Source organism: Peribacillus sp. Bi134, assembly GCF_918698065.1.
In the GTDB taxonomy this organism is placed as follows: domain Bacteria; phylum Bacillota; class Bacilli; order Bacillales; family DSM-1321; genus Peribacillus.
This window is the reverse complement of record NZ_CAKKLN010000018.1, coordinates 1-42,082: the sequence shown is the minus strand read 5'-3', so window position 1 is coordinate 42,082 and position 42,082 is coordinate 1. Positions and strand designations below refer to the sequence as shown.

Genomic DNA, 42,082 nt, shown 5'->3' with positions numbered 1-42,082 from the left:
TGTGAAACAGAGAAAAATCCTTCCAAAAGGGTTTTGGAGGGTTATTTGGCATGGCCCAAAAAAGTATATCATAATGGAAATGAAATTTTTAGAGAAAGATATTGACATCCTATTAGCTGGTTTAGTTCATTAACTTGGGTTGCTTCGGCAGCCTTATTCTTTATGCAACTATCGGGGCAGGTTAATTCAGTATCGTGGCATAAGGCATATATTAAACGAAAAAAAGAGACAGTGTACCACGCTGCCTCTTTTTGTATTTTTCAAATCTCATTTGGTGAAATGATTCTATGTTTTAATTCTGAATTCGAATCTAAAAAACCTATCACAATTTGATTATTTTCCGTACCTGTTATGTATCTGAAATAATCATCACCAGATATCAACAAATCGGTATCATTCGTCTTTTTTTCCATTTTGGCAAAGACATCTTCTGTGTACTCAAGGTGAAAAAAATCATCCAATCCTTTGGTTGAGCCACCTACCCAGGTATACAGAAAATCTTTCATTGTGATTTGTTCATTTTCCGATAAATGTTTCTTGAAGAGTAACTTATCTACTGTTACAGTTTTCATCTTACATCACTCCTTAACGAATACCAAGTGTATACATTGAGGTCTGAAACATCAATACTAATCCAGTAACAATCTTATTACAGTTTAGTTACTAAACTAAAGGGGCAGGTTAGTGCAATAAGTCGGGTTGAAAATCCAGCTCTCTTTTAAGTCGCTCTTGAGACATATTATTCAGCTAAGAAAAGTAAAAAATAAAAATCCATCCCTGAAAAGCTTCAAGGATGGATTCAGACAAACACCAAGATCCTTAGGGTGTCTCTTGGATAATTCTTATTATGGTCTATAGATAGGTAAGTTTTCCAGGTCATTACGTAAAACGAACATAATATATAGAAAAAGAGAATGTGCTTAAACGGGAACAAAAGTCGAAGATCCAGCTGCCATAATTGGTGGCTTTTTTATTGACTAAGGTGCAGATTTGGTCTTTATATAGAGGGGGGAATCGAGGATTAAATATTTTGCCCCCTTAATACTAAGGTTCAATTCGAATTAATATAAATGGACTTTGTAATGGACTTAAAAAAATGAAATTTTCTATACACGCTTTGATATATATCTTTTTAGGCTGTATCTATGGTATTCATGAAATATTTATAGATGGTACACAAAGGTATTTTTCAAAAATAGTAGGAATGCTATCCAGCATTTATCAACATGGGTATTTGCTTCATGTATAACGTCTTTGAAAGACAAAGCTGGTCGATAATTGCATTCTTATTCAGTATAAATTTTAAGACTATTCGCTTCAAATAAGTAGACGTGTTTCCCTACTTAAGACAATCAGAAGTTGTTCTCGAAAGGGGGATCTAATTTGAAGAAATTTATTGTTTGTTATACCTTGGATAATGATATTAAACGAGAAAAAATAATAAAAGGGCCAGATGTAAAGAAGGAAGACGTTCTAAAAGATGTATTAGATAAGATAGTACGAAGTAATTACTTTATTGCGAAAACCGACCAAGGAGAGTATAGGATAAATTCTTCCTTAATACGTTATATACAGGTTTTGAATGAAATGCATTGTTTTAAATACCATACTGATCATCAATGACTAGTGAGTAAATAAAAGGTTATTTGCATAGTTTTCTTCAATTTTATTGAGTAACTTGAATATGGGAGAGAAGATTAATGTCAGAAACGTATCGTTCTCGTCAGGAACGAAAACAAGTGGAAAAAACAAAACAAGATCAAAAAAAAGGTAAAACCCCCCCTAAAAGAAGGTCTTTCTTGAAAAAAGTTTTACTTTGGTGTTTATTATTAGGTGTTGTTTCAATTGGAATAGGGGCAGTTACGGTTGCAGCAATGATTAAGGATGCACCTGAAATAGATGCTTCAAAACTAGTCGACCCGCTTTCTACCAAATTATACGATAAAAACGGGAATTTCATTTACGAATATGGTAAAGAAAAGCGGACAAAAATTAAATATTCTCAAGTTCCAAAAATGTTGGAACATGCTTTCATTGCCACGGAGGATGCACATTTTTATGAACACAATGGCATTGATATAAAAGGAACTTCGAGAGCAATCTTCAAGAACCTAAAAGGGGATTTCGGATCTCAAGGCGGAAGTACGATTACACAGCAGGTCATTAAAAACTCCTTTTTGTCACCTCAGAAAACAATAAAGCGAAAGGTACAGGAATGGAGCTTGGCCTATCAGCTTGAGCAAAAGTATTCCAAACATCAAATCTTAATGATGTATTTAAATAAGATCTACCTTGGAGACGGGGCATATGGTGTAGCAGCTGCCGCCAAAAATTACTACGGAATCGATGCCGATCATCTAAATAAATTAACGCTTCCGGAGGCCGCTATGCTGGCGGGGCTCCCACAGAGTCCAAGTTATTACGATCCCACTGAACCCGAACATGTGAAAGCTGCAACAAATCGTCGTAATATTGTTTTAGAAGCTATGTATAAACAAGGGTATATTACGAAACAGCAATTGGAGGATGCAAAGAAGGTTCCAGTTACAGCAGGACTTGTTCCAAAAACGAAACAACAAGGAATGCCGTACGAGGCGTTTTTGGACGCTGTTGTAAAAGAAGTTGAAAGAAAGCTGAAAAATGTAGATATCAATTCGGATGGATTATCTATTTATACGACGCTAGATCCAAAAGCTCAGACCTTTGCGGACAAAATAATGAACACCGATACGATTATTTCTTATCCAAATGACAATTTTCAAGGAGCCTTCGTATTTTTAGATACAAAAACAGGAGAAGTTCGAGCTATTGGAAGCGGTCGAAACCAATATAAAGCTTCCTTCCGAGGCAACAACTTTGCGGTTGATATTAAACGTCAACCAGGATCTACTTTCAAGCCAGTCTTTGATTATGGTCCGGCTATTGAAAATTCAAAATGGTCTACAGCACACCAAATTAATGATCATGAGATAACCTACTCAAATGGTCAATCTATTTCTAACTGGGATCATCAATATCACGGAATGTTGTCTATTAGAACAGCACTTCAATGGTCATACAATATTCCAGCACTCCTTACCCTTCAAGAAGTAGGGATGGATAAAGCACAAAACTTTGCAGAAAATCTGGGTATTACTTTTAATAATAATAAGGTGTACGAATCATATGCGATTGGAAGTAATACGGTTAATCCATTAGAGTTGGCAGGGGCATATAGTGCTTTTGGAAATAACGGTGAATACAATACACCACATTTTGTTCGTAAAGTTGTCTATCCTGATGGCAGAGTTGTTAATTTAACTCCAAAGCCAAAACGAGCTATGCATGATTACACAGCTTATTTGGTGACGGATATGTTACGGACAGTCGTAAAATCTGGTACAGGAAAAACAGCAAATGTCCTTGGACTAGATGTGGCTGGAAAAACTGGCACAACTAATTTTGACAGTAAAACCAGAGCACAATATGGATATCCATCCGGTTCGGTAAATGATAGTTGGTTCGCTGGTTATACACCGCAATACACTATGGCGGTTTGGACTGGATATACTAAAAATGGTCCAGGTAATTATATGGATGGAAATACAACTAAAATCTCGCACCAAATGTTTAAGGTCATGCTGGAAGCATTTGGAACAGATCAAAGTAGCTTCCAGCAGCCTAGTGATGTATACCAGGTGAATAATGAACTGTTCATTAAAGGTGCAAATCCTGAAGAAGGTCCACCAGTTACAAAAAATAATAAAGATAAACCATTTTATATTGGTGGAAATAAAGAGGATAAAAAACATAAACAACAAGAGGAAAATAAATACCAACAAGAGGAAGAGAAGCATAAACAACAAGAGGAAAAGAAATACCAAAAGGAAGAGAAGCATAAACAACAAGAGGAAAAGAAACACAAACAATAAAGATTTTTAGGATGGGATCGCATTGGTTCCATCCTTTTTTATGATACACATAAGAGAATGTGAAGGTTTCTACTTAAACTATAGGGTGCGTTAGCTGAAGATCTGAGCTGTCTTTAAGGCAGCTTTTTCTTATGGAACTAAAGGGGCAGGTTAGTTGAACAAGTAAAAGGTTTTTGTGGTGGTTATCTCGAAACTAAATGAGTAGGAAAATCATTTTAACATCAGGGAGGATGGCTGTTGTACTTAATTTAGGGATCCATATTCTAATTAGAATTGAGGAGTGAATAGAATGACCAACGTAAAAGATATTATTTCTGACCAGTTCTTAGCGAATGCTAATGACCCTAGTTGGTACAAACCATTTTCAGAATCAGTTGAAAATTTGACGGAAGAACAGGCTTTATGGAAGCCAAGCAAAGATAGTAACAGTATAGCTGAAATTGTACAACATCTGATTTATTGGAATCAAACTTGGCAAACCAGGTACGAAAAATCCAACGTAGACGCTGTATCTTCAATCGGAGATAATAATCGGAGCTTTTTAAGTCCTGAATATATGTGCTTTTACGATTTGAAAAAAATCTTATTAGAAGTCCTTTTAAAGTGGGAAGGGTTATTAACTAATGAAAAAATAGAAAGTGATGTTATAGGTTTTCCTGAAAAAGTTAAGTGGTGGCAAATTCTTGGAAATGCAACTACCCATAATGCATATCATATCGGTCAAATTATTTATATAAGGAAACTGCAAAACAGTTGGAAGGCGAATGCATGAGAAGTTGACTTAGCTGCTAATTGGAACTTTTCGCTAGAATGGATTGCTGCGGCAATCCTTTTTTCTTCATCAACTAAAGGGGCAGCATTCCTGTAATGAACGAATCGGTTTATTTATGCAAAGCCAACTAAGTTTGTGAATAAGTACACTTAAACTAACGGGTGCGTTAGCTGAAGTTCGGAACTGTCTTTAAGGCAGTTTTTTCTTTATGCAACTAAAGGGCAGGTTAGTTCAATAAGAAGGGCTATTATAAGACCTAACCAAACCTATTTTAAGGAGGCAAACATGAGCTTGGATCATGAGTTTTATCTTATTTCTAAGACAACTGATATAAAGGATTTTTGGATGTACAGAGAAAGAAATAGCAGTGTAATCGATAGTATTGTTATACATGATGATTTGATTCAATATATTATGGACTCATTGGAATGGATTCCAAGTAAAAACCCATCATTGCAAGGAACTCCAAGTGGCAGGGGTATTAACTATCATGGAGAAACCCTTTTTGATAATCACTCTTCTGAAACTTTAATAAGTATTTTTTCGTCATGGAAGAGTCTTATTAAAAATGCACCTGATAAATTTGAACTCACTGGAAAATTCGTTTACGGCGAAGCTGACAATCAGGAGGGGGACTATAAAAAATCAGTCTTCAACCGGGATGAAGTAATTACAAAATTAGAAAAATGATTTTAATGTCAGAAGCTTTAGCTAAAGGTGAATTTTATTTGTACCATTGTGGAATATGATGGTATAAAAAAACTATTCAACTAATAGGTGCTTTACTGTAATGCAGAGGTTGCTACCGCAGCCTTTTTCTAATGGAACTAACGGGGCATGATAGTTGAACAAGCAAATCAATGTCTATGCTACAATTATTACAAGCGTAGCCATTAATATAAGTTGATGTTTGGGAGTTCACTATGGGAAAAATAAAAATAGCTTTATTACACCTATTGCCTATCGCTGGTGATGTGGAGTATAACCAAAAACTAATTGAACAAGCCATTCATATAGCATCAAATAATAATGCCGAATGGATTATAACACCCGAACTATGTGTTAGCGGACTTCAATTCAATCATAAGATTGGGACTGGATGGATTAACCGGCAACCTGATGCTTGGATGGGTAATTTGAGCCGTAAACTAAAGAGTTTGAAAAGCACTGTATTTTTGGGTTGCCCTGAAAAAGGCAGTAACGGAGAATTGTATAATTCTGTGTTTGTCATAGATAAACAAGGTCATTTATTAGGCAAACAGAGAAAAATAAGTGTTATTGATGATTGGTCAGCATCAGGGGATGTATTAGAGCCAATAAAAACAGACAATGTTGAGGTTGGTATTATGATTTGTGCAGACGCCTATCCCAAAGATATTGCTTACAGCTTAGTTGAAAAAGGAGCAGAAATATTAATTGCACCGTCTTCCTGGGGTCCCGGATTACACGGTCCAGAGGGAGAATGGGAACAAAGGTCATTAGAAACAGGACTGCCCGTATTTGTCTGTAATCGTACTGGAGAAGACGAAACTGTCCGTTTTTGGGATGCAGAAAGCATGATCATAAAAAATGGAGTACGCCTTTTGACACATAAATCAAAACAATCAGCCATCCTTACTTTTGAATGGGATTTACAAAGCATGGAATTAATATCCCCTCATTTCGATATCGATTACATATAATGAGTACATACTAATATACTACACTCTTGTTGAATTAAAGGGTGCTTAGCTAAAGACCGAAGCTGCCTTTAAGGCAGCTTTTCTTTATGTAATTATAGGGGCAATTTTTATTGCCGATATTATCTTCAGAATAAAGTACAGGCTACTGGAATCAATCTAATCACCTCCTTATTTGCATGAGGGCAATTGATAAAATTCGATATAATATTTTGGATTTTATATCTTTTGAATAGTTTCACATGTATCCAGATAAATAGCATGAGAAATTTGAGTGAAACAAATGAGGGGCTTAAATGAACCAAGCTAGTGTTAATAACTACGGAAAAAAAACTTTAGGACTATGATTGTCCAATATTCATATTGTACAAATTACGAGCTTACCAGAATATTTCAGTAAGATGCTTTTACTGACGGAACGATTATATAATCTAGATGGATAAAAACTGATTGACATTGATAATCATTATCATTATTATAAAAGTAATATTTGATATTGATAATCATTTTCAATTAATACTCTTGCAAATTTCTATTCCCTGTCAATAAATATTAAAAGGCGTCAACATATTGAATAAACAGTTTTGGATCAGGAAGAAAAATGAAAATAGTTCAACCTTAAAAGAATAGAAAGGTAAGTCTGACAAAAAACAGTCAACTGACTAAGTTAGCGATAACAAATAAAATTCAATAAATATTGAATATGGGTGGAGGAGGAACATCTGTGGATAAAAATTTTATAATATTGGAACAATTTCAGCATCAAGTAAGCTGCTGCTGTCCTGGGCAAAAGCACCAACATATGATTGAGTTCCTTCAAGGTGATGTTTGGACAATTACAAACGAGCGGAAGTATGTTGATTGCTTGGGATGGCACTTTTTAATAGATATCAATAACGAGTTTCAGTTTTTTATGCATGTGGAAGATATTGAGGAACTGTATTCCAAGGGAAGCATTTGCTCCATTTTGGATTTGAATCTAAAAATTAACCATTTAAGCTTTAAAATAAACGAAGCCCTAGATGCACATGATAGGCAGTCGTTTCTTTCATTTGCCGATGAACTGAGTAACGTACAGAAAATAAAGAATAAAATCAACACTGGAGATTTACATGCTTTTTGGGAAAACACGACAATTTTATGAACATATTCAATAAAGATGCAATTGACTTTTATATTTTAAAAACATCGATACCTATCTTTTTTGCTAATAGGTGTGGAAATTCAATTTCACCAAATTTAAATTAAAGGTGATAATGCTGCTGAGTAGTTTGAATTTTTACTAATAATCATCAGTGTTGGAAGGGGAACTTATCATGTCTAAAATCATTATGATTTTTGCCAGTATGAGTGGAAATACAGAAGAAATGGCGGATATCATTATAGAAGGAATCACAGAAATCAGTGATGTGAATATCGAAAGGATAGATATAATGGAAGGTCCTGAAGCCTCCATACTTGGAGAGTACGATGGTATCTTATTAGGTGCATATACGTGGGGAGACGGAGAATTACCGGATGATTTTTTAGACTTTTATGAGGAAATGGATCATATTGATTTAACTGGCAAGAAAGCAGCGGTGTTTGGATCCTGCGATTCCTCTTACTCACAATATGGTGCGGCCGTAGATATTTTGTCCGAAAAATTAAGGGAACAGGGTGCTGATATCGTCCTGGAAGGGTTAAAAGTAGAATTAAACCCAGATGATGAGGATATCAAAAACTGCCGAAATTTCGGGAGGGATTTTATAAAGAATAGTCTTGTCTTTTCAATATAGAATTAGCTATTTTATGAGGAAAGAGAGGTGAGGGGAATGATGGGTAAGGAACATCGGATTTCCATTGCTACTTTAACTGATTACCATTTACAAGATTTTATAAGATGTCCTTATCAATTTTACTTTCATCATATAGAAGGAAAAATCACAACTCGATTGGATTGGAGGAAAATAGTTCAAGCTGTTGTTAATCAAGTTGTAAGCCGCTATTATAAACTGCCTCCAATATGTCAGACATCTAAGAAAGTTATGGAGTTAATAGATGATCATTGGAGTGCCATTGATGTACGTCAGTTCGAGTCAAGGAGTCATTATTATATGGCTCTTGCTAATATAACTGACCATTTACTCCGATTTTTAACTTCCAAAAAAATTCAAAATCCACCTTTATTTTTATATGAAAAGTTTAACATCAATATTGAGGAGTTGGGGACCGAACTCTCCTTGACTTTTGAAGTAGCAGAATGGTCAAGCGGCTCATACATCATAAAAAAATATGTAGTTGATACACACGAAGAAATGAACTTATTATTTACTAATATGATTTCGGTGTTTTGTGAAAGGGCATTTGGTCAATTACCGGCAAGAATAGAGATTTTCTCGCTTATGGAAGGCAAAATAGAAACTTATATTCCAACCATGAATGATGTTTCGGATGGATTGGAATACCTCAACATAATCAAGAATCTTTTACAAGAACCAAAAAAGTATTTGAAAACGAATTCTTTACTGGTTTGCAAAAGCTGCTCTTATCAAAAAAGGTGTTATGACGGTAATAATACAAACCAAGAAATGGCGAATTTTCAATAATTTTATATATGTTCAGAAAACCTTGGATTATATCAGGTTATGGACAAAAGCATACATACAGATCAAGGTTGTTCCAATACTTATCTCTTAGTATATAAAAGGTGTGTATAAGGATGGATTACAAGATTGGTGCAAAAAAGATTCTAATTGAGCTTACTAAGGGAGGTTGCTGAGGCAGCCTTTTTCTTTTTGGCTCTTTCTAGGCAGGATAGTTGAATAAAGATATCAAATATAAGTATTGGGGGAGTTGAAAGAAAATGAATGACGAAAATATCGGCTCGGCTAGCGGAGTAGTAATAGCTGTAAGTAAAAGTGATAAACACACATTCAGCAAGGAAAATTGCAATAGTATAAAACTGTTGAAGGGTTTGGGCGTTGAAGGAGATGCCCATTCGGGTAAAACTGTTAAGCATCGTTCACGTGTAGCGCAGAACCCAAATCAACCTAACCTGCGGCAAGTTCACCTAATCCACTCAGAATTATTAGATGAATTGAAAGACAGGTTTAATGTTTCAACTGGACAAATGGGTGAAAATATTACCACAAAAGGTATCGATCTGCTTGAATTACCGAAGGATTCGTTACTATTTATTGGGGAAACAGCAGTTATTAAAGTAACAGGCCTACGAAATCCATGTGCCCAGATTGATCAATTTAAATCAGGACTTATGAACGCTGTTTTGGACCGGGATCTGCATGGGAACTTGATACGTAAAGCAGGAATAATGAGCATAGTTTTGGAAAGTGGTGTGGTTCACCCCGGGGACCTGGTTAGAATTCAATTACCACCGTTACCTCATACACCACTTGAGAGGGTATAGTGTTTTCAATAGAACTGTTTTTATTTTCTTTAAAACAATTAGGGGGTTGCTGAGGCAGCCTTTTTCATATGCATTTAAAAGAAATTCGTTTGAAATATAGGTAAATTATGGTAATGTAAAATTAGAGGTGATTACTTGAGGAGATTCTTTGTTTTTATTAGCCTATTTGCTTTATTCTTTTTATCAGCTTGTTCATCAAATCCTTCTCTGGAACTAGTGGATGCGAAAGTTGATATTGTTAAAGATAAAAGTTTAGTTGGTGCAATTGGGATAACTGAAGGGGAAAGAAAGGGAGATGAGCTGATCCCGACAGCTTTATTTTATGAATTCACCATTAAAAATACAGGTAATAAAACAGCAGATATTGAAGAAGTTGATAAAGGAATTGAACTTAAGATTGAGCCCAAAGACAAATTAAAAGCCGTGTCGGAAGACGTAATAGGCTTCAATATTTATGATCCTGAAGATTATAACGGGAGTGGTGTAGGGTTCGGTCATTCATTTTTACCGGTTCTTAATCCTGATCAAAAGGGTGAGTATACTCTTAACTACGATTTAGGTGTAAGTGAAGAAAATTCGCAAGTTCCACTGCTGGTACCTTCAAATGAAAAATTAGCTAAACTTAAAGAGTATGCATTTGATGCTTTTTTAGTTGTGACAATTGATAATCAAGAAATAGCAAGATTTGACCTGAGTAAACTTAAAAACTAACGGGTGCTTTTTGAAGGTGGATTTAAAAGGTAAATTAAACTTGGTTCTGATAAAATTTGTTTGAAGGAAGGTTGCTGAGGCAGCCTTTTTCTTATGGCACTAAAGGAGCGGGATAGCGGAAGTAAGCAATGGAATGATATGGTATATAGATAAGCAAACTGCTGAATAAGGAGGTTATTATATGAGTTATAAGAACACACTTATTACCATTTCAGAGGATTCAAAAGTTACTTCAGCAAAGGTACCTGTCATAAAAAACGAAAAACCCACAATTGCTTATATTGAACATGATTTAATTAACAATAACCCATATAAATTTACACAAGAAGACGTCCAATTTAAAACTTTTTTAATCAAGAGTCAAATAGAAGAGGAAAATACAGCTGAACTTCGAGAACAGTTCTTTTCAAAACCCAAGGCATGCTTCAGAGCTTCTCCTTTGGTGAAAAATTATGGTTGGGGAATTCATTATGATAATCAAGGGAAAATTTCCATATATGATGTTAACAGTAAAATGTATAACCAATTGCTTAAGCAAGCTGACATTACAAAACTTAAAGGTATGCGTTCTAAAAGAAAATAAATACAAAATTACTTTTATATACGGGGCAGGTTAGAATGCGTAAGAGATTGTATTATAAATACAAGGGGGGATATATAGAAATGATGAAAAAAAGTAAACAAAATGCTGAACATTACATATGGGGAGATAATTGTGATGGGAGTTTAGTGTAAAAAGGTATAGAATAACAGAATATTTCCAACAGAACCTATTCATAGGGGGTGCTTAGTTTGAATAATCACAATGAAACGCCTGAAGAGAAAAGAGAGAGATTAAGACAAGAAGAACTTAAAAAAAATCCAATAGGTACATTAAAAGATGGATTTATTAACCTTCTTCAACTAAAGGGTACTTACTTCATATCACGAGCTGATCAGCATCTCCTTTTCTTATTAGTAACATAAGTACCTTTCAGAAATAATGAAAATATAAAAAAACTTGGCGTGATCAACAATATTTAAATGATTAAGGGAGGAAGAATTATGTCAATTAACGTAAGACCAAGAAGAATGATTTTAGATTTAGCAGTTACTTTAGATGGTTTTATAGAAGGAAAAAATGGGGAAGTTGATTGGTGCATCATGGACCCTGAGATGGGGTTTATTAATTTCTTAAATCAAATTGATACTATTTTATATGGAAGAAAAAGCTACGATTTATGGGGACAATTCACTCCAGGAATTGAAGATGCCGATACTGAAAAAGAACTTTGGGAAATGGTTCATAGTAAAGAAAAATACGTGTTTTCCAGAACGCAAAAAGGGACTGATAATAAAGCGATCTATATAAATGATAATATTGTTGAAGAAGTAAATAAATTAAAGAATAAACCTGGTAAAGACATCTGGCTATATGGCGGAGCAAGTCTTATTACAACATTTATCAATTTAGGGCTTGTTGATGAATTTAGATTATCTGTTCATCCTGTTATTTTGGGAGAAGGAAAACCTTTGTTTATTGATATAAAGCAGAGATTGAATCTAAAATTGGTTAATACAAGAACGTTCTCCTCTGGCGTTGCGCAACTAATATATCATTTGAATGAAAATTAATTATAGTGTTCATTCGTAAATATGCGATAGTTATTGCTGTCATTTCCCTTCAACAATCGGGCGCTTTAATGGTGCAATGAAAAAGCTTAATTTCTTAATGCTCAGAAATTAGGCTTTTTAATTTTGTGAGCATGATTTAATTAAATAACCTATATAAATAAGAAGAAACCGGAATTATAGATTGTTCATGAACTTTAATTAAGCAAGGTTGATGAAGATGACGCAACAAAAGATGATTGAATTTAAGAAACTATAGTCATTTTTAATCATTTTAATAGTCAGTTTATTCTGATATTATGAAAGGGATAAAGATTGGAGGAGGAAATAACATAAAAAGCTTATTTTTAATCTTAAGTACCTTTGTGTTAGTTCTGGTAAGTGGAATCGTATTTGGTACTTCTTCTGCTCAAGCAAGTGTTCCTCAGTATTCTTTTCAAACAGAAGATGGAAAATGGGATGGTGAAATTGGAAATCCTAACAAAGGTAGTGACTTAGAGGTAGAACTGGTTTCCCCAATCTATTTAAAGACCTCTTCTGGAAGTAAGTTATTGACTAATTATAGTAACATATGGTCTCGTCTCTGCAATGCTAGTACTGGAAAGTGCACAGGCTATCATAGCTTAGCAGGTGGAAAGACATTATTCACAGATATGAAAATAGGTAAATTTTATGTTGATGTGAAAGATGGATACTCTTCTGGTAAAGTATCTGGAAAACTACAGATTGTTTTCAAATAACTTGTATTACTTGCTACCCACACTTGATGGGTAGCTTTTTTTATATGAAAAGTTTCTGAAATAAATTAAATCTAAGTATTTTTGTATAATTTTTTACGAAGATTGAGCTTTACCACTGCCTTTTACGGAAAAGAAGTGAAGTTTACTGACATGACTAGTACGTTACAAACGCTATAAAGGGTGTCGAGCTAAATGGTGTTTGTGTAGACATGAACTAAAGTTTGATATTTTGTTAATGAACTTATGGGGCAGGTTAGTTGAACAAGGATTGAAGCTTTATTAATTTAGGAATCGTTTAAAAGAGAGTGGCGGGTAGGAAACGATTACGATTATGGGTGGTGGTGTATAATTGAAACTTTTAGTAAATGCGGCAACGAACTTACGAGAGCCTATATTTCCGGATTTCAAGGAGAATTTCTGATAAACAAAAAACCAAGAGGTCTTTTCACCGATAGTCCGATTTACAGCAAGTATCTTCTTATGTTTGTTCTAAATGTGGGTATTTAGAGTTCTATGTAGAACAACCTGTGAAAAGGATTTCTACATCTTGAAAAGACTCAAGGTTGCTGAGGTAACCTTTTTCATATGTTATTAACGGGTGCGTTAGCTGAAAATCGGAGCGTCTTTAAGGCAGCTCTTTTCTTATGGAACTAAAGGAGCAGGTTAGTTGAATAACAATTGTTGAATTTTATTAAGAAAAATAAATAAAAATTGACTAGAGAAAAAGTTAATGCTAAATTTAACTAACGAACGGTCGGAAGGTTGGGGAATTGACTGCAGAGCGAATTAAAGAAGTTGCCTTAAAGTATTTCGCACAAAATGGATATTGGCGTGGACTTTCTAATGATTAATGGTCTTGGAGGGGATTTTATGAAACGAAATTGGGCATATGTTATCATTGCCGGTATTATTGCTTGGTATTTGCATTGGCGTGGACTTTCTAATGATTAATGATCTTGGAGGGAATTTTATGAATCGAAATTGGGCATATGTTATTATTGCCGGTATTATTGAGGTAATGTGGGCAATGGGGTTGAAGTATTCAAATAATTTGATTACTTGGGCCGGTACATTTTTTCTTATATATGTATCCTTTGTTGTATTGATGAAAGCTACAAAAAAACTACCCGTTGCTACTGTCTATGCTGTCTTTACAGGAATAGGAACAGCGGGAACAGTCTTGGTGGAAATGGTGGTTTTTGGAGAACCTTTCAGTTGGACAAAAATATTGTTTATTCTCCTGCTTCTGTCTGGTGTAGTAGGATTAAAACTTGTCACAACTGAACCAAGCAAGAAAGAAGGTGCAGTATAAATGGCTTGGTTATATCTTATCTTGGCTGGAACTTTTGAAGTAGTTGGGGTTACGGGTATGAATAAAGTTGTTAAAGATAAAAACCTACAGTCGTATATAGTATTGTTTATGGGATTTATAATTAGTTTTGGTTTTCTAAGTCTAGCTATGAAAACTCTCCCTATGGGAATTTCCTATGCGGTATGGACAGGGATTGGAACTGTGGGAGGAGTAATTATTGGAATGTTGTTTTATGGAGAATCAAAAGATTGGAAACGAATTTTATTTATAGGGGCAATTTTAGTAGCGGTAGTGGGGTTGAAATTGACATCATAAATAATATACGTTGTTGAACTAACGGGTGCTTTAACTTATGATCGGAGCTGTCTTTAAGACAGCTTTTTCCTTATGCAATTAACGGGGCAGGATAGTTGAAGAAGAACTGATAAATAAAAACAGCCAGGTTCTGGCTGTTTTTATTTAAAAAATCCAAATGCTTGAAATAAAAACTAAAATTCAAGCAGACTTATGGGATAATTTTATTAATTCCAGTTTTTCTCTATAAATTGAACTGCGGGTTGTAAATTTGTTTTGTTAGCAATTGAAATGACAGCTGGAACCACAGAAGGGTCCGTTTTGGAGAAATTAGGGATCCGTGGATTTAACCGAAAAAAACGATTTCCTAGAAGCTGAGAACTGACCATGGATTCATAGTAACCGGATCCACTAGCGACAATCTGTAGAAATGGCAGTAAGGGTTCATTGGGCGATCGGTCCAAAAGAACTCCCCAATTTGGGGGAAGGTTCTTCATATTTTCGGGACGTATGTTATCTGCACTTACCATCCCCCACCCCTTCGTATCTCTTCTTAATCGAGTCGGCTCTTCACCTGTTCCAATGGATAATACCGCAATTTGATCCAACGGCTGTTTGGCTTTCCCCACTGCAAACGCGATACTGGCTGTACTGGGGTTAGTTGCTACTGTATACCCATCCACGTAGTTTTGATAGGCTCGTTGCGTCGCGGGAGCACCACTGCTCCGTAGTATTACATCACTCGCTTTCTCATTTAAATAGGGAGAGCCAGGAAAGTTGTGGAATAACACAGGAGTCCAACGATTCAGCTCCGGTGAGAATAAATGAAATGCAGGGACAACAATTCGTCTTTTTAAGTTTTTGAGGAGAAGATCTGATGGAAAAAATGTTTGTACCGCTTTAATGAAACCCGAATATGGCAATTGTTGATTGAAAACAGGTCCACCTGGTCGGGAAACGCTGAAAGCCGGCAGGATTTTATCCTTAAAAAACTGGAGTGTCTCCTTCGGCGATCTTCCACTTGCTAACGCAAGGGCAGTGAATGAACCGATTGAATTTCCCGAAAAAACATTGGTTCGACTAATTAATTTTGGGTTTTGCTGAGCCAGTCTGTTCAAAAGTTGTAAACTTAAAGCACCTAAGGTGCCGCCTCCATCAAAGGACATGATCCGATATTTTGTCAAAGCTGATTTCTCCCTTCTAATCAGGTCACAAGTATCATTCAGTATATGTTTATTTTTCAGGGGCAGGATTATGTAGCTAAACATCCAAGAAAAGACTTCATCGAGTATAAAAAAAAACTACGACGAGGATAGAGGAGACTACGTTTGAGTGGCAGTACGGGCAAGCCGAACAGGAATTATTATGCACGTACTTTGTTTGTAATGGGTGATGAGAAAGTCAGAAAGTACAACCAAAAAAACTTGAAAGAAAATAAAAAAGCCATAGCGGTAGGCTACGGCTGCCTGTTCCGTCCTCAAACAGGCTATTTTGCAACCTTATGCACAAAAGGTTATTGATGATTATTATTATTAAATATCTTGCGATCCTTTAAGATGGAGATCGCTTTTTCCAACAACAGGATTGTGAACAATTAAATTAATTAATTGTCTTTTTGCTCTGTTATTACTGTCATAAATGCACACGGTGCTGCGGCATCTCTTTTTCTTATTCAACAAACGAAGCAGTAGAGTTGAATAAGAAATAACTTTACAAGGCTCTGTTAAATAACTGTGTTGATTTGCAGCTAAATAAAAGCTTGGAAAAAAACGCCAAGCTTTTATAATTTGTTTGGTTAGTACGTTGGTTTGACTATATTTCATATCTTCCATAGTCATTACCCTATATTTATATCCCCTATTAAGTAGAGTGTTGCTTTTCCAGCCATCTTTACCCGTGTGTCCTCGTGCTTACAAAAAAGTGTACCGCCTCTATTGGATAACTGTCTTGCTACCATTTCACGTTTCTTTAGTTTCTCTCCCCAAAAGGGCACTAAACCGCAGTGTGCAGAACCGCATACTGGGTCCTCATTTACCTTTAACTTTGGGAAAAATGCTCTTGAAACAAAATCATAATCATTTCCTTTGGCAGAAACAATAACTCCAAGACCCTCTGGCAACTGTTCTAGTTTTGAAAAGTCTGGACTTAGATTTTTCACTGCTTCTTCTGACTCTAATACAAATAACAAATCTCTATTTAGATATGCTTCTATCGGTGTGGTTCCCAAAGCATCAATCATTTGTTCAGTAAGAGGTATCTCCTTTGAAGGGACAGTTGGGAAATCAAGTTCATACAAATCATCTTTTCTATTTACTGTAAGTACCCCACTCATCGTGTCGAATTGAATGGTTTTCAATAGCTTTTCAACATAGTTCATAATGACAAAAGCAGTTGCTAAAGTTGCGTGACCACAAAGGTTGATTTCTCCTCCAGGCGTAAACCATCTAAGTTTATAGTTTTCCGCACCTTTTACTGCAAATGCCGTTTCAGAAAGGTTATTTTCAATAGCAACCTTTTGCATAATGTCATCAGAAATCCATTCATTCATAACACAAACCCCAGCAGGATTTCCTTCAAAGACTTTTTCTGCAAATGCATCAACCACATAATACTTCATAATTTTTTCCTCCTAGATTAATCAAATTGAACGTAAAATGTTCAGGTGTTATACTTGAATATCCTTATATTAATGGTTATATATGTATAACAGTCAACTTGATCATATAACACTTAATTTTCAACACAGTGCTGATGGAGGCTTTATTATGAAGATTGAAATAAACAGGAACTCCAATATCCCGATTAATCAACAAATTTATGAGAATATAGCAGATAGAATAAGGTCAGGGGGGGTATCGGAAGATGAACGTTTGCCTTCCGTTAGAGCGTTAGCAAAACAATTAGGGGTAAGTGTACTTACAGTTGTAAGAGTGTATGCATTGTTAGAAAAAAATGAGTTAATTGAACGGATACAAGGGAAGGGGACATTTGTTAAAGCTAATATTACATCAGAAGATATAGAAAATAATAAAAAGAACAATTTCGAGTGGCAATTATCCGTTTTAGATTATCTTCCCCGAACTCAATTTGGTACACATTATGGTTCATTTGAAAACTGTATTCAGTTTTCTGTTGCAGCGATTTGTCCATCCTTACTTCCGAATCATTATCTGGAGAAAGAAATCCATTCAAATTTAGAAAAGAATCCTAGTATTTTATCAAGTTATGGACCTGCTCAAGGGGATGAGGAACTTAGAAAAGCTATGAGCGAGTATCTTCGCAAACAAGATTTAAATATTGACCATAAAGATATATTGGTAACTAATGGCACTCAACAAGGAATAGATTTGGTGGCGAAAACTTTTATAGGACCAGGAGATGTGGTGGTTACAGAAGCACCCACTTATCCTAATGCAATTGATACATTTCGTGCTCGTGGGGCTACTATTATTCCTGTTCCATTAGATAAAGAAGGAATGAGAATGGACCTGTTACAAAGAGTTTGCGAAATATATAAACCCAAAATGATATATACCATCCCTAACTTTCAGAATCCAACTGGAAGGGTTTTAAGTCGAAAAAGAAGGGAGCAATTATTAATATTTGCCCAAGAACATCAAATAATCATTGTAGAAGACGAACCCTGGAGTGAGATATTTTTTGACAAGAAACCTCCATCACCTATAAAAAGTCTTGATACAAATGGTTTCGTCATTTATCTAAAGGGGCTAAGCAAGACATTGGTTCCTGGTTGCCGGATAGGACTGCTGGCCGCAAATGGCACTCTGTTTAATCGTTTAGTGGCATCTAAAGTGAATACGGACCTTGGTAGTCCATTATTAACACAAAAGGCAATTCTCCCATTTTTTCATTCGAAAAGGATGGAGGACCATATGGAAAAGCTGAGATTTGCCTTGAAATTAAGAAGGGATAAAGTTATAGAACTCTTCAATTCCCATATGCCGAATGAAGTTCAATGGATTGAACCAACAGGTGGATTAAATATATGGGTATCCATTCCATCAGAGTGGAACACGAACCATTTATTAATCGAATGTCAAAAAGAGAATATTTACTTTCTTCCTGGTTCAGCTTGTTTCGCTGGAGAACCCGAAAACCATCATTTAAGGTTAAACTTTTCCTATTTATCGGATAGTGAATTAGAAAATGGAATATTAAAATTTTGCAATATCACAAGAAAATTTTTATCTTCAAATCAACTATTTAGACAATCCCCCATTATGTAAGAAAGGCTGCAACAAAAATACTTTCAGATTAAAGTTTGATGGTTGTAAATTTTCAGTTCATCTCATAGAAATTGTATAAAGACCCTGGTTTCCTGCTTACGTAAGGAAGTCAGGGTTTTGACGTATCAGCACCCTGAATTTATAGAGTTATCTTTACAGAAGCAATATATAACCCTGCAATAACATACTATAAGCTTTTAAAGTTAGGATGTACAATTGCATGAGGATATCTTGAAAGGAGTTTACCTCATGAATATTACATCTTTTGTATTTTACTGTTTTATTGTTACATTTACACCAGGACCCACTAATATCGTCATATTATCCACCGTGCATAACTCTGGGACAAAAAAGGCAATGGAATATACGTATGGAGCAACGATTGCTTTTGGTTTCTTACTTGCTATTTCTGCTATGTTAAATACGATACTTGCAACGATCATACCAAAAATTTTAATTGTTATGCAGATAATCGGAAGCTTTTATATGTTGTATCTTGCTTATCAAGTTTACAAAATGGATTCATCAAAACCAACTGTAAACCAAACGGGTACCTTTATGTCTGGATTTCTTACGCAGTTTTTAAATCCAAAGGTAGTACTATTTACAATGACTGTCATTCCTACCTATATTATGCCCTATTATGTCTCAATGCCTGCGGTTACAATAAGCGTTATCGCTATAACTGTAATAGGATTCTTAGCATTTATTACATGGGTACTTTTTGGTGCAATCTTCAAGGAGTTTTTACAGAAGAATAAAAAGATTGTTAATATATTGATGGCATTGTTTTTAGTTTATGCTGCAATCATGATCTGGATGTAGGTAGCTACTTAAGAGGTGAATGAAATGGATAAATTTATCTATAAAAAATCGGCGGGTATTACGGCTTTGTCAGCAAGTATTACTGATTTCACATATAAGAAGCACTCTCATAAAGAGTATGCAATAGGAGTCACATTGCGTGGCATTCAACACTATAACTTGGATGGCAGTTTACACTTGTCTTATCAAAATGGCGTTATGCTTTTTAATCCGGAACAGGCACATGACGGAATGGCACATGATGAGACAGGACTAGATTATGTGATGCTATATATTGAGCCACAATTGCTTCTGGAGGTTATTGAGAAGAAGGATATCATACGCTTTTCAAACCCCATTGTGTATGATTATAGGCTTAAACAAGGAATACTAAGTCTTTCTAATGCAATATTAAGCGAAAAAGACGAGGCATTGTGCAGTGAATTACTGTTATCCCTCACAGATAACCTTATTCAAACTAATCTTTCTACAGACTATAAGAAAGTTAACACTCTAATTAGAAAAGCGAAGGATATGCTTCACACCAACTTAGAAACTATACCTAAACTTGACGAGATATGTAAAGAGCTTGATTTATCGAAATTTAAGTTTATCCGGTTATTCAAGGCTCATACTGGCATTTCACCATATCAATACTTTCTTAACTGCAAGATAGAATATGCAAAGCAGTTAATAGAAAAAAATAGAGATATTCATTCAGCTGTAGCTGAATGTGGTTTTGTTGATTTAACCCATTTAAATAAACACTTTAAAAGCGTATACGGAACAACAGCCTTTGAATATATTTCACATTTAAATTGATTAGTAGTTTGTTCGATTATTATTGGTTAGTCTATTTGAATTTAAGGAGGAATGGCTTATTAAAAAATCCAGTATTATTTTCTTTGAAAGAAAATTCCCAAGTGCAAACATGATCCTTATTAAGGATCAGCTCCCGGTCCTTATTGATACTGGTTTTGGAAGTGATGTGAAAGATACAGAGCAATTAATTAAAGAAGTAGGCATTTCACCAGAAGAATTACACCTTATTGTGAACACGCACTATCATAGTGACCATGTAGGAGGCAATTTTCATTTTCAAAAAAATTATGGAGTAAGGATTGGTGCTCATAAATGGGAAGCAGAATTAATTAATTCTTGCGACTCGGAAGCCTGTAGTTCAGAATGGTTAGATCAGCCTGTAGAACCTTATCGAGTCGATCTAAAGTTCTCTGATAACGATGATATTAATACAGGAAGCAGAACGTTAAAAATCTTGCACACACCAGGACATACGTTAGGACATATTTCTTTATATGAACCGGAAGAAGAAGTATTATTTTGCGGGGATCTCTTCCACAAAGGTGATATCGGATGGTTAAATATCTTTCGAGAGGGTGTTTCATCTATCCAACGATCGATAGAAAGTTTGGATCAGTTGTCCATGCTTCGAATTCAACAGGCATATTCAGGACATGGACCGCAAATAGAGAATCCTCTGACTGCCATTGATGCAGCAAGAAAACGGTTTGAAAAGTGGCTCAGAATGCCAGAAAAGGTTGCATGGCATGCCTGCAAAAGGATTTTTTCATTCACATTAATCATTAAAAACGGATTGACAAAAGAAGAACTCGATAACTACCTACTAAAGTGTGGTTGGTTCCAAGATTTTGCACACTACTCTTTCCAACTTCAGCCAGAAGAATTTATCCCAATCCTGCTCGATGAAATGATTCGTTCCGGAGCAGCAAGCTGGCACAATAATCATTTAATTGCCTCCACCCCATACCAAGCACCACAAAAGAAATGGATGAATAAGAACATAAAGCCGAAAGATTGGAACCCTCAAGATTTTCTCACATAAGGATATCTGAAAAACGTTTCTGGTTTCTATGCAGCTTATTTATCTTCCTTTCCTCAGATAAATATCTTATATCCAAAATCCGAAAACAAATTACCAAAACAATACTTCAACGACGCTGTTAGTTATTAAGATATAAAATTCGCGTTTTGTCCGCGGGTATTAATCAACTTTATAAAACCTTCAGGGGGGATTTTATATGTCATTAAAAGTAGGAGCTATCATTACGTTTGAACGGACTTTTACAGTAAGGGATGTTGAATTATTTACAGAGATTTCAGGTGATGAAGGGAATCATCATATAACCCCAGATGAACAGGGAAGACTTGTAATTCAAGGGTTATTAACGGCAACTCTACCAACAAAAATAGGTGGAGATCATCACGTAATGGCTCGTACTATGAATTTTGAGTTTTTAAGACCTGTGTTTACCGGGGATACAATAATATGTGAAGTTAAAATTGAAAAATATGAAAGGCAAGAAAATAATAGAACAGCTATTATTGCATTCTTTTTATGTAAAAATCAGTATGAAAAAGAAGTATTAAAAGGGGATTTTTCAGGTGTAATACTTTAAATTTGGGGGTTAATATGTGTCTTAATGAACTAACGGGTGCGTTAGCTGAAGATCGGAGCTGTCTTTAAGGCAGCTTTTTTTTTATGGAACTAACGGGCAGGTTAGATACATAAAGAATATCTAAATATTAGCTCTAATAGCATCGTTGGGAATGATGGTATCCATAAAAGACAATTTTTTTGGACAGGATAAAAAGAAAAAGGAATGAAAGAGGTCCGGTCTATGGTTTCTTTTTTCAAACAAAAAGGACAAATGAAGAAACGTGAGAAGCGAAGGATTGATGAAAAGGACCAATCTAAAGGTATAACAACTGAACTTATTGACAGCTCCATTTCAGCCAATCTGGAAAAGGTGAGGCAGAAAACAGGTAACAGCCCCGACATTATTATCCGAAATTTGAAAATCAGTCAAAATCCTGAGATTAAAACGGCTATTTTGTATGTGCAGGGTCTGATTGATAATCCAAGCGTTACTGACTTTTTAATTGAATCCATCATGAAAAATCCTCATCTTAAAGAAAAACTACTTCCACAAGAAGCGTTGGAGGTAATCTCTAAAGACGTGGTTTCTCTCGGTGGTGTAGAATCCGTAACGGACTGGAAACAAATGGTTTTGTCATTATTATCAGGAGATAGCATCATTTTTGTTGACGGAATAAACATAGCCCTGGTTGCAAGTACAAAAGGGGGAGAAAGGCGTTCCGTTCAGGAACCTAGCACAAATTCTGTAGTTCGCGGTTCAAGAGAGGGATTTACGGAATCGAATGTAACAAACATAGCACTGGTACGCCGCATCATTAATAGTACGGATTTATGGATAGAGTCGATGAAAATTGGGACGGTGACAAAGACGGATGTTTCCATCATGTATATAAATGGGATTGCCAAAGAAGGAATCGTCGAGGAGGTTAAAAAGCGCTTAAAAGGAATAAATATTGATAGTATTCTTGAATCCGGATATATTGAACAATTGATAGAAGATCAGGTCATGACCCCATTCCCCACCCTGGATCATACAGAAAGACCGGATAAGGTCGCAGGCAATCTACTTGAAGGAAGGGTAGCCATTTTTGTTAACGGAACACCTTTTGTCTTGGTGGCACCTGCGTTATTTATTCAGTTCTTTCAATCTGTCGAGGACTACTTTGCTCGCTTTGATATAGCCTCATCTATACGTTTTTTACGTATTTTTATTTTCTTTATTTCGCTAATTGCCCCATCTGTATATGTGGCAGCTACAACGTATCATCAAGAAATGATTCCAACAAAGCTGCTCGTCATTCTTGCAGCCCAACGGGATTCCGTTCCTTTTCCGGCAGTTGTCGAAGCATTCATAATGGAAATAATATTTGAACTCTTACGAGAAGCAAGCCTAAGGATGCCCAAAGCCATTGGCGCGACTATGTCCATCGTTGGTGCTCTGGTGATTGGGCAGGCGGCAGTCCAAGCTGGAATTGTATCACCGGCAATGGTCATCATCGTATCGATTACGGCCATTGCAAGTTTTGCCACCCCTTCCTACGCCATGGCAATTTCGGCTCGCTTGCTGCGGTTCGTATTTATCATTTGCGCAGGCACAATGGGTTTATATGGTATGATTTTAGTCTTTTTTGTCGTCGTAGTTCATTTATGTAGCCTACGTTCATTCGGAGTTCCTTATATGACACCACTTGCTCCACTTAACCCGGAAGGACTAGGCGATACATTCTTTAGGAGACCAATGTGGGCGTTAAAATACAGACCCAAATTTTTAAGCTCCGATAATAATTTGAAAAGGGAAGGCGATAATCAAAGGCCACTACCTCCTACATCACGTGGGATGAAGACTTTTAACATGAAGAAGGGTGACGGCACTGAATCGTGACATGCTTTTTTCAAAACGGGTGCGTTAACTTAAGATCAGAGCTGTCTTTAAGGCAGCTTTTTCTTATGGCACTAACGGGGCAGGATAGTTGCATAAGAATTTAGATAGAATAATTTATAAATACCCTTGACCTGGAGTTCACTCCAGCTGTTATGCTTTCAAGAGTTAGGAGGACATTGTTATGATAATTTCAGAAGTAAGCGAAAAATTTGGTATCTCACCAGATACCCTACGCTATTATGAACGAATAGGTCTGATTCCCCCTATAAACCGTAACAAAAGTGGGTTAAGGGAATACACAGAACAGGACTGTCATTGGATTCAAGTAATTTTGTTTATGCGTAACGCAGGTATGTCTATAGAGTTGTTGCTGGAGTATGTAAAAATGGTTCATCAAGGAGATGAGACTATGCAAACAAGAAAGGAACTGTTAATAGAACAACGAAACCAGTTGGTTGCAAGAATTGAGGAACAACAAAAAACCTTGGAGCTTTTGAACGGGAAAATTGAGAGTTATGAAAAGTCTGTAGTTCCGAATGAAAAAAAACTAAAAAAACAAAAGAATAAGTAATAAACAGGGGTGATCAAACTTATGTCTAAACAGAATAGTTTACTTATAGTTATTTTGACCATAGGAGTTTTCGGTATCCTAACTACTGAGATGGGCGTAATCGGGATATTACCTTCAATTGCTGAGCACTTTGATATCAGTGTAGCCAAAGCAGGTTTGCTAGTGAGTCTCTTTGCACTTACTGTCGCAATATCTGCTCCGATTATGCCGATGGTGTTTTCAGGAATAAATCGTAAGAAGATAATGTTACTTGTACTTGGTATTTTTGTTTTCGGTAACATTGTCTCAATATTTGCATCAAACTTTACTGTTTTGCTAATTGCTCGTGTGATTCCAGCTGTTTTCCATCCAATTTATTGTTCGTTGGCTTTGACAGTAGCTGCCACATCTGTTAGCAAGGAAGAAGCTCCAAAGGCTGTTTCTAAAGTGATTATGGGAGTAACCGCAGGTATGATACTTGGTGTACCAATCACTAATTACATTGCTAGTGAAACCTCCATAGAAATGGCAATGTTATTCTTTGCCATCGTTAATGCAATTGCCTTCATAGCTACATTGATATTTATCCCATCCTTACCTGTTAAGGAAAGGCTATCTTACGGAACACAAATTAGTGTATTAAAAAAGCCAATTGTTTGGTTAGCTATTGCAACTGTCGTATTTATAGGTTCTGCAACTTCGAGCATTAATAGTTTCATTGCAGAATATCTTGGAACCGTTACAAATATATCGGGGAGGACATTAACTTTAGCATTATTTTTATTAGGCTTGGCAAGTCTTTTGGGAAATATTGCAGGAGGAAGGTTACTTACCAAAAATGCTATGAAAACTGCAACCCTTTTTCCAATCATATTAGGATTAGTTCTTCTATTGTCATTCCTTACAGGGAAGTCCACTGGACCTATGTTAATAACTATTATGTTATGGGGAATATTATTTGCTATAGGAAATAATGTTGGTCAATATTGGATTACCTCTTCGGCTCCAGAAGCTCCTGATTTCGCTAATGGATTGTTTCTCTCCTGCGGTAACTTAGGGATAACGATTGGAACCGCAGTAGGTGGATTATTTATATCAGGAATGGGTACACAATATGTTGTATTAGGGGGAATAGGATTCTTGATACTAACTCTAGTATCTATATTACTGAGAGGTTTTATATATAATCCTACAACAAAACAACTTGCTAACTAAGAAGTAAAGATAAGTATGTGAACATTTGTACTTAAACTAACGGGTGCGTTAGTTGAATTACAGGGTCCGAGGGTACGGTGATGTTTCTACAATTTTTTTACAAATAAAGGTAACTAATAATTAACAATTATGGCAAGCTTAATTTTGTTATAAACATCATTTTTCAAGGGATGGTGCAAGGGATGCTTAAACGAATAATAACTAAGTACGAACACCAGGGTCTGACCCCGGAGGAAATTGAGCATTTAAATTCTATAAAAGGACAAAATCCTTATGGGATGCTAACTCTATTATTAGGTTTAGTATCCTTTATTTTTGGGCCACAGTATATAATTATTCCTATCGTATCTTTGTTATTGGGTTTTATTACTTACCGGACCTTTGATTCTGAAAAAGAGGATAATCCTTGGACTTTTTACATTGGACTATTATTTGCTTTTACAGGATTAATATTGAACTTTTTACATTATGTACACGTATTGAACTGATGTTATGGTTCATTTCAGCAAAAAATGAAGAAAAGGAATAAGAAGGCAGAAATAGCGAAAGAATTTCTATTGGTCGTATGATGCTTTAAATTAAAATTGAAGTGAGTTTCTTCGGTAACTCCTTTTTTCTTGTTGAACTTACTAACGGGTGCATTAACTTAAGATCAGAGCTGTCTTTAAGACAGCTTTTTCTTGTGGAACTAACGGGGCAGGTTAGTTCCATAAGGAATACTGTTAAGTGACATTAAAGTTGTTTAATTTACAATAAAGTCGTTTAAAACATAATAAGGTTGTTTAAAAACGTCAGTCATGTTATTCCATTAAAGAGCCAGATTGTGAAAGATCACTAAACAAGAAAACTGGATATTTATGTTAAAATAATAGGGGGGATTGTGAAGAAATACTTAAGCTAACGTCGCAGATTAGTGTAACAACAATACAATTTTTTTACGTCGATGAAAATTGTTAACAACGTCTAAATATTTTTAAAGTGTTACATCCAAAGTGGATGAACAGAGAGATTTAAAATATGCCAAAATAGTGATCAAATATTTTGATCACTACTTTTGGTTCCAAATTTCCTATGTGTTCTATTCAATTTAAAATTAAATACCAGAGCAATGATCAATATGGGTTTCCTAAATTATGAATTATATATTTCTCTGTTTAGATTCACAATATCTTTATGTGAATATCCGGGCTGATAACTCTCTATCGCCTTATCCCGTAGGAATGGGGCTTTTTCTTTATTTGCCTTTTTCAATGCTTCTGTTAGTTCCTCTTTTGTAAGTTCTGTGCAATATGCAGGCGTTCCTGGTTGCTGTCTCCACGAATCACTTAAAGAACTACTATCTACTGCGTCGAAGCCTAGCTCGTTTACTACGTCCATGATTATTTGTTTTTGCGATAGGTCATTACCAGCAATCGCCATGGCAATGCGACCACTAGTACCTTCGGGGGTTCCTTTATTTTCTAAAGTATAAGCTAATTGATTGTTGAAAGCTTTAATGAAAGGTCTACCTAATTGATTTGAAACCCAAACACTTTCAACCATCCCGTTCTCAATTTCTTCAATTTTATTGTCTCTAAAAGGATAATAATTTGAAGTGTCTACAGCGATTAGTTCTTCTCCAGCTTTATCTACAATGTTGCGAATGCTTGGCATTACATGAAAAGGGATAGATATTATTAGAACATCAATATTAGTTATTACATTTTCTACACTCACAGGTGTTCCAGCAAACTCTTTTCCTTCTAAACGTTCAATTCCTCGAGCATCTGCGATTTTGACATCATGTCCATTCTTAACTAATTTTTTAGAAATAATTGTCCCTATTGGTCCTGCACCTATAATTCCAAATCTCATTATTGTTCCTCCTAAATATAATTTTGTCCGATTATGATTCAATATCAGCTATAGAATTTTCCAATTGCCTCAACGCGAAATTGTCTACATTCCTTTTTTTACAACCATTAAGGTAATTGAGTGGTAATTGTGTGTTTTGGTTATAAATAATACAATAAACACATTACTCTTACTTTTGAAGTAGGCAATAAAAAATGATATAGTACACTTTTTTGTACTTTACAGAAGAAAAGGGATGTAAGTATGGCCAGAATATGTAAGGATGGATTTGAAAAAGAGTTTATTAAGGAGCAAAGAGACGTTTATGGTATTGCGTATACCCAAAATATGCTTTCAGGACGCTGGAAGTATCTTATTCTTTGGTTTTTAAAAACAAAAGAACGTCGTTATAGCGAAATTAAAGCTTTTTTATGGGACATTTCACAAGGTTCTCTTACAAAACAGTTGAGAGAATTAGAAACAGATGGATTAATTAAACGAGAGGTTTTTCCTGAGGTACCTCCACGTGTTGAATATTCATTAACAACTAAAGGGCGTGAATTTATCCCAATACTTGATATGATGGAGAATTTCGGCAAAAAATTCGGGGAGAAACCTGAGTGAAATAATAAAATGATATTTTTTATTAATTGGGCCGATATTGTGAAGTGTTATTCTTAATTTAACAGGGGCGTTTCTGAAACAACGGAAACGCACTTTTCTTCTTTAAGTAACCAGCTAATAGAAGCTCAATCTTATTCCATTATAGGGCGCGATTCTTTAATAAGAATCGCTTTTCTTAATGAACTAACGGGTGCGTTAGCTGAAGATCGGAGCTGTCTTTAAGGCAGCTTTTTCTTATGGAACTAAAGGGGCAGGTTAGTTCAATACAAGGGAACTTTTACCTTTTTAGTTCGTATTAAAAGGAGCAGGAAATAAAGTTGTCCTTTGGAGTAGGTGTATTAATGAAAAAAATGTTATTGATCTCAACGATGGCTGCATTAGTATTAGCTGCGTGTGGTGAAGGAAAAGCACCATCTTGGAAAGGTACATGGAAAAATACGGATGGAGAAAAGATTGTTTGTCGAGACTCCTTTACCTTTAAAGGGGAAAATAATTTTGAAATTCAAAATTCAAGAGTCCAGGGCGGAGAACAATCTTCTGGAACATATAAACACATAGAGAATAATGATTACGAATTTGATTATGATGGTGGTTCTGACAATTTTACTATTATAGTCGAAAAAAATACGATGAAGGTTCAATTATCAGGCAAAGATACCATTTGCGAATATAATAAAGTCGATAAAATTAGAACTAAATACGAAAATCCATGGGAGTAATGATTGGAAAGCTTTATTAAACCTTTTTCTTATGCAACTAAAGGGGCAGGTTAGTTGATTAAAATTTGGTAGTAAAATTAGTTGATTATGTAGATTAGGGAGGATATTGAATAAATGAGTAATTGGTTATACATTCTTTATGCTGTAATTTTAGGAATAGTATCTTGGTTTACTGAGGAAATAGTAACCTTTGTTATGTTGGGGGTTATTCTAATTGCATTGAATAATATAAATTCAACTCTTAAAAAGATTTATCTTCAAAATAATGAGAGAAGTAATAACGAAGATAAATAGATGTGAAAATAATTTGATTTAAAACTAAACGGTGCTTTACTTCAATAACAGGAGCTGATTAGATTAGAAGCTCTTTTCCTTATGGAACTAACGGGGCAGGTTAGTTCAACAAGCGCAGTGTACTCGTACTGTCAGCTATTAGTTTGTTTCTTGAATAACCATCCCCTTGTTCGTTTAACTTTTTCTCGATGGAGGACTGCTTGGCTTTATCGAATGCTAAACCGATACCTAAACTTTGCTCTTCAATTTCATGACTGCTCCAGCATCCTGTAAAGGATAAGAACAAAAGAACGGAGAGGGAAATGAAGAGGGGGCGTATATTGTTATGTGCTTGTTTCATATTTTCCTCCCTCTTATTCTTGAGATAATAAGCAGGAGAAGCGGGAGAAAACCAAATAAAAACAATGCCATATGGCCGACGAAATCCCCTAGTTTAAATAGGTCATTCATATTTTTCGGAATCATGGCAATGATGTAGAGAATCGGAAGCAAGCCAAACATGAATGGGTGAATGCTCTTTTTCGTAAGTTGAGCCAGCCCTAAAGCAGCCGCAAGGTATGAGATGGTAAATGTGGCAAATATTTGCATGACCCAAACCCCGAGCAATAAAGATTCAAACCGTTCAAAGATTAAACCGGAGATTTCAAAACTCCGTATAAGGTCCAGTGTCGGCCATGTTCTCAGGACCACTCCATCAACAGATAATGCCCCGATCACCATTACGACCGTTATCACATAAAAAATCAATGGAATGGAAACTCCAACAAGCAGGGCTTTTACTGCTTTTTTTGGCTGATTCATAAACGGAACAAGCAGTAACATGATTTCAGGCCCTGAAAAAGCGAAAGCCGTTGTTTTTACTCCTTTTAGTACAGGGATGACTCCGTCTCCTAATACAGGACGCAGATTATCGATCTCAAATATTTTGAAGCTCATAAGGGTAACAACCAAAAAAAGGATAACTGCCAAAGGTAATACAATCTCAAAAAGACGGGCGATGGGGTTAACTCCTCCGATGATGAGATAAAGACTTACCCACATGAAAATCATGGTAATTGCCCATGTAGGCGTACCTTCCAGAAGTAAATACCTTACTACCTCAGCCATTGCACGGAGCTGAAATCCGGAAGTCATAATAAAATAAAGTATTATAACTAAACTAAGTGAACTCCCCACCCATTTTCCTACAATTTCATTGATGTATAGATAAACGGTTTTTTCGGGAAACTGTTGGCTTAATTTGACCATGATCACCCCAGCGATTATCGCGATAATCCCGCCTAAAATAACGCTTATCCATACATCTGGTGTATGCACCTTCTCGGTAGCTGATCTGGGTAGGGTGAGTAATCCTGTGCCTAGTACAAAGTTGATGACAATGACAGCTGTTTGAGGAGTTGTAATTTGGTCTTTCGGACTGAGAATCATTCTTTAACCACCCTTTCACCGATAGGTTATCCTTTGCGAATGGGATTTTTTGTATGCATCATCTTTGGACGGCGTTTCATCATCATAAGTGGCATGCGAACCATCAGGTCTTTCCACTCACTTAAGCGATAAGGAACGGCTGGATTCAAATAGGGCACACCAAAGCTTTTTAATTTAACTAAATGGCTGGCCATTAAAAGAAAAAAGAGAATGACCCCGAATAATCCAAATGTGGCAGCACATAGCATGGCGGGAAAACGAAGCATCCGTAATGTAAACCCAGTACTATATTGCGGAATGGAAAATGATGAAATAGCGGTTAAGGCTACTACAATGACCAAAACAGGGCTAACGATCCCTGCCTGTAAGCAGCTTCCCCAATGATTAAACCGCCGACAATTCCCATTGCGGGACCGATTGGCTTAGGCAATCGGAGTCCTGCTTCCCTCAAAATTTCGATGGATATTTCCATGAATAATGCTTCGATAAGTGCCGGAAACGGAACCCCCTTTTCCGCAGGTACAGAATACAGAGCGTCCTGATCGGGTGATCGCTGCTTTGATGGAAGGTCGAGTGGCCATCTTGTTAAACGGGAAGCCCTTCGCTTTGAGCATGATGTTACAATCACCGGAAGATTATTATGAAAGGTGGATTCCTGGTACATTCATCCGTATTCGTTACCTCGCAGCTATTCTGGCTCTTTTTACACCGTCTTTGTATATAGCTTTCATCTCTTTTCATTCAGGGATGATTCCGACCAAACTGGCCATTTCCATTATAGGAACCAAGGCTGGGATTAAGGTAATTATCCTCGATAAGTTGCTCTACATAACCCGATTCCGGAACACTATCAATATCAATTTTCTTAATTCGATTTTCTACCTCTTGAACTAATTCGGGATCAACAATATCTTTAATATAAGCGACAACTAAGTCTTTTTTTGACTGCTTACCTACTTGGAATTGTACTAACGATAAACTTTCAATTTCACCACTACTCCTTAAAAAAGATGTATTATCAACTAAAGATTCAGTGAAACCGATCCGTGGACCTCTGACTAATGCCTCTGATACCGGCTCTTCAACAGTTCTTGTTTTTAGTTTTGTTGTACCAAGGATTAGGGCATCCACTGATCCATCAAATAAAAGCGCGGTAGAACCTGTTAGTACTTTTGATGCTAACTCTTTAATGGAACCAACTTCTTCAACCTCACTAATAGATTTTTATGAATTCTTTTGAAATGCTTCCTTTGATGTAAGGAAGGACCTGTTTATATTCTGCTGAAAAATCAACCATCAATGATGTCATAATATGTTTATCAATGATGTCTTTATCTGATAATCCATCCGCAAAAATGATAATTGACCGAATACCGGTACGCCCTATATTAAATTCTCGAAAATGCACATCCCAATTATGGCCAATTTCTTGCCTAACCATTTCTAGATTTAAATTAAAATTATCTGTAAACTGATCAGTTGGGAGGTAGTTGCTACTTGTTTGTCTTTATTAGTAACTTTTCCTTTTTTACTGATCTTTGATATCCACTCTTTCATTTTCATCACTCATCCTTTGAGTTGCGAAGCCGATTAAACAATTTGGAGATTAAATAAGGAATAAAAAACACAATAAAAGCTTGTATAAAAACCTGCCATTCTGGAAGGTAGGAAACAATCGTTTTCCACATTTTCATCACCCTATACTTGCCTAATATCAGCAGCTAAAATCTGTGTAATCTTCTACAAAATTCCTTTATTTCTCAAATAGTATTAATATCTTATACGTTTCTTATGCAAGGAAGTTAAAGGCAATTCGCCTTATTTCCATCACTTTATACGTGTATTAGCTACACGGGACAATAAATGTCATCCAACAATCTCCACTGGTTGTAAATATGACTTGGATTTAAATGGAATAATATGTAATGGTAGCTTACATAAACAGTGCAAATGATCCCAATCTAATGGTTATTGGGAAAAGAGAGACCGTTAAGGTCTTTATTTGGTGGTAACTTTTTAAGTTCACGTTTCTTTACTAACCCAATAGCTGATTTATCAATTATGTTCTTAAATCTTAGTTGCGAACTAATAAAATTTTGTGAAGAAATATACTTAAACTATCGGGTGCGTTAGCTGAAGAACAGAGCTGTCTTTAAGGCAGCTTTTTCTTATGCAACTATCGGGGCAGGTTAGTTCCATAAGAAATTGGTTTATTATGGTATAATATTTGAGTTATTGTCTTCAAGACTCAATGTTAGGGTGGATAATTTAATGGTTCGAAATTTTCATCCATCTTTTAGGGGGGGGCAGGCCTTTGTTTACTTTGAAAAAGATCACAGTGGGGCTCCTGCTTTTAGGTAGTCTTGCTGCTTGTGAGACAGAACAAGTCAAACATACTGAAAAGGTAGATACCCAAGAAGGAATAACTAAGGAAGAACCCACAAGAACTAACAGCGTTCCATCTTATGAAGTAACCAAGTATCATATTTACGGCGGTTGGATGACAGATAAGTCATACATAGTGATTTCATCTAATGGCGATGAGCTAAAGTACGAAAATATCAAAAAGAAAAATGAAAAAAGGGATATCAGATACTTTAAATTAGCAGAATCCACGGGACACAAAATGACTGCGGTATTATACAGCAAAGAAAAGACCAATCGGACTTCATTTATAACTTTAGAGTTAAACAAGGATAGAACAGAATTAACTATCACTATGCCGAACGAAAAACCGGTCACCTACACAAAAGCAATGATGGATCCGGAAGAGTTTAATCCTGAATTTGAGTGGTGAAAAATTATCCGAAAAATGGTACTGAACTAACGGGGCAGGTTAGTTGAATAAGGAAATCAAGTTTATATATATTTTGTCCATCAACTTTTCATTGTAATGCAATCCTTCTTTCTATCGTTTTATAAGATTAAAATGGAATTATTACATCAATTGGATTCCTAACTCCTCCCAAAGTAGCAAGATAAGCGAATAAAAAAAGCAGTACCACCACTAATAAAAGTGTTGGTACTGCTATATTGAGTGACAAGTTTTTTATTAATTAGAACGTACTTGCTACTTTAACAGCTTTTTCAAGCCCTGCAGCAATAATTTCTTCTGCTTTATCTGCGAATTGGTTGTGACCTTCAATCACTATTTTCTCTATATCTTTTACACCGAAAAAGCCCATCATACTTGCTACATATTTAACAGCCATTTCTACTTCAGCTGCTGGTCCTTTAGAATACACACCGCCACTTGCATTTAATAATGCAATTTTTTTATTTCCAACAAGACCTACCGGACCTTCTGGCGTATATTTAAATGTTTTGCCCGCGCGGTTTAAATAATCAATATATGTGTGTAGTACAGCTGGAATTGTTAAGTTCCATAATGGGAATCCAAACACAACTTTATCAGCTGCAAGGAATTGTTCTAAATATTTATCAGCAACAGTTACTGCTTTTGCTTCTTCTGCTGTTAAATCAAGTCCTCTACTAGCCTTAAATGTACCGTCAATCATATCTACTCCTACATATGGCAATTCTTCCTTGTATAAATCAAGTTCTACCACTGTATGATTTGGATGTGATTCTTTATAGCTTGCTAAAAAAGCCTCATATAATTTCACACTCACCGCCTGGTTTGCGGGGCGATTGTTTGCTTTTACAAATAATACTGTTGTCATTCTATTTTCCTCCTGTTACTCACTCTTATGTTGTTATATATTTATTCACTAAAAAGGGAATCCTATTGTCTTTACATTATCTTTTTAAAACTATATTCCATGTCTCCACCTAGAGCTTCAGCTGTATCACCAGTTTCTCTGAAGTCATGTGTATGAATCTTTTCAAACGGACCAAAGTTTACTTGCTTATAAAATTCATAACAAGGGAATCCGTCATGTGCACCTTGAATATCGATAGTACCATCTTTTTTGACATGTACAGTTAATAGATAATCAACGGGAGGTGCATATACATTTAATGGGTTGCTAGCACTAGCACTCATTTGAAATTTGACGTCATCTGATCTCCATACAACATCAGTGCACAAAATACCTTCCGTACTAGCTTTTCCTGATTTTTTATTAACGGAACCATCAGGAGTTGTGATTCTTTCTGTTGTTATGCCAGTATTCGCATATGTGAAGATTTCTTTTTTATAAAAATCTACCACTACTTCTTGTTCAATTCTGGAACGCATAGCGTTTACAGCATATGGTGTAAATTCACGTGAGTCACCTTCGAATTGAATCACGTTTCCTGTTTGAGTATCTTTCTTAGGTTCAGTCCAAGACATTGGAATAAACACACTTGCTCTAACTTTAACGATATTAGTCATGAGACATACCTCTATGATTTTTAATTTTATGGATAATAATATTGAGTCATTGAGCAAAGCAGATCGCAATTTCTTTCGTATAATTATTGCTTTTCCTTTAATATTTGCTTCTTGTAAACTTCTACTTAGTATTTATATCTAGATTGTCGTTTTAAAACTGTATTCCATTTCCCCAGCTAGCGCTGCTGGAGTGTCACCAGTTTTTCTGAAATCATGTGTATATATTAATTCAAATGGACCAAAATCTGTTTGTTTATAAAATTCATAGCAGGGGAACCCATCATGTGCACCTTCAATTTGTGCAACACCACTCTTGTTAACATGTATAGTTAATAAATAATCAGCCGCAGGTGCTGCTGCATTTAAAGGGTTGCTTGCACTTGCCCTCATTTCAAAAGAAATTTCATCAGGGCCCCACATAACATTAGTACATACAATATTTTCTGTACTTGTTTTTCCTTTTTTATAATCAATAGAACCATCTGGATTTGTAACTTTTACAGTTACGGTACAAGCATTTGTATAGGTGGAAATTTCTTTTTTATAAAAATCAATAATCACTTCTTGCTCTAATCTTGACCGCATAGTGTTTACAGCGTTTGGTGTAAATTCACGTGCATCACCAGTGTATTCGAATATCTTTTCTGTTGCAGGATCTTTAATAGGTTCCAACCAAGCATACGGTGCAAATACACTTCCTCTAATTTTAACGATGTTAGCCATGAGAACCCTCCATAATGTATTAATTTTGTTTCGGTGAATCCTATTTCTTTTATAATCGAACTATAGTCAACTTGATTGACTACATGGTGTATAGTACAATGGATTTCAAGTAAAGTCAACTTAATTGACTTTATTTGAGGAGGTTTTATGTATGAATCATGAAGTATTTAGTGAATTGGATCTTACATCACTTTTATCATTATCCTTTAGTACATTAATTAATGAATTACATGACAGATTGAGTGAATTGGGATTTGGAGATATTAGACCTGCACATGGTTTTATGTTTAAATGCATCACTCCCAATGGAGCAACAGGTATAGAACTAGCCGAATATTTAGGAATTACAAAGCAAGCTGTGAGTAAAATGGTGGATTATCTTGAGAAAAGTGGCTATGTAATGCGCAAAGCTCATCCTACTGATAAGAGAGGGAAAATTATTGTTTTGACCGAACGAGGTTGGTTAGTAGTGAAAGCAAAAGAGAAAATACTAACTGAGATTGAGCAACGTTGGATTGAAAACATAGGTGCTGAACGCCTGCAAATGCTCAAAGAAGATTTAACAAAATTAGTTTATGAAGAAAATGAAGATAAACTATCATCGAGGTTAAGACCTGTCTGGTAATTATAGAGTTTATAAACCATTAAAGGGCGCGATTCTTTAATAAGAATCGTATGTCTTAATGAACTAACGGGTGCGTTAGTCTAACAAGCGAACAAAAAAGTCGATTCGATTCCTTATCAATACAGGAAATCGACTTTTTTAGGTTGATATTTGCTTAGCATACAAAATTTTCGAAATGTTGGAGGTACCCCTAAAAGTAGGAATATAAAAGAAAAGAAACATAGAGTTTCTAAAGTTTCACCCCATCTTACCCTGTTATGCTTTAGATAAAAAGAAAGCACCCTCGAAAGGATGCTTTACTTTTCAATCTTCATCTTCATCTTCTTCATATTCATTTGGATCGGTGGTTATGGCAATTTTTTTTTCATCGCTACGAAAATCGAATTTTAATCCCCAATTACAACTAGTTACACTAAATGTGTTGTTGTTGATAGAAAAGGCTATAATCATTTCGTTCATATCGTCTTTCTGCACTACAATATAGCTTTTTTCATTAGAGAAAACCGTATAATCCGGATGTGCTATAAGTTTCCAGCCGTCTACTAATTCTGTTTGGATTGTTTCCATGCATGCCACCTCATTTTATGTAATACCTAAATTATACAATAACATAATACAAAAGTAATGGTTGGAAGTTCTTTGTACAGGATAAAGTACCATACGAATATTTTGTACCCCATTATCAACTCTATTTTGTAGGTGATTGGATTGTGTCTAAAAAGGCTCTACACCATTGAGATTGTGAAAGAATGTACTTAAACTAAAGGGGCAGGTTAGTTCCATAAGATGTATAATATTGGATATATATTTGTGGAGGGGAATTCAATGTTAATCAGAGAGATAAAACCTGAGGATACTGAAAGTTTTGATTTGCTAATGAAGCAAGTTGAAACCGAGGCTGATTTTATGCTTATGGAACCAGGAGAAAGAAAAGGTTCTCCTGAACAACAACGTAAATGGTTGGAACGAGTGGACAAGGAGAATAATTCAACGGTACTTGTTGCAGAACAAGGTGGACAGTTAGTAGGATATTTAGCAGTCATTGGCGGAGATACAAGAAGAACAAAACATTCAGCCTACCTAGTTATAGGTATTTTAAAAGAATACACAGGGCGTGGTATAGGAACAAATCTATTTCAAAGGTTAGAAGAATGGGCAATAACTCATAATATCTTACGGTTAGAACTAACAGTAGTCATTCAAAATGAAGCAGGAGTATCTCTATATAAGAAAATGGGATATGAGATAGAAGGAATAAAAAGAAACTCATTATTGATTAATGACACACTTTTCGACCAGTATTTTATGTCTAAATTATTATAGGTACTTGTTAAACTAACAGGTGCTTTAGCTGAAGATCGGAGCTGTCTTTAAGGCAGCTCTTTCTTTATGGAACTAACGGGGTAGTTTAGTTGAAGAAATAAATTTAAAAGTAACATAGTTTTAGTTGTGGTAAAATATGTTATTGGAACAGTTAGAAATTATTGGGAGGTTTTTATATGAAAGGGAAATTATTTTTAACCCTTGGTTTTGCAGGAGTTTTAGCAGTATCAATTGGTTTTGCGAAAGACTTGCAAAAGACAGAAGCATCGGCAGAAGTTTCCTCAAAACAAACAGATACATATAAACTTGTTACTAGAGAGGAACAAGACCGTAGAGAAGGTATGGCAGCTGAAGGAAAAGATGTTACCACCGTTATAACAGCAGAAGAGCAAAATATGGTAGAAAATAGCTCAGCTCAACAAGGGTTTGTTTCACAAAAAAATGGGACAGGTTTCTATTTTATTAAAGAAAAATGACAATAAATATATAACACTACTTAAACTAACGGGTGTGTTAGCCGAAGAAATTTTTTTAGGATTAAACAAACATAATATCCGGAGGGAAAAATGGTTGATTATAGTTATGAGAAACAACATCTGAAAAAACTCAGGACTTTTATTTTTATCACGATAGCATTAATTTTTTCAATGATATTTATATTTATTAGCATTTTTCTTTTGTATTTTTCTATGTCAGGCATTTTAGACGTTGCGTATTTCCCACCAAAACTAGCAATTTTTTCATTCTTAATTTCTATTGTATTTTCTGTTTTAGCAATAAAAAATCTCTTTGGTAAGATATTGTTAGTATTAAACATATTTCTAATGCTATTTATGATTTTTTTTGGACCATAAATATTTACAAGAAGACTAACTTAGCGTGTAATAGTCAGGCTGTTGTTTAGACAGCCTTTTTTTAACGGGGCAGGTTAGCAAGATTGTGAAGGTTTGTACTTAAACTAACAGGTGCGTTAGTTCATTAAGGATCACAAAAATAATCAATCTTTTTATAAAGTAATCAAGAAGATTAAAAATATATGTTGTTCGAAAAAGGGGAGGGAATAGATATTGCCTTCCCCTTTGTGTTTACAGATAAATTTGTATGACTGTATTGTTTATAATGTACTCGATTTTGTATCTCAAAACAGTTTAGTGATTGAATTGGTGCGGTTTTGAGTGGATTAATAATTCTATGTACTCAAATTCATGTCCCCAATGTACTTATCTTTGTGTCTTCGTACAATCGGGCAGATTAGCTAAAAGAGGAAAAAGCGAGTATTCGATATTATTCGTATAGTAGACAAGGGGAGTGGAAAATGGAAAGTGAATCTTCGTTAAAAGAACATTTACGTCAACTAGAAGAGAAGTTGTTAAAACCTGAGATTCGCACATCACAAAAAGAGCTTAATAATTTACTTGCAGTCAATTTTTTTGAATTTGGAAGTTCTGGTAAAGTCTTGTACAAAGATGAGGGGATTGGTGAAAACGGAATAGGTGAGGTAAAGATGACATTGAGTAATTTTGAAATACATCCATTGTCTGAAGAAATAGTGTTAACTACTTACCGAATATTTAACGAAGTAAAACAACAACATTCATTGCGAAGTTCAATTTGGAAATTTCGAGAGGGAAGATGGAAAATGTTTTTTCACCAAGGTACAAAAACAACTCCTTCGCTCTAGTTTCTTAATGAACTAAGGGGTGCGTTAGCTGAAGATCGGAGCTGTCTTTAAGGCAGCTTTTTCTTATGGAACTAACGGGGCAGGTTAGTTCTACAAGGAATAATGCATTTGAAATAGAATTTATATAGTACGTCAATTAAGGAAGAAGGCTGAATGATATTGATTAATACAGTTTTTTCATATGTTCTTTTCGGTGTGATAATTTTCTACGCCTTGGAATGGGCAGCTGTTGGTTCAGGTTTTAAGGTACTAATTGGTGGGTGTTTTGGTTTACTTTTATATATAGCTATTCATTTTAGTAAGAATAAAAAAATAATGAGTGATATGGAAGAGCTCGATGACAGGCAATAATATCCTAACAGGTGCCTTAAATCAATAAGGGAGTTGCTTTGGCAGCTCTTTTTCTTATGGAACTAAAGGGACAGTTTAGTTGAAGATGGAACCACCCATTTTTTAGCAATTTACTTAAATTCGATGGCGGGATACCGAAGATGGCGGGTGTAAACCAATTAGAACGTGATCTTATCCGTATGCGGCAGCGTGAAGGGATTGAACTGGCTAAGAAAGAAGGAAAGTTTAAAGGTCGGTTAAAGAAGTACCATAAAAATCATGCAGGAATGAATTATGCAGTAAAGCTTTATAAAGAGGGAGATATGACTGTAAATCAAATTTGTGAAATTACAAATGTGTCTAGGGCCTCATTATATAGAAAGCTATCGGAAAGGAACAGATGATGAGTTATACCAAAAATCGGAAATATATAATAGGAAATAAATTCCATATAGAGGTGGAATCATATGCCTAAAATTGACAATATGTTAGCAATTCTATGGATGCTTCGTTCAGGTGAAAAAATTACTGCAAAACAAATTTCAGAAAAGTTAGAGATGAATATAAGGACTGTGTATCGTTATATTGATACAATTTCAACAAGTGGCGTACCTATAATTTCAGAACCAGGACATAACGGTGGATACACTTTATTGAACAATTTTATTGAGGCTCCTCTTTTTTTTGATTTTGAGGAGCAAACTTCACTATTTCATGCTGCTGTTTTTGCAGAAGAAGCCGGATATTATGGAAGTGAAGCACTAAATAGGGCCATTTCAAAACTAAGTAAATACTCAAATCAAGAGCAGGAAACAAAGATAAACCAACATTTAACTAGTCTTGAAGTAATAAGTCGATTAAGTTCAATCTCTATGGAACCTTTTTTGAAGGAGTTGGAGCAGGCCGTAGCTGACGGGTACTCAGTAAAAATTCTTTACCATAAAAGTGGCGAAAAGCAATTAAATTATAGATTGGTCCATCCGTACAGAATTATCTATTGGAATAATAAGTGGTATGTGATTGGATTTTGTCATCTTAGGGATGATATCCGTAGTTTTAGAGTAGATCGAATTGAAAGTCTAATGCTAACCGAAAATAAGTTTAACCGGCCAGAAAATTTTTCAGCACGTGACTTTTTTATGAAAAACCTCCTTCCAACTATAGAAGATAAGGGAGGGAATAATTCTTTAGTTATTAATGGGAATACAAGGACGTTGGGAGATATTTGCCAACATTGGTTTTTAGGACATTATTTACAAGAACGGACTTCAAATCAAGCAGTATTTCTTCTTGAAAAGGATATGATACATACATATGTACCTTATTTACTTTTACCGTACGGTAAATCTATTCAAGTTATTGAGCCAATAAGTCTAAAGAAAAGACTTATTGAAGTTCTGTCGGAATTAATAAAATTTCATCAAGTATGATAACTTCCCTGACGTTAGCTGTCAGGGAAGTTATATTATAATTGGCTATATCAATTGTGATTGGGAGTGTTATTGGATGCAAACAAAAAAAGTTTATCTATATGTATTTAACACAATGTCAGACTGGGAATATGGATATTTAATTGCCGAACTAAACACAGGAAGATATTTCAAAAAAGATATAGCACCTTTAAAAGTAGTTACAGTAGGAGCTAATAAAGAAATTATTACTACGATGGGGGGACTGAGCATAAAACCAGATATTCCCCTTGATGAGTGTACTCTTGAGAGTAAAGATCTTTTAGTTTTGCCTGGAGGGAATACTTGGGGAGAAGTTATTCATCAACCAATCATGAAAAAAATTGGCGAAGCTTTAAAGCTTGGCACTATTGTTGCTGCAATTTGTGGTGCAACTGAGGCCCTTGCGAATATGGGATACCTAGATTCTAGAAAGCATACAAGCAATAACTTAGAGTATATTAAAATGGTTTGTCCTAATTATAAAGGAGAAAAATTTTATGAGATGGGACCTGCGGTATCTGGTGAGAATTTGGTTACTGCATCAGGAGTAGCTCCTCTGGAATTTGCGATGGAAGTACTGAAAAAATTAGATGTATTTGCACCAGATACATTACATTCATGGTATAACCTAAATAAGACTCACAAACCTGAATACTTCTTCCAGTTAATGAATTCAATAAATAGATGAGCTAAAAAAACCAACTTAGCAGATTTATATTAGTTTAAATAATTTCCATGCTTTAGACAGTGTCAAAGCATGGTTTTTGAATATAACTTAAAAATGCTTATGGAGTAATGAAAAAGCCCAATTTCTCTTAATTAACGGTGAAGTTGGGCTTTTTAGTATTGAAAATTCCTTAACGTTGTAAATCCGCATTTTCCTGACGGTACCCCTAATTGTATTCCTTATGGAACTAACGGGTGCGTTCGTATTATAAGGTCGACCAGTAAAAATTACTGGTTGACCTTTTTTTAATAGAATCTATTATATCAGTAGCCAGAGTAGGACGTACGGGTGCGTGGGACTTGATCCCGTGAACTAAACTGTCCGCCCCCTACTTGTAGAAACATGTTTGAGGCTGGTTGGGACGCAGATCTCGAATAACAAGCGAAGCTATGACACTACATGGAGGACTTGGGGTACTGGTTAGTAAGT

The 42,082-nt window shown here is 35.4% G+C and carries 48 protein-coding genes and 4 pseudogenes; 39 read left to right on the top strand and 13 right to left on the bottom strand.

The features are described 5' to 3' along the window. Positions 1-260 precede the first annotated feature (260 nt). Complete coding sequence (locus tag LQ188_RS26090) at positions 261-572, bottom strand: hypothetical protein (protein WP_230178863.1); 312 nt, start codon at positions 570-572, stop codon at positions 261-263. Between the two features lie 811 nt (positions 573-1,383). Between LQ188_RS26090 and LQ188_RS26085 the strand changes: the two genes are divergently transcribed. The 16 genes from LQ188_RS26085 to LQ188_RS26010 all read left to right on the top strand — a co-directional run bounded on the left by LQ188_RS26085 (position 1,384) and on the right by LQ188_RS26010 (position 14,460). After that, entirely contained in the window at positions 1,384-1,623 is a 240-nt protein-coding gene (locus LQ188_RS26085) for a hypothetical protein (protein WP_101225802.1), read from the top strand. Positions 1,624-1,700: 77 nt separating this feature from the next. After that, positions 1,701-3,911 (top strand): PBP1A family penicillin-binding protein, encoded by a 2,211-nt coding sequence (locus LQ188_RS26080; protein WP_230178862.1) that lies wholly within the window; start codon positions 1,701-1,703, stop codon positions 3,909-3,911. A gap of 289 nt (positions 3,912-4,200) precedes the next feature. Next, positions 4,201-4,683: a DinB family protein gene (locus LQ188_RS26075; RefSeq protein WP_230178861.1), complete on the top strand. Its 483-nt coding sequence runs from the start codon at positions 4,201-4,203 to the stop codon at positions 4,681-4,683. Positions 4,684-4,968: 285 nt separating this feature from the next. Then, entirely contained in the window at positions 4,969-5,373 is a 405-nt protein-coding gene (locus LQ188_RS26070) for a hypothetical protein (protein ID WP_230178860.1), read from the top strand. A gap of 233 nt (positions 5,374-5,606) precedes the next feature. Next, positions 5,607-6,365: a carbon-nitrogen hydrolase family protein gene (locus LQ188_RS26065; RefSeq protein WP_230178858.1), complete on the top strand. Its 759-nt coding sequence runs from the start codon at positions 5,607-5,609 to the stop codon at positions 6,363-6,365. A 721-nt stretch (positions 6,366-7,086) separates the two neighbouring features. Beyond that, a complete protein-coding gene (locus LQ188_RS26060) occupies positions 7,087-7,506 on the top strand; it encodes an IDEAL domain-containing protein (protein ID WP_101225807.1) in 420 nt (139 codons plus the stop codon). Between the two features lie 172 nt (positions 7,507-7,678). Further along, positions 7,679-8,140, top strand: coding sequence for a flavodoxin (locus LQ188_RS26055; protein ID WP_101225808.1), 462 nt, complete (start codon positions 7,679-7,681; stop codon positions 8,138-8,140). A gap of 36 nt (positions 8,141-8,176) precedes the next feature. Continuing rightward, positions 8,177-8,950, top strand: a complete 774-nt coding sequence (locus tag LQ188_RS26050; protein ID WP_230178856.1) for a hypothetical protein — start codon at positions 8,177-8,179, stop codon at positions 8,948-8,950. 257 nt (positions 8,951-9,207) lie between these two features. Then, positions 9,208-9,771 carry an MOSC domain-containing protein gene (locus tag LQ188_RS26045; protein ID WP_101225810.1) on the top strand — a complete coding sequence of 188 codons (564 nt, stop codon included), beginning with the start codon at positions 9,208-9,210 and terminating at the stop codon, positions 9,769-9,771. Between the two features lie 135 nt (positions 9,772-9,906). Further along, entirely contained in the window at positions 9,907-10,482 is a 576-nt protein-coding gene (locus tag LQ188_RS26040) for a hypothetical protein (RefSeq protein WP_101225811.1), read from the top strand. 181 nt (positions 10,483-10,663) lie between these two features. Continuing rightward, positions 10,664-11,065, top strand: a complete 402-nt coding sequence (locus tag LQ188_RS26035) for a DUF6157 family protein (protein ID WP_230178854.1) — start codon at positions 10,664-10,666, stop codon at positions 11,063-11,065. A gap of 209 nt (positions 11,066-11,274) precedes the next feature. Beyond that, on the top strand, positions 11,275-11,448 hold the full coding sequence (locus tag LQ188_RS26030; RefSeq protein ID WP_230178853.1) for a DUF6366 family protein: 174 nt from the start codon (positions 11,275-11,277) through the stop codon (positions 11,446-11,448). Between the two features lie 78 nt (positions 11,449-11,526). Beyond that, positions 11,527-12,096 (top strand): dihydrofolate reductase family protein, encoded by a 570-nt coding sequence (locus LQ188_RS26025; protein WP_230178851.1) that lies wholly within the window; start codon positions 11,527-11,529, stop codon positions 12,094-12,096. Between the two features lie 296 nt (positions 12,097-12,392). Further along, a complete protein-coding gene (locus LQ188_RS26020) occupies positions 12,393-12,833 on the top strand; it encodes a hypothetical protein (protein ID WP_230178850.1) in 441 nt (146 codons plus the stop codon). Between the two features lie 970 nt (positions 12,834-13,803). After that, entirely contained in the window at positions 13,804-14,145 is a 342-nt protein-coding gene (locus tag LQ188_RS26015) for a multidrug efflux SMR transporter (RefSeq protein ID WP_101225848.1), read from the top strand. Beyond that, the gene (locus LQ188_RS26010; protein WP_101225815.1) at positions 14,146-14,460 is read left to right on the top strand and encodes a multidrug efflux SMR transporter; all 315 of its coding nucleotides are present in this window, start codon (positions 14,146-14,148) and stop codon (positions 14,458-14,460) included. It abuts the gene before it with no gap. A gap of 206 nt (positions 14,461-14,666) precedes the next feature. Here the strand turns inward: LQ188_RS26010 and LQ188_RS26005 are convergent, their stop codons facing one another. Further along, complete coding sequence (locus LQ188_RS26005) at positions 14,667-15,623, bottom strand: patatin-like phospholipase family protein (protein WP_101225816.1); 957 nt, start codon at positions 15,621-15,623, stop codon at positions 14,667-14,669. Between the two features lie 144 nt (positions 15,624-15,767). Here LQ188_RS26005 and LQ188_RS26000 point away from each other — a divergent pair, with 144 nt between their 5' ends. Next, positions 15,768-15,959, top strand: a complete 192-nt coding sequence (locus tag LQ188_RS26000; protein ID WP_101225817.1) for a hypothetical protein — start codon at positions 15,768-15,770, stop codon at positions 15,957-15,959. Between the two features lie 12 nt (positions 15,960-15,971). Here LQ188_RS26000 and LQ188_RS25995 read toward each other — a convergent pair whose 3' ends face one another. Continuing rightward, entirely contained in the window at positions 15,972-16,271 is a 300-nt protein-coding gene (locus tag LQ188_RS25995; RefSeq protein WP_157831170.1) for a hypothetical protein, read from the bottom strand. A gap of 5 nt (positions 16,272-16,276) precedes the next feature. Then, positions 16,277-17,056, bottom strand: a complete 780-nt coding sequence (locus LQ188_RS25990) for a PhzF family phenazine biosynthesis protein (protein WP_230178849.1) — start codon at positions 17,054-17,056, stop codon at positions 16,277-16,279. A gap of 148 nt (positions 17,057-17,204) precedes the next feature. On the opposite strand from LQ188_RS25990, the gene LQ188_RS25985 reads away from it, so the two are divergent. The 9 genes from LQ188_RS25985 (at position 17,205) to LQ188_RS25945 (ending at position 26,044) form a co-directional block, all read left to right on the top strand. Continuing rightward, on the top strand, positions 17,205-18,686 hold the full coding sequence (locus tag LQ188_RS25985) for a PLP-dependent aminotransferase family protein (RefSeq protein WP_230178848.1): 1,482 nt from the start codon (positions 17,205-17,207) through the stop codon (positions 18,684-18,686). 249 nt (positions 18,687-18,935) lie between these two features. Further along, positions 18,936-19,511, top strand: coding sequence for a LysE family transporter (locus LQ188_RS25980; RefSeq protein WP_230178847.1), 576 nt, complete (start codon positions 18,936-18,938; stop codon positions 19,509-19,511). A gap of 24 nt (positions 19,512-19,535) precedes the next feature. Next, entirely contained in the window at positions 19,536-20,312 is a 777-nt protein-coding gene (locus tag LQ188_RS25975; protein WP_230178846.1) for an AraC family transcriptional regulator, read from the top strand. A gap of 109 nt (positions 20,313-20,421) precedes the next feature. After that, positions 20,422-21,354 (top strand): MBL fold metallo-hydrolase, encoded by a 933-nt coding sequence (locus tag LQ188_RS25970; protein ID WP_230178845.1) that lies wholly within the window; start codon positions 20,422-20,424, stop codon positions 21,352-21,354. 196 nt (positions 21,355-21,550) lie between these two features. Then, positions 21,551-21,928: a hotdog domain-containing protein gene (locus LQ188_RS25965; RefSeq protein ID WP_230178843.1), complete on the top strand. Its 378-nt coding sequence runs from the start codon at positions 21,551-21,553 to the stop codon at positions 21,926-21,928. A gap of 222 nt (positions 21,929-22,150) precedes the next feature. Next, positions 22,151-23,791: a spore germination protein gene (locus LQ188_RS25960; protein WP_101225824.1), complete on the top strand. Its 1,641-nt coding sequence runs from the start codon at positions 22,151-22,153 to the stop codon at positions 23,789-23,791. Positions 23,792-23,972: 181 nt separating this feature from the next. Beyond that, positions 23,973-24,362 carry a MerR family transcriptional regulator gene (locus tag LQ188_RS25955; RefSeq protein ID WP_230178842.1) on the top strand — a complete coding sequence of 130 codons (390 nt, stop codon included), beginning with the start codon at positions 23,973-23,975 and terminating at the stop codon, positions 24,360-24,362. A gap of 21 nt (positions 24,363-24,383) precedes the next feature. Then, positions 24,384-25,556, top strand: coding sequence for an MFS transporter (locus LQ188_RS25950; protein ID WP_230178840.1), 1,173 nt, complete (start codon positions 24,384-24,386; stop codon positions 25,554-25,556). Positions 25,557-25,738: 182 nt separating this feature from the next. Next, positions 25,739-26,044, top strand: coding sequence for a cell division protein FtsK (locus LQ188_RS25945; RefSeq protein WP_230178838.1), 306 nt, complete (start codon positions 25,739-25,741; stop codon positions 26,042-26,044). 643 nt (positions 26,045-26,687) lie between these two features. Here the strand turns inward: LQ188_RS25945 and LQ188_RS25940 are convergent. After that, complete coding sequence (locus tag LQ188_RS25940; protein WP_230178837.1) at positions 26,688-27,410, bottom strand: NAD(P)-binding domain-containing protein; 723 nt, start codon at positions 27,408-27,410, stop codon at positions 26,688-26,690. Positions 27,411-27,653: 243 nt separating this feature from the next. Between LQ188_RS25940 and LQ188_RS25935 the strand changes: the two genes are divergently transcribed. From LQ188_RS25935 to LQ188_RS25925, 3 genes are all read left to right on the top strand, one after another. After that, positions 27,654-28,013, top strand: a complete 360-nt coding sequence (locus LQ188_RS25935) for a winged helix-turn-helix transcriptional regulator (RefSeq protein ID WP_101226146.1) — start codon at positions 27,654-27,656, stop codon at positions 28,011-28,013. 341 nt (positions 28,014-28,354) lie between these two features. Next, positions 28,355-28,732: a hypothetical protein gene (locus tag LQ188_RS25930; RefSeq protein WP_230178835.1), complete on the top strand. Its 378-nt coding sequence runs from the start codon at positions 28,355-28,357 to the stop codon at positions 28,730-28,732. A 114-nt stretch (positions 28,733-28,846) separates the two neighbouring features. Next, complete coding sequence (locus LQ188_RS25925; RefSeq protein WP_101226148.1) at positions 28,847-29,026, top strand: hypothetical protein; 180 nt, start codon at positions 28,847-28,849, stop codon at positions 29,024-29,026. Positions 29,027-29,126: 100 nt separating this feature from the next. Here LQ188_RS25925 and LQ188_RS25920 read toward each other — a convergent pair whose 3' ends face one another. The 3 genes and pseudogenes from LQ188_RS25920 to LQ188_RS25910 form a co-directional block, all read right to left on the bottom strand. Continuing rightward, a complete protein-coding gene (locus LQ188_RS25920; RefSeq protein ID WP_230178834.1) occupies positions 29,127-29,366 on the bottom strand; it encodes a hypothetical protein in 240 nt (79 codons plus the stop codon). Continuing rightward, positions 29,363-30,454, bottom strand: coding sequence for a spore germination protein (locus tag LQ188_RS25915; protein WP_230178833.1), 1,092 nt, complete (start codon positions 30,452-30,454; stop codon positions 29,363-29,365). The genes LQ188_RS25920 and LQ188_RS25915 overlap by 4 nt, the downstream gene beginning before the upstream one ends. 26 nt (positions 30,455-30,480) lie before the next feature. After that, positions 30,481-30,965 (bottom strand): annotated as a pseudogene (locus LQ188_RS25910) (spore germination protein); the annotation flags it as partial. On the opposite strand from LQ188_RS25910, the pseudogene LQ188_RS25905 reads away from it, so the two are divergent. Further along, positions 30,962-31,252: pseudogene (locus tag LQ188_RS25905) on the top strand (spore germination protein); the annotation flags it as partial. The pseudogenes LQ188_RS25910 and LQ188_RS25905 overlap by 4 nt on opposite strands. On the opposite strand, the pseudogene LQ188_RS25900 reads toward LQ188_RS25905, so the two are convergent. After that, positions 31,247-31,925, bottom strand: a pseudogene (locus tag LQ188_RS25900) (spore germination protein); the annotation flags it as partial. The pseudogenes LQ188_RS25905 and LQ188_RS25900 sit on opposite strands and share 6 nt — an antisense overlap. 843 nt (positions 31,926-32,768) lie before the next feature. Here LQ188_RS25900 and LQ188_RS25895 point away from each other — a divergent pair. Beyond that, positions 32,769-33,251, top strand: coding sequence for a hypothetical protein (locus tag LQ188_RS25895; RefSeq protein ID WP_101226144.1), 483 nt, complete (start codon positions 32,769-32,771; stop codon positions 33,249-33,251). Between the two features lie 259 nt (positions 33,252-33,510). Here LQ188_RS25895 and LQ188_RS25890 read toward each other — a convergent pair whose 3' ends face one another. The 3 genes from LQ188_RS25890 to LQ188_RS25880 form a co-directional block, all read right to left on the bottom strand. Further along, entirely contained in the window at positions 33,511-34,137 is a 627-nt protein-coding gene (locus tag LQ188_RS25890) for an FMN-dependent NADH-azoreductase (protein ID WP_101226143.1), read from the bottom strand. A 71-nt stretch (positions 34,138-34,208) separates the two neighbouring features. After that, positions 34,209-34,793: a DUF3238 domain-containing protein gene (locus LQ188_RS25885; RefSeq protein WP_148359655.1), complete on the bottom strand. Its 585-nt coding sequence runs from the start codon at positions 34,791-34,793 to the stop codon at positions 34,209-34,211. Between the two features lie 138 nt (positions 34,794-34,931). Further along, positions 34,932-35,516, bottom strand: a complete 585-nt coding sequence (locus LQ188_RS25880) for a DUF3238 domain-containing protein (protein WP_230178832.1) — start codon at positions 35,514-35,516, stop codon at positions 34,932-34,934. A gap of 151 nt (positions 35,517-35,667) precedes the next feature. On the opposite strand from LQ188_RS25880, the gene LQ188_RS25875 reads away from it, so the two are divergent. Further along, a complete protein-coding gene (locus tag LQ188_RS25875; RefSeq protein ID WP_101226140.1) occupies positions 35,668-36,141 on the top strand; it encodes a MarR family transcriptional regulator in 474 nt (157 codons plus the stop codon). A gap of 303 nt (positions 36,142-36,444) precedes the next feature. On the opposite strand, the gene LQ188_RS25870 is transcribed toward LQ188_RS25875, so the two are convergent. Further along, positions 36,445-36,708 carry a hypothetical protein gene (locus LQ188_RS25870; RefSeq protein WP_230178831.1) on the bottom strand — a complete coding sequence of 88 codons (264 nt, stop codon included), beginning with the start codon at positions 36,706-36,708 and terminating at the stop codon, positions 36,445-36,447. A 258-nt stretch (positions 36,709-36,966) separates the two neighbouring features. On the opposite strand from LQ188_RS25870, the gene LQ188_RS25865 reads away from it, so the two are divergent. The 7 genes and pseudogenes from LQ188_RS25865 (at position 36,967) to LQ188_RS25835 (ending at position 41,614) form a co-directional block, all read left to right on the top strand. Beyond that, a complete protein-coding gene (locus LQ188_RS25865; RefSeq protein ID WP_230178830.1) occupies positions 36,967-37,464 on the top strand; it encodes a GNAT family N-acetyltransferase in 498 nt (165 codons plus the stop codon). A 176-nt stretch (positions 37,465-37,640) separates the two neighbouring features. Then, positions 37,641-37,940: a hypothetical protein gene (locus tag LQ188_RS25860; RefSeq protein WP_230178829.1), complete on the top strand. Its 300-nt coding sequence runs from the start codon at positions 37,641-37,643 to the stop codon at positions 37,938-37,940. Between the two features lie 839 nt (positions 37,941-38,779). After that, entirely contained in the window at positions 38,780-39,145 is a 366-nt protein-coding gene (locus LQ188_RS25855; RefSeq protein ID WP_230178827.1) for a DUF4440 domain-containing protein, read from the top strand. 153 nt (positions 39,146-39,298) lie between these two features. Next, positions 39,299-39,496 (top strand): hypothetical protein, encoded by a 198-nt coding sequence (locus LQ188_RS25850; RefSeq protein ID WP_101226153.1) that lies wholly within the window; start codon positions 39,299-39,301, stop codon positions 39,494-39,496. 140 nt (positions 39,497-39,636) lie between these two features. Beyond that, positions 39,637-39,879, top strand: a pseudogene (locus tag LQ188_RS25845) (helix-turn-helix domain-containing protein); the annotation flags it as partial. A 63-nt stretch (positions 39,880-39,942) separates the two neighbouring features. Then, the gene (locus tag LQ188_RS25840; RefSeq protein WP_101226152.1) at positions 39,943-40,905 is read left to right on the top strand and encodes a WYL domain-containing protein; all 963 of its coding nucleotides are present in this window, start codon (positions 39,943-39,945) and stop codon (positions 40,903-40,905) included. A gap of 76 nt (positions 40,906-40,981) precedes the next feature. Then, on the top strand, positions 40,982-41,614 hold the full coding sequence (locus LQ188_RS25835) for a type 1 glutamine amidotransferase family protein (RefSeq protein WP_054396774.1): 633 nt from the start codon (positions 40,982-40,984) through the stop codon (positions 41,612-41,614). The last annotated feature ends 468 nt before the right edge of the window (positions 41,615-42,082 follow it).

Coding starts and splice junctions, on each gene's coding strand:
- LQ188_RS26090 (WP_230178863.1), bottom strand. CDS start 572: ATGAAAACTGTAACAGTAGATAAGTTACTCTTCAAGAAACATTTATCG.
- LQ188_RS26080 (WP_230178862.1), top strand. CDS start 1,701: ATGTCAGAAACGTATCGTTCTCGTCAGGAACGAAAACAAGTGGAAAAA.
- LQ188_RS26075 (WP_230178861.1), top strand. CDS start 4,201: ATGACCAACGTAAAAGATATTATTTCTGACCAGTTCTTAGCGAATGCT.
- LQ188_RS26070 (WP_230178860.1), top strand. CDS start 4,969: ATGAGCTTGGATCATGAGTTTTATCTTATTTCTAAGACAACTGATATA.
- LQ188_RS26065 (WP_230178858.1), top strand. CDS start 5,607: ATGGGAAAAATAAAAATAGCTTTATTACACCTATTGCCTATCGCTGGT.
- LQ188_RS26055 (WP_101225808.1), top strand. CDS start 7,679: ATGTCTAAAATCATTATGATTTTTGCCAGTATGAGTGGAAATACAGAA.
- LQ188_RS26050 (WP_230178856.1), top strand. CDS start 8,177: ATGATGGGTAAGGAACATCGGATTTCCATTGCTACTTTAACTGATTAC.
- LQ188_RS26045 (WP_101225810.1), top strand. CDS start 9,208: ATGAATGACGAAAATATCGGCTCGGCTAGCGGAGTAGTAATAGCTGTA.
- LQ188_RS26035 (WP_230178854.1), top strand. CDS start 10,664: ATGAGTTATAAGAACACACTTATTACCATTTCAGAGGATTCAAAAGTT.
- LQ188_RS26025 (WP_230178851.1), top strand. CDS start 11,527: ATGTCAATTAACGTAAGACCAAGAAGAATGATTTTAGATTTAGCAGTT.
- LQ188_RS26020 (WP_230178850.1), top strand. CDS start 12,393: ATGAAAGGGATAAAGATTGGAGGAGGAAATAACATAAAAAGCTTATTT.
- LQ188_RS26015 (WP_101225848.1), top strand. CDS start 13,804: ATGAATCGAAATTGGGCATATGTTATTATTGCCGGTATTATTGAGGTA.
- LQ188_RS26010 (WP_101225815.1), top strand. CDS start 14,146: ATGGCTTGGTTATATCTTATCTTGGCTGGAACTTTTGAAGTAGTTGGG.
- LQ188_RS25995 (WP_157831170.1), bottom strand. CDS start 16,271: ATGGAAGATATGAAATATAGTCAAACCAACGTACTAACCAAACAAATT.
- LQ188_RS25990 (WP_230178849.1), bottom strand. CDS start 17,056: ATGAAGTATTATGTGGTTGATGCATTTGCAGAAAAAGTCTTTGAAGGA.
- LQ188_RS25985 (WP_230178848.1), top strand. CDS start 17,205: ATGAAGATTGAAATAAACAGGAACTCCAATATCCCGATTAATCAACAA.
- LQ188_RS25980 (WP_230178847.1), top strand. CDS start 18,936: ATGAATATTACATCTTTTGTATTTTACTGTTTTATTGTTACATTTACA.
- LQ188_RS25975 (WP_230178846.1), top strand. CDS start 19,536: ATGGATAAATTTATCTATAAAAAATCGGCGGGTATTACGGCTTTGTCA.
- LQ188_RS25970 (WP_230178845.1), top strand. CDS start 20,422: ATGATCCTTATTAAGGATCAGCTCCCGGTCCTTATTGATACTGGTTTT.
- LQ188_RS25965 (WP_230178843.1), top strand. CDS start 21,551: ATGTCATTAAAAGTAGGAGCTATCATTACGTTTGAACGGACTTTTACA.
- LQ188_RS25960 (WP_101225824.1), top strand. CDS start 22,151: ATGGTTTCTTTTTTCAAACAAAAAGGACAAATGAAGAAACGTGAGAAG.
- LQ188_RS25955 (WP_230178842.1), top strand. CDS start 23,973: ATGATAATTTCAGAAGTAAGCGAAAAATTTGGTATCTCACCAGATACC.
- LQ188_RS25950 (WP_230178840.1), top strand. CDS start 24,384: ATGTCTAAACAGAATAGTTTACTTATAGTTATTTTGACCATAGGAGTT.
- LQ188_RS25945 (WP_230178838.1), top strand. CDS start 25,739: ATGCTTAAACGAATAATAACTAAGTACGAACACCAGGGTCTGACCCCG.
- LQ188_RS25940 (WP_230178837.1), bottom strand. CDS start 27,410: ATGAGATTTGGAATTATAGGTGCAGGACCAATAGGGACAATTATTTCT.
- LQ188_RS25935 (WP_101226146.1), top strand. CDS start 27,654: ATGGCCAGAATATGTAAGGATGGATTTGAAAAAGAGTTTATTAAGGAG.
- LQ188_RS25930 (WP_230178835.1), top strand. CDS start 28,355: ATGAAAAAAATGTTATTGATCTCAACGATGGCTGCATTAGTATTAGCT.
- LQ188_RS25925 (WP_101226148.1), top strand. CDS start 28,847: ATGAGTAATTGGTTATACATTCTTTATGCTGTAATTTTAGGAATAGTA.
- LQ188_RS25920 (WP_230178834.1), bottom strand. CDS start 29,366: ATGAAACAAGCACATAACAATATACGCCCCCTCTTCATTTCCCTCTCC.
- LQ188_RS25915 (WP_230178833.1), bottom strand. CDS start 30,454: ATGATTCTCAGTCCGAAAGACCAAATTACAACTCCTCAAACAGCTGTC.
- LQ188_RS25890 (WP_101226143.1), bottom strand. CDS start 34,137: ATGACAACAGTATTATTTGTAAAAGCAAACAATCGCCCCGCAAACCAG.
- LQ188_RS25885 (WP_148359655.1), bottom strand. CDS start 34,793: ATGACTAATATCGTTAAAGTTAGAGCAAGTGTGTTTATTCCAATGTCT.
- LQ188_RS25880 (WP_230178832.1), bottom strand. CDS start 35,516: ATGGCTAACATCGTTAAAATTAGAGGAAGTGTATTTGCACCGTATGCT.
- LQ188_RS25875 (WP_101226140.1), top strand. CDS start 35,668: ATGAATCATGAAGTATTTAGTGAATTGGATCTTACATCACTTTTATCA.
- LQ188_RS25870 (WP_230178831.1), bottom strand. CDS start 36,708: ATGGAAACAATCCAAACAGAATTAGTAGACGGCTGGAAACTTATAGCA.
- LQ188_RS25865 (WP_230178830.1), top strand. CDS start 36,967: ATGTTAATCAGAGAGATAAAACCTGAGGATACTGAAAGTTTTGATTTG.
- LQ188_RS25860 (WP_230178829.1), top strand. CDS start 37,641: ATGAAAGGGAAATTATTTTTAACCCTTGGTTTTGCAGGAGTTTTAGCA.
- LQ188_RS25855 (WP_230178827.1), top strand. CDS start 38,780: ATGGAAAGTGAATCTTCGTTAAAAGAACATTTACGTCAACTAGAAGAG.
- LQ188_RS25850 (WP_101226153.1), top strand. CDS start 39,299: ATGATATTGATTAATACAGTTTTTTCATATGTTCTTTTCGGTGTGATA.
- LQ188_RS25840 (WP_101226152.1), top strand. CDS start 39,943: ATGCCTAAAATTGACAATATGTTAGCAATTCTATGGATGCTTCGTTCA.
- LQ188_RS25835 (WP_054396774.1), top strand. CDS start 40,982: ATGCAAACAAAAAAAGTTTATCTATATGTATTTAACACAATGTCAGAC.